This window comes from Flavobacterium glucosi (genome assembly GCF_048286535.1).
Lineage (GTDB): Bacteria > Bacteroidota > Bacteroidia > Flavobacteriales > Flavobacteriaceae > Flavobacterium.
This window is the reverse complement of sequence record NZ_JBLVPK010000007.1, coordinates 115,343-164,850: the sequence shown is the minus strand read 5'-3', so window position 1 is coordinate 164,850 and position 49,508 is coordinate 115,343. Positions and strand designations below refer to the sequence as shown.

At 33.0% G+C, this 49,508-nt stretch carries 46 protein-coding genes, 1 tRNA gene and 1 pseudogene (1 of these 48 cut by a window edge); 22 read left to right on the top strand and 26 right to left on the bottom strand.

The genetic code is table 11. The annotated features are described in order from the left end of the window. Window positions 1-724: 724 nt before the first annotated feature. Window positions 725-1,402 (bottom strand): DUF4294 domain-containing protein, encoded by a 678-nt coding sequence (locus tag ACNQGD_RS13265; protein ID WP_417999614.1) that lies wholly within the window; start codon window positions 1,400-1,402, stop codon window positions 725-727. Window positions 1,403-1,484: 82 nt separating this feature from the next. Between ACNQGD_RS13265 and ACNQGD_RS13260 the strand changes: the two genes are divergently transcribed. Both ACNQGD_RS13260 and ACNQGD_RS13255 read left to right on the top strand, forming a co-directional pair. Next, window positions 1,485-2,573 (top strand): M42 family metallopeptidase, encoded by a 1,089-nt coding sequence (locus ACNQGD_RS13260; protein WP_417997257.1) that lies wholly within the window; start codon window positions 1,485-1,487, stop codon window positions 2,571-2,573. 149 nt (window positions 2,574-2,722) lie between these two features. Then, on the top strand, window positions 2,723-3,178 hold the full coding sequence (locus ACNQGD_RS13255) for a DUF1801 domain-containing protein (RefSeq protein ID WP_417999613.1): 456 nt from the start codon (window positions 2,723-2,725) through the stop codon (window positions 3,176-3,178). 58 nt (window positions 3,179-3,236) lie between these two features. Here ACNQGD_RS13255 and ACNQGD_RS13250 read toward each other — a convergent pair whose 3' ends face one another. The 4 genes from ACNQGD_RS13250 to ACNQGD_RS13235 form a co-directional block, all read right to left on the bottom strand. Beyond that, window positions 3,237-4,190, bottom strand: a complete 954-nt coding sequence (locus tag ACNQGD_RS13250; RefSeq protein WP_417999612.1) for a phosphoribosylaminoimidazolesuccinocarboxamide synthase — start codon at window positions 4,188-4,190, stop codon at window positions 3,237-3,239. Between the two features lie 102 nt (window positions 4,191-4,292). Beyond that, entirely contained in the window at window positions 4,293-6,641 is a 2,349-nt protein-coding gene (locus ACNQGD_RS13245) for a S9 family peptidase (protein ID WP_417999611.1), read from the bottom strand. 62 nt (window positions 6,642-6,703) lie between these two features. After that, window positions 6,704-7,519, bottom strand: coding sequence for a Cof-type HAD-IIB family hydrolase (locus ACNQGD_RS13240; protein ID WP_417999610.1), 816 nt, complete (start codon window positions 7,517-7,519; stop codon window positions 6,704-6,706). A 192-nt stretch (window positions 7,520-7,711) separates the two neighbouring features. Then, entirely contained in the window at window positions 7,712-8,662 is a 951-nt protein-coding gene (locus ACNQGD_RS13235) for a PhoH family protein (RefSeq protein WP_417995309.1), read from the bottom strand. A 183-nt stretch (window positions 8,663-8,845) separates the two neighbouring features. Here ACNQGD_RS13235 and ACNQGD_RS13230 point away from each other — a divergent pair, with 183 nt between their 5' ends. The 5 genes from ACNQGD_RS13230 to dnaN all read left to right on the top strand — a co-directional run bounded on the left by ACNQGD_RS13230 (window position 8,846) and on the right by dnaN (window position 13,752). Beyond that, complete coding sequence (locus ACNQGD_RS13230; protein ID WP_417999609.1) at window positions 8,846-9,673, top strand: SAM hydrolase/SAM-dependent halogenase family protein; 828 nt, start codon at window positions 8,846-8,848, stop codon at window positions 9,671-9,673. Between the two features lie 65 nt (window positions 9,674-9,738). Further along, a complete protein-coding gene (locus ACNQGD_RS13225; RefSeq protein ID WP_417999608.1) occupies window positions 9,739-10,035 on the top strand; it encodes a putative quinol monooxygenase in 297 nt (98 codons plus the stop codon). Between the two features lie 84 nt (window positions 10,036-10,119). After that, the gene (gene gldF, locus ACNQGD_RS13220; protein ID WP_417999607.1) at window positions 10,120-10,845 is read left to right on the top strand and encodes a gliding motility-associated ABC transporter permease subunit GldF; all 726 of its coding nucleotides are present in this window, start codon (window positions 10,120-10,122) and stop codon (window positions 10,843-10,845) included. Beyond that, window positions 10,845-12,530, top strand: a complete 1,686-nt coding sequence (gene gldG / locus ACNQGD_RS13215) for a gliding motility-associated ABC transporter substrate-binding protein GldG (protein WP_417999606.1) — start codon at window positions 10,845-10,847, stop codon at window positions 12,528-12,530. The genes gldF and gldG overlap by 1 nt, the downstream gene beginning before the upstream one ends. Before the next feature lie 103 nt (window positions 12,531-12,633). After that, complete coding sequence (gene dnaN, locus ACNQGD_RS13210; protein ID WP_417997266.1) at window positions 12,634-13,752, top strand: DNA polymerase III subunit beta; 1,119 nt, start codon at window positions 12,634-12,636, stop codon at window positions 13,750-13,752. Window positions 13,753-13,913: 161 nt separating this feature from the next. Here the strand turns inward: dnaN and ACNQGD_RS13205 are convergent, their stop codons facing one another. The 3 genes from ACNQGD_RS13205 to ACNQGD_RS13195 all read right to left on the bottom strand — a co-directional run bounded on the left by ACNQGD_RS13205 (window position 13,914) and on the right by ACNQGD_RS13195 (window position 17,520). Continuing rightward, complete coding sequence (locus tag ACNQGD_RS13205; protein ID WP_417999605.1) at window positions 13,914-15,686, bottom strand: MutS-related protein; 1,773 nt, start codon at window positions 15,684-15,686, stop codon at window positions 13,914-13,916. Between the two features lie 64 nt (window positions 15,687-15,750). Further along, window positions 15,751-16,584, bottom strand: a complete 834-nt coding sequence (locus tag ACNQGD_RS13200; protein ID WP_417999604.1) for a universal stress protein — start codon at window positions 16,582-16,584, stop codon at window positions 15,751-15,753. Between the two features lie 105 nt (window positions 16,585-16,689). Then, a complete protein-coding gene (locus ACNQGD_RS13195) occupies window positions 16,690-17,520 on the bottom strand; it encodes a universal stress protein (protein WP_417999603.1) in 831 nt (276 codons plus the stop codon). Window positions 17,521-17,698: 178 nt separating this feature from the next. Between ACNQGD_RS13195 and mnmE the strand changes: the two genes are divergently transcribed. After that, window positions 17,699-19,087, top strand: coding sequence for a tRNA uridine-5-carboxymethylaminomethyl(34) synthesis GTPase MnmE (gene mnmE, locus ACNQGD_RS13190; protein WP_417999602.1), 1,389 nt, complete (start codon window positions 17,699-17,701; stop codon window positions 19,085-19,087). A 376-nt stretch (window positions 19,088-19,463) separates the two neighbouring features. Here the strand turns inward: mnmE and ACNQGD_RS13185 are convergent, their stop codons facing one another. After that, a complete protein-coding gene (locus ACNQGD_RS13185; protein WP_417999601.1) occupies window positions 19,464-21,344 on the bottom strand; it encodes a sensor histidine kinase in 1,881 nt (626 codons plus the stop codon). Window positions 21,345-21,506: 162 nt separating this feature from the next. Between ACNQGD_RS13185 and ACNQGD_RS13180 the strand changes: the two genes are divergently transcribed. Beyond that, window positions 21,507-22,649, top strand: coding sequence for a saccharopine dehydrogenase family protein (locus ACNQGD_RS13180; protein ID WP_417999600.1), 1,143 nt, complete (start codon window positions 21,507-21,509; stop codon window positions 22,647-22,649). Window positions 22,650-23,128: 479 nt separating this feature from the next. Beyond that, window positions 23,129-24,679, top strand: a complete 1,551-nt coding sequence (locus ACNQGD_RS13175; RefSeq protein ID WP_417999599.1) for a DUF4394 domain-containing protein — start codon at window positions 23,129-23,131, stop codon at window positions 24,677-24,679. Window positions 24,680-24,968: 289 nt separating this feature from the next. Here ACNQGD_RS13175 and ACNQGD_RS13170 read toward each other — a convergent pair whose 3' ends face one another. Then, window positions 24,969-25,928, bottom strand: a complete 960-nt coding sequence (locus tag ACNQGD_RS13170; protein ID WP_417999598.1) for an MBL fold metallo-hydrolase — start codon at window positions 25,926-25,928, stop codon at window positions 24,969-24,971. Window positions 25,929-26,197: 269 nt separating this feature from the next. Between ACNQGD_RS13170 and ACNQGD_RS13165 the strand changes: the two genes are divergently transcribed. Further along, the gene (locus tag ACNQGD_RS13165; RefSeq protein WP_417999597.1) at window positions 26,198-27,217 is read left to right on the top strand and encodes a metal-dependent hydrolase; all 1,020 of its coding nucleotides are present in this window, start codon (window positions 26,198-26,200) and stop codon (window positions 27,215-27,217) included. 34 nt (window positions 27,218-27,251) lie between these two features. Here the strand turns inward: ACNQGD_RS13165 and ACNQGD_RS13160 are convergent, their stop codons facing one another. The 6 genes from ACNQGD_RS13160 to ACNQGD_RS13135 all read right to left on the bottom strand — a co-directional run bounded on the left by ACNQGD_RS13160 (window position 27,252) and on the right by ACNQGD_RS13135 (window position 31,585). Continuing rightward, complete coding sequence (locus ACNQGD_RS13160) at window positions 27,252-27,845, bottom strand: 2OG-Fe(II) oxygenase (RefSeq protein ID WP_417994992.1); 594 nt, start codon at window positions 27,843-27,845, stop codon at window positions 27,252-27,254. Window positions 27,846-28,014: 169 nt separating this feature from the next. Further along, the gene (locus ACNQGD_RS13155; protein WP_417997275.1) at window positions 28,015-29,478 is read right to left on the bottom strand and encodes a magnesium chelatase; all 1,464 of its coding nucleotides are present in this window, start codon (window positions 29,476-29,478) and stop codon (window positions 28,015-28,017) included. An 83-nt stretch (window positions 29,479-29,561) separates the two neighbouring features. After that, entirely contained in the window at window positions 29,562-30,680 is a 1,119-nt protein-coding gene (locus tag ACNQGD_RS13150; RefSeq protein ID WP_417994994.1) for a vWA domain-containing protein, read from the bottom strand. A 105-nt stretch (window positions 30,681-30,785) separates the two neighbouring features. After that, on the bottom strand, window positions 30,786-31,169 hold the full coding sequence (locus ACNQGD_RS13145; RefSeq protein WP_417997276.1) for a YchJ family protein: 384 nt from the start codon (window positions 31,167-31,169) through the stop codon (window positions 30,786-30,788). 30 nt (window positions 31,170-31,199) lie between these two features. After that, on the bottom strand, window positions 31,200-31,430 hold the full coding sequence (locus tag ACNQGD_RS13140; RefSeq protein ID WP_417999596.1) for a hypothetical protein: 231 nt from the start codon (window positions 31,428-31,430) through the stop codon (window positions 31,200-31,202). 2 nt (window positions 31,431-31,432) lie between these two features. Further along, window positions 31,433-31,585: a hypothetical protein gene (locus ACNQGD_RS13135; protein WP_417994997.1), complete on the bottom strand. Its 153-nt coding sequence runs from the start codon at window positions 31,583-31,585 to the stop codon at window positions 31,433-31,435. Window positions 31,586-31,983: 398 nt separating this feature from the next. Between ACNQGD_RS13135 and ACNQGD_RS13130 the strand changes: the two genes are divergently transcribed. Beyond that, the gene (locus tag ACNQGD_RS13130) at window positions 31,984-34,797 is read left to right on the top strand and encodes a PAS domain S-box protein (RefSeq protein WP_417999595.1); all 2,814 of its coding nucleotides are present in this window, start codon (window positions 31,984-31,986) and stop codon (window positions 34,795-34,797) included. Then, entirely contained in the window at window positions 34,794-35,201 is a 408-nt protein-coding gene (locus ACNQGD_RS13125) for a response regulator (protein ID WP_417999594.1), read from the top strand. Before ACNQGD_RS13130 ends, ACNQGD_RS13125 begins: the two co-directional genes overlap by 4 nt. Window positions 35,202-35,399: 198 nt before the next feature. On the opposite strand, the gene ACNQGD_RS13120 is transcribed toward ACNQGD_RS13125, so the two are convergent. Further along, complete coding sequence (locus ACNQGD_RS13120) at window positions 35,400-35,945, bottom strand: hypothetical protein (RefSeq protein ID WP_417999593.1); 546 nt, start codon at window positions 35,943-35,945, stop codon at window positions 35,400-35,402. A gap of 91 nt (window positions 35,946-36,036) precedes the next feature. Here ACNQGD_RS13120 and ACNQGD_RS13115 point away from each other — a divergent pair, with 91 nt between their 5' ends. From ACNQGD_RS13115 to ACNQGD_RS13095, 5 genes and pseudogenes are all read left to right on the top strand, one after another. After that, window positions 36,037-36,282 carry a hypothetical protein gene (locus ACNQGD_RS13115; RefSeq protein ID WP_417999592.1) on the top strand — a complete coding sequence of 82 codons (246 nt, stop codon included), beginning with the start codon at window positions 36,037-36,039 and terminating at the stop codon, window positions 36,280-36,282. Between the two features lie 176 nt (window positions 36,283-36,458). Then, entirely contained in the window at window positions 36,459-36,899 is a 441-nt protein-coding gene (locus tag ACNQGD_RS13110; RefSeq protein ID WP_417995002.1) for a KTSC domain-containing protein, read from the top strand. Window positions 36,900-37,204: 305 nt separating this feature from the next. After that, on the top strand, window positions 37,205-37,975 hold the full coding sequence (locus ACNQGD_RS13105) for a DUF4369 domain-containing protein (protein ID WP_417995003.1): 771 nt from the start codon (window positions 37,205-37,207) through the stop codon (window positions 37,973-37,975). An 18-nt stretch (window positions 37,976-37,993) separates the two neighbouring features. Next, window positions 37,994-38,380: pseudogene (locus tag ACNQGD_RS13100) on the top strand (TlpA family protein disulfide reductase); the annotation flags it as partial. Between the two features lie 175 nt (window positions 38,381-38,555). Continuing rightward, window positions 38,556-38,636, top strand: a tRNA-Tyr gene (locus tag ACNQGD_RS13095). Between the two features lie 144 nt (window positions 38,637-38,780). Here the strand turns inward: ACNQGD_RS13095 and ACNQGD_RS13090 are convergent. Continuing rightward, complete coding sequence (locus tag ACNQGD_RS13090; RefSeq protein WP_417999591.1) at window positions 38,781-39,470, bottom strand: SIMPL domain-containing protein; 690 nt, start codon at window positions 39,468-39,470, stop codon at window positions 38,781-38,783. Window positions 39,471-39,520: 50 nt separating this feature from the next. Next, window positions 39,521-40,159, bottom strand: coding sequence for a rhomboid family intramembrane serine protease (locus ACNQGD_RS13085; protein WP_417999590.1), 639 nt, complete (start codon window positions 40,157-40,159; stop codon window positions 39,521-39,523). A 115-nt stretch (window positions 40,160-40,274) separates the two neighbouring features. Between ACNQGD_RS13085 and ACNQGD_RS13080 the strand changes: the two genes are divergently transcribed. Further along, window positions 40,275-41,144, top strand: a complete 870-nt coding sequence (locus ACNQGD_RS13080) for a lysophospholipid acyltransferase family protein (RefSeq protein ID WP_417999589.1) — start codon at window positions 40,275-40,277, stop codon at window positions 41,142-41,144. A gap of 499 nt (window positions 41,145-41,643) precedes the next feature. Here ACNQGD_RS13080 and ACNQGD_RS13075 read toward each other — a convergent pair whose 3' ends face one another. The 4 genes from ACNQGD_RS13075 to ACNQGD_RS13060 form a co-directional block, all read right to left on the bottom strand. Next, window positions 41,644-41,778: a hypothetical protein gene (locus tag ACNQGD_RS13075; protein WP_417999588.1), complete on the bottom strand. Its 135-nt coding sequence runs from the start codon at window positions 41,776-41,778 to the stop codon at window positions 41,644-41,646. Between the two features lie 99 nt (window positions 41,779-41,877). Continuing rightward, window positions 41,878-42,429 (bottom strand): carboxymuconolactone decarboxylase family protein, encoded by a 552-nt coding sequence (locus ACNQGD_RS13070; RefSeq protein ID WP_417999587.1) that lies wholly within the window; start codon window positions 42,427-42,429, stop codon window positions 41,878-41,880. An 82-nt stretch (window positions 42,430-42,511) separates the two neighbouring features. Continuing rightward, window positions 42,512-43,375 carry a helix-turn-helix domain-containing protein gene (locus tag ACNQGD_RS13065; protein WP_417995009.1) on the bottom strand — a complete coding sequence of 288 codons (864 nt, stop codon included), beginning with the start codon at window positions 43,373-43,375 and terminating at the stop codon, window positions 42,512-42,514. A gap of 240 nt (window positions 43,376-43,615) precedes the next feature. Next, complete coding sequence (locus ACNQGD_RS13060) at window positions 43,616-45,103, bottom strand: aminotransferase class V-fold PLP-dependent enzyme (RefSeq protein WP_417999586.1); 1,488 nt, start codon at window positions 45,101-45,103, stop codon at window positions 43,616-43,618. A gap of 172 nt (window positions 45,104-45,275) precedes the next feature. On the opposite strand from ACNQGD_RS13060, the gene ACNQGD_RS13055 reads away from it, so the two are divergent. Next, a complete protein-coding gene (locus ACNQGD_RS13055; protein WP_417999585.1) occupies window positions 45,276-45,695 on the top strand; it encodes a DM13 domain-containing protein in 420 nt (139 codons plus the stop codon). A gap of 8 nt (window positions 45,696-45,703) precedes the next feature. After that, entirely contained in the window at window positions 45,704-46,600 is an 897-nt protein-coding gene (locus ACNQGD_RS13050; RefSeq protein ID WP_417999584.1) for a hypothetical protein, read from the top strand. Between the two features lie 92 nt (window positions 46,601-46,692). Here the strand turns inward: ACNQGD_RS13050 and ACNQGD_RS13045 are convergent, their stop codons facing one another. From ACNQGD_RS13045 to ACNQGD_RS13035, 3 genes are all read right to left on the bottom strand, one after another. Continuing rightward, entirely contained in the window at window positions 46,693-47,274 is a 582-nt protein-coding gene (locus tag ACNQGD_RS13045; RefSeq protein ID WP_417999583.1) for a porin family protein, read from the bottom strand. A gap of 32 nt (window positions 47,275-47,306) precedes the next feature. Then, a complete protein-coding gene (locus ACNQGD_RS13040; protein ID WP_417995015.1) occupies window positions 47,307-48,083 on the bottom strand; it encodes a membrane metalloprotease in 777 nt (258 codons plus the stop codon). Window positions 48,084-48,171: 88 nt separating this feature from the next. Next, window positions 48,172-49,215, bottom strand: coding sequence for a hypothetical protein (locus ACNQGD_RS13035; protein ID WP_417999582.1), 1,044 nt, complete (start codon window positions 49,213-49,215; stop codon window positions 48,172-48,174). Between the two features lie 259 nt (window positions 49,216-49,474). Between ACNQGD_RS13035 and ACNQGD_RS13030 the strand changes: the two genes are divergently transcribed. After that, window positions 49,475-49,508 carry the 5' portion of an RNA polymerase sigma factor gene (locus ACNQGD_RS13030; protein ID WP_417975215.1) on the top strand. Its footprint extends 482 nt past the window's final position, so the window shows 34 of its 516 coding nt (coding positions 1-34); its start codon is at window positions 49,475-49,477; its stop codon lies off the right edge, out of view.

The following is a 49,508-nucleotide window of genomic DNA, read 5'->3' as shown; positions in this document are numbered from 1 at the left end:
CGTTTTCTAATCTCACAAGCTTTTTTAAATCTTTTTTAGAAAATAAATTTTCCCTCTCGATCTAATTAACTTGCCAGTATTTTAAAGAACTTCTGCGCCATTGCGGGTGCAAAACTACACCATTTATTCAGTTATTCAAGCTTTTTTAAACGCTTTTTTTAATATTTTCTTAACCTAATCTTTAACTAACTGATATAACGTTTTTTGAAACCAAATCTTTTTTTAATAAAACATCAATCAAACAACCCACAAACAACCTTTCTTCGCAAAATACCCTGTTTCTGTTACGATGGACCGCTTTCAACTACCATTACTAATCTAGTAAATCTTGCGGATCTTAATCAATATTACCGCTTTTACTGATCTTAAATACGATCCGAACATTCAAAACACCTTCCCTTACATGTATTTCAACAAAACATTGATCTAAATAAGAGTTTTATCCTATACCTTATATAATAACAAACATCCCTTTTAAATTCTCTCCTATATATAAGGTAGCAAAATATGTCGTCTAGATGTCATTCTGAATTATTCGAATAATCAAAAAGCTCCGCCTTACACAAGCTCGCGTTAGGGATAGGAGCAAAAAGCCCACAGTACCGCCTTTTTTTTGGCGGGACGAGGACTTGTAGCGAATAGCCCGACGCCACATATAAAGAGAGTCAACTAATCCCTAGATTAATTGACTCTCTTTATATATGGCGAAACGCTCTAATGATAATTATTTTTTTAGGGTTTCAGCTTTGGACTCCCAGGAATCGTTTAAATTGCTATAATCAACTGGTTTTGCTGGATTCTGATTTTGTAATCTTCCGGAATCAAATGCCCGAACTAATATGGTTTCTATCAGATAGTCTTCATTAACATCGAAAGGCGCATATTTTGTTTTTAAATTGATGTCAAACATACTTGCGGCCGTATTAGACCAGAATGCTTTCCAGCCACTTTTAAGGTTTTTTACCAATTCATAAGTTGTAGTACCTGTTTGACGATGAATTAACTTTACCAATATTTGACCTTGTTTACGGGAGAGTTTTTTGAGTTTAGCTTCGAACTCCTCACTCAAATAACTTTCAACTATCTTAAAGTACCTTTTTTTCTCTTTATTTGTTTTGAGGTTTGCCATTCCTTTATTCAGAATCGTCAATCGCTCCGAAGCTAGTTTTGCATAAGGATACGTTTTAAAAACACGACTTTGAAGTAATAAAAATTGTTTTCTTGCATCGGGATCCATTTTCTCCTTATATATTAATACTTCCGGTAATTGAATTGTATCGTTGAGAATGGATTCGTCATTTTCTAACTCATAGCCCATCTTTGTGGTATCCTGAGGTATTACCTGTGCATTAACAGACATCGTGGTAAAAAGAACAAGCAACAAAAATTTAATTAGCTTCATGTAGGGAAATTTAATTGCCAAAATTATACATTATATATACAACTGTAATGCCAAATTTATAATTTAGCAAAAAAATAATTTTATGAGCACTAAATCAATATTAAACAAGTCGTCACTTGACTTTTTAGAAAACTATCTTAATAATGCTTCCCCTACCGGTTATGAAAGTGGTGGCCAAAAATTATGGATGGATTATTTAAAACCTTATGTTGATACTTTTATAACGGATACCTACGGTACAGCGGTAGGAATCATAAATCCGGATGCACCTTATAAGGTAGTAATTGAGGGTCATGCTGACGAAATTTCCTGGTACGTTAATTACATTACGGATGACGGATTAATCTATGTGATTAGAAACGGTGGTTCAGATCATCAAATTGCCCCTTCAAAACGTGTCAATATACATACTAAAAACGGTATTGTAAAAGGAGTTTTTGGATGGCCTGCGATTCATACGAGAAATAGAAGTAAAGAAGAAGTGGCAAAAGTTGACAATCTCTTCATTGACATTGGTTGTGAAACCAAAGAGCAAGTTGATAAAATGGGTGTTCATGTAGGTTGTGTGATTACGTATCCTGATGAATTCATGATTTTGAACGAAAATAAATTTGTTTGTCGCGCTATTGACAACCGTATGGGTGGGTTCATGATTGCCGAAGTGGCTCGTTTATTACACGAAAACAAAATAAAACTTCCTTTCGGATTGTACATTACCAATTCGGTTCAGGAAGAAGTAGGTCTTCGAGGTGCTGAAATGATTACCAAAACCATCAAACCAAACGTAGCGATTGTTACCGATGTTTGTCATGACTCTACTACTCCAATGATTGATAAGAAAATTGAAGGTGACACAAAAATTGGTAAAGGTCCTGTAGTAACGTATGCGCCGGCTGTTCAGAATAATTTGAGAGAATTGATTTTAGAAACTGCCATGGCAAACGAAATTCCATTCCAAAGATTAGCTTCTTCTCGTGTTACGGGTACCGATACCGATGCATTTGCATACAGTAATGGTGGCGTAGCCTCAGCATTGATATCATTGCCGTTGCGTTACATGCATACTACGGTTGAAATGGTGCATCGTGATGACGTTGAAAACGTGATCAAATTAATTTATGAAACCTTGTTGAAGTTAGAAAACGAAGAAACATTCTCTTATTTCAAATAGCTTTTGGAGCTAATCCCGCTATCCGTTATAATCTTTTCCTTTTTGGCAGCAAAAAGGAAAAGGATTTCCACTGCTATCGGGGCTAAAAAACCGCAGTTCAAATTATGAATTGCGGTTTTTTTAGTAACTTTACTCAAACAATTCTTAAAATGCAATCAACTGCCACATCAATTGAAGCGTATTTAGAAGCAATTCCTGAGGAGAGAAAAGAAGCTTTCACAAAACTTAGAGAGACTATTCTAGAGAATATTCCAAAAGGATTTGTTGAACAAATGTCATACGGTATGATTGGCTATGTAGTTCCACATTCTATTTATCCTGATGGATATCATTGCGAACCGAAACTTCCGTTACCTTTTATAGGCATTGCATCCCAGAAAAATTTTATCGCGCTGTACCACATGGGAATTTATGCTAAGCCGAAATTACTGAATTGGTTTGTTACCGAATATGCAAAACACAGCACACAAAAATTAGACATGGGAAAAAGTTGCATCCGATTTAAGAAGATGGACCAAATTCCGTTTGACTTAATTGCTGAACTCGTTCAAAAAATGTCCGTTCAAGAATGGATTACTTGCTACGAATCCGTATTTAAAAAATAAAAAAACCGCAATTCAGAATTATGAATTGCGGTTTTGCATTTATCTTTTAAGAAAATAATTATCTATTGGCTAAATATTCCAAGACATTTTTCTCAATTCTTTCGTCTATATTACTGATGTCTGCTTTTACAAATTTCTCTCCTAAGATATTTTCGTATAATTCGATATATCTTTCAGAAACTGTTTGAATGTATTCATCCGTCATATTTGGAATTTGTTGTCCTTCTAGTCCTTGAAAACCATTTTCGATTAACCAACGACGAACAAACTCTTTCGATAATTGTTTTTGCTCTTCGCCTTTGTTTTGACGTTCCTGATATCCTTCGGCGTAAAAATAACGAGAAGAATCCGGTGTGTGAATTTCGTCAATCAAAACAATTACACCTTCTTTAGTTTTACCGAATTCATATTTAGTGTCCACTAAAATCAAACCACGACTGGCTGCAATTTCAGATCCCCTTTGAAACAAATCTCTTGTGAATTTTTCTAAAACAACATAATCATCTTCGGAAACAATTCCTTTTGATAAAATATCCTCACGAGAAATATCAGCATCATGTTCTCCGTTATCCGCTTTTGTGGTCGGCGTAATGATAGGTTCCGGAAATTTATCATTTTCTTTCAAATAATCTGGCATGTTCACTCCACAAATTTCTCTTTTGCCAAGCGCATATTCACGAGCAGCATGACCTGAAAGATAACCGCGAATGACCATTTCTACTTTAAAAGGGATACATAAATGACCTACGGCAACATTAGGATCAGGAGTTGCAATCAACCAGTTCGGAACAATATCCTGTGTTAATTCCATGAATTTTGTAGCAATCTGATTTAGAATTTGACCTTTATATGGAATTCCTTTTGGTAAAACTACATCAAAAGCCGAAAGCCTGTCTGTAGCTACCATAACCAAAAGGTCATCATTGATGTTATACACTTCTCTTACTTTGCCGCGGTAAACAGATTTTTGGTTTGGAAAATTAAAATCCGTAGTTGTGATGGTATTGCTCATTATACTAGTTGTGTGTGTTTATTTTTGTTCCTGCAAATTTAAAACTATTTCATAGAGTTTCGCAAAGAACAGAACTCTTAAATTTCATTTTTATCTCTAAAGTTATTTTTTAAGCAACGTATTGTTGAATAAATTTAATATTCGGCTGTATTCATCAACCCATGAATAGGTTTCTTTAAAACCATGTGCTTCCACTGGGAAACTTGATAAACTCCATTTTTTCTTACCTAATTCAATAAAACGCTGAGACAGACGAACAATATCTTTGTACTCTACATTGTCATCTACCATTCCGTGAAGCATCAATAAATCGCCTTGTAAATTATCGGCAAAATAGATTGGCGAACTTTTTTTATAGGCATCTGGATCTGTTTCCGGGAAATTAAGAATGTTTCCGGTATAGCCATGATTGTAATGTGCCCAATCAGTAACGGAACGCAATGCAGCTCCCGAAGCAAACTCTTTAGGAGTCGTCAACATTCCCATCAACGTGATGAAACCTCCATAAGAACCTCCATAAATTCCAACTCTTGACGCGTCAATTCCATGATTCTCGACCAGATATTTCTTTCCGTCAATTTGATCTGTTAAATCTTTTCCACCCATAAAACGGTAAATTCCAGTTCTAAAATCACGTCCATATCCATCGCTGCCTCTATAATCAATATCCAAAACGGTATACCCCAAGTCTACCAATAAATTATGAAACATGTATTCTCTGTGATACGTACTCCAATAGTTATGTGCGTTTTGCAAATAACCGGCACCATGAACAAACAAGATGGCAGCTTTATTCGCATTGGCAGTTTGTGGCTTGTACAATCTGGCATTTACGGGAGTTCCATCCTGCGCTTTGAAGGTAATTACTTCCGGTTCACGCCAAGAATATCCTTTAAAACTTTCCGATGTGGAAGACGTTATCTGATTTAAGTTTGCATTCTTTTTATTAGGAGCTACATACAATTCCCAAGGTTTATTTTTATACGAATAACGCACCAATAAAGTACTTTCATCTGGAGACAAACTCACCTCATGAGCGCCATCTTTAATTAAAATAGGTTGTAAAACCGGATTTGAAACTTCCAATTTATAGCAATTTCTGTTTCCCGGTTGCGTAGTCGTTGTGATCAAATAAAAAGACTTTTTATCTTTTGCCAAAGTCACGTTGCGCACTTCCCAATTTCCTTTGGTCAGTTGGGTTTTCTTTTTTGACTTTAAATTATAGCTATACAAATGAGAATAACCCGTTTCTTCTGATTGGAAATATGCGGTTTCATTGTCTCCTAAAAATCCAAGTGTCCCTCTTCCATAAGAATTAGAAGGAATTCCGGGTCCGCCAATCCAAGCTTCATCATGTTGATGGTCTAATTCCTGAAAAGTTCCATTTTCTAAATTTAAACTGACAATCCATCGGTCTTTGTTATCCTGACTTCTGATTTCAGCAATAGCGTAAGAGCCATTTTCATTGTAAACAGGTTCCTGAACCACGATTAGTTTGTTCTTTTTTTCTGACGTTTTTGATTTTTCGTACAATTCAAAATATTTTGGAACATCCTGAATGTGACTCAACGATGAAAAATTCACGAAATAAACAGAATCTTTGGCGATGTTATACACTCCGAATTTGGTTGCCAACAAATTTTCTACAGAAACTTTTTCCTTCGTATCTTCTATTTGGTTGTACCCATCGGCAGTAATGAAAAGTTCCATTTTTTCATTCTTACGTTCTGAATCTTCTATTAATCTGAAAGTCGCAAAATTTCCTTTTGGATCCACTTTTAAGCTTCCAAAAGTATTTTTTCCATAATAATAAGGCTTTGGAAAATCCGATTTTGTAGTTTTTGATTTTGCTAAATTCCATTTTTTAAGCGCTTCCTGATCTCTAACAAATTGAAACAATTCCTCCTGTTGGCTTTTCAAAAAAGATTCTTTTTCCGTTGTGGCATCTTCTCCTTTTCCTCGTCTGAAATTAGTAATTTGAATAATAGAACCTTCATTGGTATTGAACTGAAAGAGGTTTTCATTTTGTCTAAAATAAAGTATTCCAGGCACAGAACTCATTTGCAAATTAGCAATCGGACTGCTTTGTTGGTATAGTTTTTTAGCTGTTTTACTTTTTAAAGAATATGAAAATAATCTTCCTTTATCGATGTAATAATACAAATCCGGATTGGCTGTTTTTTTGAAATCTAATTTTGAAAAAGCAGCTTCATTTGGCGATGCTAGTTCTGGTTTTGACAATCCGTTTTTCCAAAAATAAGTACTTGTACCCAATTCATTATTAGGATTCCAGTCAAAATAAACTTTTTGTCCATCTAAAGACCATCTTTCATTTTCTGGTTGCGCACCAATGAAAGTGTTGCCTTTCATGATTTCTTCGAGTTTAAGGGCTTGACTTTGTATTGTTATGGAAAACAAAATACAGATAACAAGGGTTAGTTTTTTATTCATTTTACTGTTTTTATTAAAAATGGATTCTAAAATTATTTTTTAAAAGTATTCATTTAAAATTTTCAACTATTTAATAGTTGTTTTGCTATATATTTAGCTACTCCTTCATTATCATTACTTAGTATTACTTCTAAATGAGAAAGTTTATTCTTTAAACTATCGGGAGCATTTCCCATTACTAAGCCTTTACCCGAAGAATTAAGCATATTTTCATCATTATATCCGTCACCAAAAGATATAGCTTCATTAAAAACAAAATTCTCTTTTTCTAAAATTTTTGCAATTGCAATACTTTTGTCTACTGATTTATCCATGAATTCCAAACACAGCGGAAGACTAAAGGCATGACTAAAAAGGCCTGTATGGTCCTCTAAAATCCGATCCCTTAATTCAATTAATTTCGAATGTTTATGGTGTGTGAAGAATACTTTGATTGCACTTAAATCTTCCAAACTATCAAAATCTACCAGTTCAGGATGATAATTTACTTCTGGTTGAAATGCATTTAGTTTTTCATTGTGCTTGTTTGTTTGCCAAACATTTTCTCTAAACAATACTGTTGTGATTTCAGGATCAATATCTAATGACAAGACGGATTTAACAGCATCGCTTTCCATATTAAAAGAAAAAAGAAGTTCTTTCTCTGGAGAGTGTATGCGTGCACCATTTGAGGTAACTAAATAAAGAGGAACATCCAATCCTGCTACAATAGGCATTGCATCCAAGTGATGCCGACCAGTTGCTACAATTATTAAATAATTTTGATTGTGGAGTTCTTGAAAAACAGTTTTGGTATATTGGGATATTTTGTGATCTGAATTGAGTAAAGTTCCATCTAAATCACTAATAACTACTTTAATTTTTTCTTTTAAAATCATTTCTTTTTAACTGACATTTTATTAATTCCAAATTTATTGCATTTTGAAGAGATACAAAAGGAATCGATTGATTTTTATTTTAATCCGTAAAGAAAATCCATTTTTACTTTAAAATAATAAAGCGTAAAAGGAATCTATTTTCTACTGAAAATAAATTCCTTTTACGCTTTTAAAAAAAATTTTCTGTATTTCCTAATCGTTATTCTCAATCATCTTGTAAGCATCAATTACTTTTTTAACTAATCGGTGTCTTACAATGTCTTTGTCATCCAGATAAATAATCCCAATTCCCTCGACGTCTTTTAAAACTAACAAAGCTTCTTTAAGACCTGAAATGGTTCTACGTGGTAAATCGACTTGACCAGGATCTCCTGTAATCATAAATTTAGCACTTTTGCCCATACGTGTCAAAAACATTTTCATTTGAGAATGTGTTGTATTTTGTGCTTCATCCAAAATTACAAAAGCATTGTCTAACGTTCTACCACGCATGAATGCTAATGGTGCGATCTGGATAATTCCCTTTAAAATATAATCTTCCAGTTTTTCGTTAGGCAACATATCGCGCAACGCATCATACAAAGGCTGCATGTAAGGATCTAATTTTTCTTTCATATCGCCGGGTAAAAAACCAAGGTTCTCCCCTGCTTCTACTGCTGGACGCGTCAGTATGATACGTTTGACTTGCTTTTCTTTCAGTGCTTTTACGGCCATCGCGACACCAGTATACGTTTTTCCGGTTCCCGCTGGTCCCACTGCAAAAACCATATCATTTTTTTCCATGGTATCCACCAACAATTGTTGATTGGGTGTCATAGGTTTGATGATTTTTCCTCCTACTCCATGTACTAAAATCTTATCATGTCCCAATACTTTTTTCTCGTCTTGACCGTCGCTTAGAATAACACGCTCAATAACATTGTCGTCGATAGTGTTGTAACGTGTAAAATGTAGCATTAACCGCTGAAAACGTTTTTCGAACTCGTCTAAAACCTCTTTTTCTCCAAAAGCTTTTAAAGTGGTTCCCCGAGCGACAATTTTTAATTTTGGATAGTATCTTTTAATTGTTTCAAGATGAGTGTCTTGAGCGCCCCAAAAATCTTTTGGAGCGATGTCTATTAGCTCGATTATTCTTTCGTTCAAATGAGGTAGTTTTAAATTAGAATTAATTTTTTTATAAATCAATTGGCTGTCGGGTATATTTCTTGTTTTTAAATAGAAATTGTTTTTTGTTTTTCGTTTTTTGAGTTTACTATTATTAGCTTTGCACTTCTCAAATTTAATAAAATAAGGTTTACATAACACCAAATAGTTATAAACAAATTTATGTCAATAATTACCCTAACTACCGATTACGGCTTGAAAGACCACTTTGTAGGTGCGTTAAAAGGGAAGATTTTATCTGAGTATTCCGAAGCTAAAATCATTGATATTTCACATGATATTGACCCATTCAACACATTAGAAGCAAGTTACATTATTGGAGCTTCCTATGCTAGCTTTCCAAAAGGTACGGTTCATCTTGTAGGAGTGGATATGGAATCCAATAAGGAGAACCAACATATTGTAATGCAATGGAACGATCATTATTTTATTGCAGCTGATAATGGGATTTTAAGTATGCTTTCGCAAAAAATTGTTCCTCAAAAAATGGTCGCAATTAATATTCACGATCGTTTACCAAACGAAGCTACCGATCTGGATGTATTTGTAAAAGTAGCCTGCCATTTAGCCAAAGGCGGCTTAATGAATGTTATTGGCAAAGAAATAAATACGATTAAGCAAGTTACAAATCTGCAAGCCACTATTTCAGATGACGGGAATTCATTAAAAGGTCATGTGATTTACATTGATCATTTTGGAAATGTAATTACCAATATTTCTAAAAAATATTTTATTGAAGTTGCCAAAGGAAGACCGTATGAAATTGTTTTGAAAACTAAAAATATCAAAACAATTTTGCCCAATTATTCCGCAATAGCGAGTTCTGAAAAATATCCGATTAAATCGTATGAAGGCGAAAAATTAGCCATTTTCAACGAAGCCGGTTTTCTTGAAATTGCCATTTTCAGAAGCAATCCTTCTAAAGTAGGTTCTGCGAATAGCTTACTGGGATTGAATTATAGAGATCTAATAAATATAGTATTCAGATAGCAGTGTTCAGTAATCAGTTTCAAAATCTAAAATCGTTAATCATCATTCTTAAATCATAAATCTAAATGTTTGTACGAATAGTAAAATTGAGTTTTCACAAGGAACATATTCCTGCATTTTTAGAAAACTTCGAGTTGATGAAAGATAAAATACGAAATGCGCCCGGAAATCGTTTCTTAGAATTGTATCAAGATAAAAACAATAAAAGTATTTTCTTTACCTACAGCTATTGGGAAACCGAAGCTGATTTAGAAAATTACAGAAATTCCGAACTTTTTTACGATGTTTGGACATTCACCAAGAAATTATTCAACGACAAACCGGAAGCTTGGAGCGTAGATAAATTAGTTACTTTAGAATAAAAAATAGTTTAAAGTTTAAGGTTTAAAGTTGTTGGATTGGGAACTTTAAACCTTAAACATTTGAAACTTTAAACAAAAAAATAAATGAAATCAATAGTATTACGAGAGATAAAATCCTTTTTCGGTTCGCCCATTGGCTATTTGGTTATTGCCATTTTTCTAATTATTAACGGATTGTTTCTTTGGGTTTTCGAAGGGGATTATAATATTCTGAATACCGGTTTTTCTGATTTGACTCCATTTTTCACCTTGGCGCCCTGGATTTTGATATTCCTAATTCCCGCGGTAACCATGCGTAGTTTTTCGGATGAAAAAAAACAAGGAACATTAGAGTTATTGCTGACGAAACCATTGAGTATTTGGCAAATTGTAAACGGAAAATTTCTTGGAGCTTTGCTTTTAATTGTAATGGCAATTATTCCAACATTCATTTATGTAGCCGTTATTTCCAGTTTAGGAATGCCGGAAGGGAATATCGACATGGGAAGCACAATTGGTTCTTATTTTGGATTATTATTCCTGATTGCTGCCTATTCTGCTATTGGAATATTCACATCAACATTATCTGATAATCAAATTGTAGCTTTTATTGTTGCCGTATTTTTATGTTTCTTCTTCTATTTTGGATTTGAAGGCTTAGCTTCTGTAGTTCCAAATGTATCTTCCATAATTGCGTCATTAGGAATGCAAGATCATTTCAAAAGCATGAGCCGTGGCGTATTAGACACAAGAGATATCCTTTATTTTACAAGCATAACCGTTGTCTTTCTTTCATTTACTGTTTATAATCTAAAATCTTTCAAATCGTAATGACTACTTCTAAGAAAAATAACCTTAAATCAGTATTGATTATCCTTGCAATTGTAGTGCTTGCAAATGCAATAGGAAGTTCTTTTTTTCATCGTTTTGATTTAACAAAAGATAAAAGATACACGCTTTCCACTACTTCTTTGAATATCATCAAGCAAGTTCAAAATCCGTTGTCTATAAAAGTATATATGCAAGGCGATTTACCGGCTGAATTCAAACGTTTACAACAAGAAACGAAACAATTACTGGAAGAATTTCAAGCATACAACAACAATATTGTTTTTGAATTTGTAGATCCATTGGAGAACGAAGATGCCAGCATGGACAATATTAAAGACTTGTATCGAAAAGGGCTTACGCCAATAAATATAACCGTTGACGACAAAGGAAAGCAATCCCAAGCAATGGTTTTTCCTTGGGCAATTGCCGTTTATGACAATAAGGAAGTTAATATCCCCTTGTTGAAAAACATTATGGGCGCGACAACTACTCAAAAAGTGATTGGATCTGTTCAGCACTTGGAATACTCCATTGCCGAAGGGTTGAATAAGATTACCAAAGCCAAACAAAAGAAAATCGCTGTTATCAAAGGAAATGGAGAATTGCAAGATATTTTGATGGCTAAATTTCTTTTACAAGTGCGCGAAAGTTACCATATCGGTCCTTTTACTTTAGATTCGGTTGCTAAAAATCCTATTGGAAGTCTACAAGCTTTGGAAAAATATGATTTGGCCGTTATCGCAAAACCTACTGAAACTTTTTCGGATGCGGAGAAACAGGTTCTGGACCAATTTATTATCAAAGGCGGAAAAACACTGTGGTTGATTGACCAAGTTGCGGCAGAAATGGATAGTTTATACGATTCTTCCGGAGCAACTTTGGCCTATCCGAAAGATTTGAATTTGAATGACATGTTCTTTAAATACGGAATCCGAATCAATCCTGATTTAGTAAAAGACGAACAAGGAAGTCCCATAAAACTAGCCACCGGAGAACAAGGAAGTGCCACTCAATTTCAGGAATTCAACTGGAAGTTTGCACCACAGGTGTATCCAAACAGTTTGCATCCAATTGTGAAAAATTTAGGAGGAATCAAATTTGATTTTGCAAATCCTATCGATACCTTGAAAAACGGAATTAAGAAAACCATTCTGTTGCAATCGTCACAATATTCGAAAAAAATAGGAACTCCAACAGAGATAAACCTGAATAGTGTTGCAGAAGAAACTTCGCCAAATGATTACTTGAACAAAGGAAAGATTCCATTATCGGTTTTATTGGAAGGCTCCTTTCATTCGATGTTTGAAAACCGAGTGTTGCCTTTTGAACAAAAAACATTTCAAGTGACAGGAAAACAGAACAAAATGATTGTGATATCAGACGGGGATTTGATAAAAAACCAATTGGATAAAAACTTTCAACCGGTAGAATTGGGCTACGACCAAAGATCTGGAAATTTGTATGACAACAAAGATTTCCTTATAAATTGCGTCAATTATTTACTGGATGATACCGGACTTATTAACATTCGAAGCAAAGATCTTGATTTACCTTTATTGGATAAAGAAAAAGTTTATGAAAACTACACCCGAACACAAATCCTAACTATCGGGCTTCCAATTCTTATTTTAGGACTTTTTGGCATCGTATTTACTTTCCTTCGAAAAAGAAAATACAGCAAATAGATGTTAATAAAAAAGTTTCCAAACTAGAATAGTTTACGATATATTTGTAAAATGTATCGTATTTCGAATTTAAAGAAATACCTTAAAAAATAAAACAAAACAGATGAAATTTATAGTATCGAGTTCGTACTTATTGAAACAATTACAAGTTTTAGGTAACGTTATCAACAGCAGTAATACTTTGCCTATATTAGATAACTTTTTATTTGATTTAGACCATAATGTGCTAACAGTTTCTGCTTCTGATTTAGAGACCACAATGTCTGCTACTTTAGGAATTGATTCAGAAAGTAAAGGAAGCGTTGCGGTCCCTGCAAAATTGCTTTTGGAAATCCTTAAAACGTTCCCGGAACAACCTTTAACTTTCACTGTTGAAGAAAACAGTACGATAGAAATCAGTTCTAATTCTGGAAAATATGCGTTGGCTTATGCTCCTGGAGCTGAATTTCCAAAATCGGTTAACTTAGACGATCCATCTGTAACACTTGTTCCTGCTGATGTTTTGGCAACAGCCATAAGCAAAACAATTTTCGCAGCCGGAAATGATGATTTACGTCCGGTAATGTCTGGTGTATTCTTCCAGTTTTCGCCTCAAGGATTGACATTTGTAGCAACTGATGCGCACAAATTAGTAAAATATGCACGTACTGACGTAGTGGCTTCTCAAGTGGCTGATTTTATTATGCCAAAGAAACCTTTAAACATCTTAAAAAACATTCTTGGTGCTTCGGATGCTGAAGTTAAGATTGAATACAACGATTCTAATGCTACTTTTTCTTTTGACAATTATGTTTTAATGTGTCGTTTGATTGATGGAAAATATCCAAATTACGAAGCAGTAATTCCAAAGGAAAATCCAAATAAATTAATGATTGACCGTTCTCAATTTTTGAGCTCTGTGCGTCGTGTTGCTATTTTTTCGAATAAAACTACACACCAGATTCGTTTGAAAATTGCTGGTGCGGAGTTGAATGTTTCTGCTGAAGATATTGATTATTCCAATAAAGCTGAAGAAAGATTGACTTGCGATTATCAAGGTGATGATATGCAAATAGGGTACAATTCTCGTTTCTTGACTGAAATGTTGACAAACTTACAATCCGACATGATTATGCTTGAAATGTCATTACCAAACAGAGCCGGAATCCTTACTCCTGTTGATGGATTAGAAGAAGGTGAAACGGTAACCATGCTTGTAATGCCAGTAATGCTGAACAGCTAGTTCGGTTTAAAAATACGCTATTAATCAAACCATTTTTATATTTAAGAAACCGTGCCGATAAATCGGGACGGTTTTTTGCTTTTATTCAGTTCTCTTTTTGTCATTCCGAAGAAGGAGAAATCTAATTAATCTAAAAATCTAAGGAGTCTAACAATCCCAAACTAAATCACTCCCATTTTTTTCATCAGGAATGAAGCACTTCTGTTTTTACAAATTCCGTCCCTTAGTTTGTAGTCAAAATGGAGTTCATCGTTGATAATTTCTACTTCAAAACATTTATTAGTCAATATATTTGGATATTCATTCGTTGTCAGGCAAACTTCAATATCGTGTGTAGCAATGACTCCAATTGCTTTTTTACCAATCACTTTTTTGACCACTTCTATTGTTCCGTTGCGTTTATCATCTGAATTGGTTCCGCGTAATATTTCGTCCAATAAAACAAAAGCGGGTCTGTCTTCCAGTTCGTCCATAATTTGCTTTAAGCGTTTAATCTCAGCAAAGAAATACGATTCACTATCCGACAACGAATCCGACAATCGCATGGAAACCAAAACCGGTAAGGGATGCACATTTGCCTTACTGGCACAAACCGGCGAACCCATTCCTGATAAAACCATGTTAATTCCCAAACTTCTCAGAAAAGTACTTTTGCCAGACATATTAGAACCCGTTAAAATCATAAAGGATTGCGGCTGAAAATGCACGTCATTCCCTACTCTGGTCTTTTCATTTAATAACGGATGACTTAAATCGGTAAAATCAATTTCGAAATTCGTGTTTAATGTTGGATATACAAACTCCGGATTATTATAGGAAAGATTCGCCAAACTATTCAACATTTCGAATTCACCAATAACTTCCAGCCAATCTTCGAGTGCTTCGGTATGGTCCTTTTTCCATTGAATCAACGCCTTTAAAACATGAAGATTAAATAGAAAAGTTCCATTGAATAATAGTGCTGTTACAAAATTTCCAATAGTATCCATATTTGAAAACAAACCGGCTAATTGTTTCAAATGAACGCTGGCATTTTCTTTTTTAAAGGTTAGTTTTTGTTGCAAATCGATTAGTTTTTCCGACCGAAAAGACTCTTCCTCAATCTTCTGAAGCAACAAACTATACTGATGAATGGTTTTATCAATATTAGTAGAATTAGCAATTTCGACTTGAATTCGCTTCATAAATCGTCCCAAAACGATTAAGTTAAACACAAATAAATACGATAAAACAGAAGCGAAAATAATATTGGAAGTCACTAAATAGGCAATCAAAACCCCAAGAAAAAGAAGTGGTGAAAAATAAGATATAAAAACACTGATTTTGGATAAAGGCGAACTATTGAATGTACTCCACTTAAGCAAAGTTTCATAATTTGATTGACTGTCATTACTTATTTTGGCGAAAGCCAAAAATTCCTGACGCCAATCTAATTTTTCAGATAATTCTTTTACTGCTTTATGATTTCTAACAATTTCTTCATTAGGCAAAAGCGTTAAAAGTTGGTTTGCAAATATTTTTTTACCAATGTAAGTGGCTGTTCTATTCAGGTTTTGGAACAAAGAATGTTCGCCAAAAATATCTAAATCATACGCATACGGATGGTGAAAATCATTGAATTCCTGTCCGTTTTCGAAAGGGATTTTGTTTCTTTCCAGATAGGAAATTTCATTTTCATTAATATCCAAAAGCGCTTTGTTGACTTGCTTCCGGAAAAGTAATTTAGTGTGAATGCGCATTAAGAATACAAACAATCCAAAAAGAAGCACTGACAAAATAATGAAAATAATTTCGCTCGTTTTAATGTAATAATACATGGATAGCAAAAAAAACACAATAGCCAGCAACCTTAATATGCTTATAGTATTGTACTTTTTATTAATTCCATTTAATACTGCTAAAAACCCTTCTTTTTTTGCTGTGTATATTTCCATAATTCATTTGAATGAAAGACAAATATAGCAAATTAGATTTGGGGTGAAGGCCAAATTCAGCACGTTAATCAATATGAATGGCTAAAATTGGAATATCAAAGTTAGTTGCTATTTCTTTAGTCAAACTCGGTTTAAATATTCCTTCAAAAAATCCTCTTTTATAGGTTAGCATTGTCAAAATATCGATTTCTTTGTACATTATAAAGTCCAAAATCGTTTCTTTCACTTCATTACTATTGATAATAAAGAATTCAATCGGATCTTGTATAAATTCTTCTTCCCAACTAGCGATTGTATCTTTAGAAACATCTGATTCATTCGTTTTCACATAAACACATTTCACTTTGGCATTAGTTTTTGTTGCAATATCCAAAACCATTTTCAAAGCTTTTTTATCTTTAGTTCTAAATCGGGTTGTAAAACCAATATTCTTAATTTTTTTAAATTTTGCTTCAGCTGGTACACATAACATTGGTACTTCAATTCCAGAGATTACAGCTCCCGCATTTGTGCCTACGAAAAAAGCATCCCATCCCGTAGCGCCGGAAGTACCCATTATTACAAAATCAATTTTGTCTTCCTTTATAGATTTTTTAATATTATACAGTAGATCGCCATCCATAAGTCTATGAGAAATCTTGATATTACCAAGATTATGCTCTTCCGCTATTGCTCGGAGTTTTGGTATTTCATCCTTGAACTTATTAAATTTTGCCAATTGTAAAGAATCATAAATAACGACATAATTTTCAGGAAAAAACTGATTATCATATATTGGCAATTCAAAGGTGTGTAATAAAATGAGTTCACCTTCAACAATATTTGCAAATTCTAAAGCATGGACAAAAGCATTTGAGGCCACCTCAGAAAAATCTGTTGGAAATAGAATTTTTTTCATTTTAGGAGTATTAAAATAGTTCAATAACCAAAGTTAATGATAAATACTTATCAAAATGTGATTAATATTGACAGTTATAAACTATTAATTCCATCCGTAACTGAATTATTCATGAATAGCAAGAATAGGCACATTCACGTGAAAGGCCAATTTTTTTGAAAGACTGATTTGAAATAATTTTTCAAAGAAGTTTTTATGGTACACATGCATTGCAATCATATTTATTTTGTAGGAATCCATGAAATTTAATATTATACCTTCAACATCATCGCCAGAAATGGAATGTAACGCTATGTTATGGCTTTTAATTAATTCATTCCATTCTTGCATATCGGTATTCTTATTTTCATGATGTGGCGGTTGAACACGCAAACAATCGATATGAGCCTGAAATATTTTGGTTAAAGTCATCACTCTTGTAAAACATTCAATATCCGCGGATTTGTATTCAGTAATAAAAAGTAAATTTTTTACAGGTTGATATTTACATCGTTCGGGAATAGCCAAAATCACTGCTTTTACGTTGTTCATCACTTTTGTCGCAACAGTTCCTAAAAAAGTTTCTTTTAAACTGGTTGCGCCTTTAGTTCCCATTACGATAAAATCAACATTTTCATGTTTTGTTATCTTTTGTATTTCATCAATCAAATTCCCTAAAACTAATACATGGCTTATTTTTACTTTATCCAAATTGTTTTCTTCGGCAATCCGCCTTAAAATGGGAACTTCATCTTTGTAGTTTTCAAAATTACTCAACTCCGTTACATCATAAATTTCATGAAGGTATTTGGAAACATTAATATAACCGACCTGTTGTGAGTGATACACATGCATGGTAATGATCTCAGCATCTATGGAATCTGCCAATTTTAATGCGTAGATAAATGCATTTTTGGACACATCAGAAAAGTCGGTCGGGAATAGAATTTTCTTCATGATACTAATTAATTAATTGTTAGTCAATTATTTACATAAAATTACAATAAAAAAATAAATTAACATGGATAAATATTTCATAGTCCTATTTTTAAATAAAAATAAAGTTAATGGTTTAATAAGCAGGTCTTGTTGCGTAGTCAATTTTACTTACTTTTGCATAAAATTGAATAAAAGTATGATACCTCAAGATTCCATCGTGGCACTAGCAACTCCTTCTGGAGCCGGAGCAATAGCCGTAATTCGGATTTCCGGCAAAGATGCCATTACTATTGGTGATTCTGTTTTTCGATCTATTAAAAACAAAGACCTAACAACGCAAAAAACGCATACTTTGCATTTGGGACATATTATGGACGACTCAAAAACTTTAGACGAAGTCTTGGTCTCTATTTTCAAAGGACCAAACTCCTATACTGGCGAAAACACGATTGAAATTTCTTGTCACGGTTCTACTTATATTCAACAGCAAATCATTCAGTTATTGCTTCGAAAAGGATGTCGTATGGCTGATCCCGGAGAATTTACGTTACGAGCATTCTTAAACGGAAAACTTGATTTGTCACAAGCAGAAGCTGTTGCTGATTTAATTTCATCTGATAATGAAGCCTCACACCAAATTGCCATGCAACAAATGCGTGGTGGTTTTTCTAATGAAATAGCTAAACTTAGAGAAGAACTACTGAACTTTGCCTCTTTGATTGAACTCGAATTAGACTTTGCCGAAGAAGATGTGGAATTTGCTGACAGAACACAATTTCATGAATTAGTAAACAGAATTGAATTTGTGCTAAAACGATTAATCGATTCATTTGCCGTAGGAAATGTTATAAAAAATGGAATTCCCGTGGCAATTGTGGGTGAACCAAATGTAGGGAAATCAACTTTATTGAATGCCTTATTAAATGAAGAACGCGCTATTGTTTCGGAAATAGCTGGAACTACGCGTGATACTATTGAAGATGAATTAGTAATTGGCGGAATCGGATTTCGATTCATCGATACCGCCGGAATTCGGGAAACCGAAGATGTAGTGGAAAGCATTGGAATTCGTAAGACTTTCGAAAAAATTGAACAAGCGCAAGTTGTCGTTTTTCTTTTTGATAGTTCCGAGTTTAAAGTTTCCGGTTTAAAGTTGAAAGTGGAACTGGAGAAAATCAAAAATCAATTTCCATTGAAACCTCTTGTGATTATTGGCAATAAAGCTGACAAATTAGAAGAAAATGAAATCGAAAATCTGAAATCGGAGATTCCCGAAATCTTACTTATTTCTGCAAAAGAAAAATTAGGTGTTGAAGATTTAAAAAATCAATTGCTTTCGTTTGTGAATACAGGAGCCTTGCGAAATAATGAAACAATCGTAACTAATACTAGACATTACGATTCACTACTAAAAGCGTTAGATGAAATTCAAAAAGTAAAATACGGGCTGGAAACAAACTTATCCAGCGACTTGATGGCACTCGATATTAAAGAAGCATTGTATCAGTTTGGGATGATTACCGGGCAGGTTACGAACGATGAATTGTTAGGGAATATTTTTGCTAATTTCTGCATCGGAAAGTAGCAGAACAAAACATCACAAAACAACAATAAAAAAAGAGTTAAAATATTTATAATCAATATTTTAAATCATTTTTATTTAAAATCACTTTTAGATATTAGGCGTTATTATGAATGAATTTGTACCTCATTTGTACCTCAAAATTTGAGGCACAAAAAATATATTTTTGTCAAACTTATGGCATATTGAGACAAATATAGTCCCATTTTTATGAGTACAAACAGGAAGATTTCGCGTATCTGTGAATTCTATAAAAAATGAATGTACCGCACTACTGGGTAAACTGAACACTATTTTGAATCGCTTGAATGCTATTTATAAACCACTTACCAATGGGAATTATTTTTTACCTAAACAATTTATAAAAAATCAGTAAATCCTAACGAAGTGGCAAAGTAACTATAAATGTACTTCCTACTCCTACTTGACTACACACGCTAGTTTTTCCGTTATGCTTATCAAGATATTCTTTCACCAATAGTAATCCTAAACCGGAACTTTCTTCATTATCCGTTCCTTTTCTATTTATCTTCTCTGAAAGCGAGAACAAGTTTTCAATTATTTTTTCACTCATACCAATACCACTGTCTTTTATGGATATTTCTAAGTTATTCTCCGTGTCAACTCGGGATAGAATTTCAATGCTGCCTCCTGATGGTGTAAATTTGAAAGCATTAGAAATCAGATTTCGAAAAACGGCATTAAGCATATGTTTGTCACCTAAAATAGTCGTTTCTAACAAAATATTTTTACTTAGCTTAATCGCTTTTCCTTTGAAGGACTCTTCCATTGTGTCCAGAATAAATGAAATTTCATCATTAAGATTGATAATCGTCGGATTATATTTTATTAAACCATTTTGCATTTGAGACCACTCCAGTAGGTTCTCCAACAGTGAAAAGAGGGAATAAGCCGATTTATTCATTTTAAAAGCAAAACTTTCTATTTCTTCGGATTCCAACGATGACAAATCATTCACCAGCAAATCAGTCAATCCTAGAAAACCATTGAAAGGACTGCGTAAATCATGTGCAATAATTGAAAAGAATTTATCTTTTTCAGCATTCCTTAATTTTAGATTTTTTTCACTTTCTTTCAATTCCAGTTGTATTTTGATAACTTCGGTAATATCCCTTGAAAAACTCAAAACCGTGATTACATTCCCATTTTTATCAAATTCAGGAACTAAACTCCAATCAACATGTGTTTTACCATCATTGATTGTAATGACATCTTTGATCGCTTTCCCTGTAACAAAAACTTCTTCGATCTTTGCGTCCCAATATTTATAATCTGCTTCAGGAAATCCTAATTCCTCATGGGTTTTTCCTAAAAAAATATCTGCTTGTATTCCAAAATAAAGCATTGTTGCTGAATTAGCATACAAATGCCTAAATTCCCTGTCAAAACGCATAATAAGATCATTAGAATTTTCAGTCAATGTGCGGTATTTTGTTTCGCTTTCAAAAAGTGCTTTTTCAGCTTCAACTCTTTTAGTAATGTTATTTATTATTACACTTCGGGCTTTTTTCCCCTCATAAATCATAGATTTAGCAGATAATTCCGCAAAAAGAATCTCCCCATTTTTTGTAATATGTCTCCAAAGTTCTTGGTCAGCATTATATTCTGAAATGGCTTTAACAGCACTAATCAGAAGTAAAGGAATGTCTTCTTCAGGAGTTATATCCTTTAATGTCATTGAAAGAAACTCTTCCTTGGTATATCCATATTGATCAATAGTAGTTTGATTTACTTCTATAAAAGCTAAAGTTTCCAAATCAAAAATCCACATAGGATTCGGATTAGAATAAAATATTTGATGGTATATTTCTTTACTTGAAAGTAATTCTATTTCTAATTGCTTTTGGATTGTTACATCCCTTGCAACGTTATATATTCTATTGTTTTTTTCGTTGATTTTTCCTTTCCACTCTAACCATTTATAGCTTCCATCCTTACAAAGATACCGATTAATGAAATTAATGACTTCCTGGCCTTGAACTATATTGGTAAATTTAATAGCCGTTTGTTCAATATCATCCGGATGGAGAAATTTCTCAAAAGGCTTTCCAATTAAATCATCTACAGAATAACCTAAAGTCGATTTCCAGGCTTCGTTCACTTCTATAAAACAGCCTTCACTTGATATAATAGAAAAAAGATCGGTACTTATATTAAAAAAAACACTGTGTATAATATCCTCCTCTGTTGTTGATTTATTATTTTTATTTTCTTTAGACATTTGAGGAAGAGACTCCATAGAGAAAAAATTATTAATTATTAATGTGTAAATATTTAGCGCAAAAATAACCAAATTAATTTAAAGATAAAACCTGTCAATAGTCCTTATTTTATAATAATTCATCAACAATTGCTATTGCAAATCAAAAGCTTAACCAATAAAAAATGGTATCTTTAAGATATGAAAAAACATCACACTATTATTATTGCAGGAGCGGGTGGAATTGCTGAAGCTGTTGGTTTGCTATTGATGGAATGGAGTGAAGTAACGCCTACTATTTTTATTGGTGACAGAACCCATTCTAAAGCAAAAAAAGTCGCTCTTTGGATTCAAGAAGGAACAACAAAAAATGGACTCATACAGGACTTTCATCTTACCGAAAACGGCCTAACGGATGAAATGAAGACAATCTTACGTCAAGGAGATATCATTCTAGACTGTCTACCGGGTAGCCAAGCACCAAGAATAGCGCAGTTTGCCAAAGATTATGAGTTGCATTATGCCAATTTAACAGAATATGTAACAGAAACCGAAGAAATAATAGCTTTAGCAAAAGATGCAAAAAAAGGCTTTGTCCTTCAAACTGGCTTAGCGCCTGGGTATATTAATTTGCTTGCCAATGGACTTTTTCAACAGTTTTGTAAGGATTTTGAAGTAGATAAAGTAGATAAGCTGGAATTTAAAGTTGGTGCGTTGACCAATCATGCCGTTGCCCCACATTATTATGGTTTTACTTGGAGTCCCGTGGGTGTTGCTACCGAATATCTGGAGGATACCAGTGTACTTAGAAACTTTATTAAAACGACTCTACCTTCTTTATCAGAAAGAAAAAACATAATTATTGATGGAATCTCTTACGAAGAAGATCTTACCTCAGGAGGTGCTGCTGATTTACCGGATGCATTATCAGGAAAAGTACGCTCACTTGACTATAAAACCTTGCGCCATCCGGGTCATTACGCTTGGATACAGGAGCAACTTGATAATCTTGAAAATGCCACTGACTCCATTAATAGTCTACAAAAAAAAATGGAAGCTATAATTCCCCATGTTGAAGACGACAAAATTATTTTGTATGCAGCCGTGGAAGGCAAAGATGCAACAGGAATTTTGCGCAGACGAGAGATTGCAAAATGTATACTTCCTCAAAAAGTGGGAAAACACCAATTGCGAGCTATACAAACAACTACCGCAGCGCCTTTGGCGCAAGTAGCACAACTATTACTCGAAACCCCGCATCTCGGAGTAGTATTGCAAAGTCAAATAGATTCAAAATCTTTTTTAAAAGGGAACTATATTTTAAACGTTTATGGGAAAATATAAATATGGTACTATTTATGCATACGTATTGAAAATGATACTGATGTTTTTTTGAGTTAAAGATTGTTATTATACTTCGCAATTCAACCAAAATTTAGAGTTACTAAATTTCTAAGCCAACTATAGTAAATTAAGTCTATTGAAAAATACTAGCCAGTTGCGAAATACCTTTTGATTGCAGTTACTGGTTTAAATATATTTTATAACGATTTACGAACTCTAATCTTTTGATTCAAGTCACTTTTACATTTTTATTTTTTTGCTTTTCGTGATGTGTTTCTTAGTACTGACAATTCATTTGGTTTTTAAGTAATCATTAGCCGTTGAATTGCAGATACACCTTTTCAGTTTTGCATTGCTATAAATACACAATTATCTGTTGTTCAGCGTAATAAATATTTTAATACAGGAGTAATTATCAAAAATTGTGTAATTTTAAGGTTAATAATATTATCATTTATTAAACTTAAAATCTTATCATTATGAAAAAGAATTCCGCCTTAAAAATTACTGGCTTAAGTGCCGCATTTTTGTTATTCTTTGCTTCGTGCGAAGACAACCAATCTCTAATAGACACGGATAATAATTCCGGTATCTCTTTAAAAAAGAAAATAGAAATACCAGTTATAGATTTCTATGCTTTAGCAAATGGGTCAATAATTGACAAATTTTCAACTGCTAATCCTGAAGTGGCTTTAAATTCTGTATTTATTTCAGGATTGCAGGTAGACGAAAAAATTCTTTCCATAGATTTTCGTCCGGCTACAGGTCAGCTCTATGGTTTGGGAAGTACTAGCCGATTGTATGTAATTAATCCTGAAACAGGTATAGCTCGGGCAATAGGCACCGGGCCGTTTTCTCCTGCACTTTCAGGGAGTATAGCTGGATTTGATTTTAATCCCACCGTTGATCGAATCCGGGTGGTAACAAGCACAGGACAAAATTTGCGCCTCAATCCAGAGACAGGTACTGTAGCAGCCACCGATGGTACTATAAACGGAGTAGTAGGAGCAATGATTTCTGCAGTTGCTTATACTAACAATGTCGCCGGAGCCGCCACTACTACTTTATATGATATTGATATGACCACACAAAAACTTTATAAACAATTGCCCCCTAATAATGGAACTCTTGTTTTAGTTGGTGACTTAGGGTTACAAATAGTTGGTGAAGGTGGTTTTGATATATCTTATCAGCAAGAGGTAGCATTGGGGATTTTTGAAGTGAATGGCAAATCTACTTTATTTAGTGTTAACCTTAATACTGGTAATGCCGTCGTACTTGCTAAATACATGAAAAAATTGAACTATACCGGAATTGCTATTCCAACCCAAACGGTTGCATACGCTGTTACTGCCATGAATAACCTTTTAATTTTTAATCCTTACAACACGTCACTAGTTGTTACTAAAGCAATTACCGGAATGTCTTCAGGCGAGACCGTTTTAGGGATAGATTTCAGACCTCTTAACGGGCAGCTATATGCACTTGGAAGCACAAGCCGACTGTATACCATCAACGCCAGTTCAGGAGCAGCAACTGCTGTAGGAAGCTCAATTTTTAGCACTACTTTATCAGGAAGCGATTTTGGTTTTGATTTTAATCCTTTAGCGGATCGCATTCGTATCATCAGTAATACAGGGCAAAACCTTCGTGTAAATCCTGCCACTGGTGCCGTAACGATCGATGGGATACTAAACCCAAGCTCGACAGGAATCTCTGCAGCCGCGTACACCAATAATTTCGCTGGTACCGTTGCAACGATGCTTTTTGATATTGATATCAGCAATGATAAACTATACCAACAGAATCCACCCAACTCAGGAACATTAGTAGAAATAGGCAACCTTGGAATAAACGCTGATACCGCTACCGGATTTGATATTGGTGGTACTACTGGAACTGCTTTTGCGGTTCTCAGCTCCGGCGGAGTTACTAAATTGTATGAAGTAAATACCGCTTCGGGAGCTGCTACTGCAAAAGGGAGTTTCACAACACCGGTTACCGGCTTTACAATCGGTTTAGGATTCTGACATGAAAATGAGTTAATCGTTTGACAGTAATAGCGATATGCCATATATCCTATTTTTATATCTTATGCCTATTCTTCATTTCCGGTCGATAAGCGACGATTAGATTAGGACTACGCAAAATAAAAAAAAGGTGTTTGAAATGTAATTTTCAGACACCCTTTTTTTTGCATTAGCGAATGATTACAATTTAAACGATCGCTTTTAAAGCCAAAAAAAAACCTGTAAAACTCATTTTAGTTCATTTTAGTAGTAGAAAAAGAGAATAAAAGATATTAAAATAGTACAAATTTTAAATTCTTCCTTGTTCTTTCAGTTTCCAATACCGCAATAAACCATTAACAGACATCCAGCTTGGATTGGCAAACTCATAAGTTTGAATTTCCTCTGCTTCAAGTCTTTTGTCCAAAAACTTTTGTCGGGTGTATTCCATAAATTGTGGCACAATAATTTCAGGCGGTGTTTGATTATCATAATAAGGTTTGATAAAATTAGCCCAGTCATCGAGTACTATTTCTAGCGCTGACAATAATTCTTCCGGATTTGTCTGCACATCAAAATGTGTTAAATATAAGGCTCTTGGCTTTAAATCTTTTAGTTTTTTAAGGGATTCTTTCCATAATACAATATTAATATCAGGCGGTGGACAAGGTGGTACAACAGGACCATTTCCTATTTTTACTCCAGCCACATCACCGGTAAATACCACATCATCAATCTGATAGGCATTATGGTGCACCGCATGACCTGGTGTGTACCATACTTTTATTTGAATATCTCCAATATCTACGCTATCTCCTTCCGTTACTCCAATTAATTGTTCTTCGGGTATAGATTCCATTTTTCCCCAAAGAAGCTCCATTCTTTCCGTGTAAATCATTTTGGCTGAATTCCATAATTTCTCCGGATTTACTAAATGTGGAATCCCAATTGGGTGTACGTATATTTTAGCTCCATTTTGTGCAAACTTCCATGCTGCACCGGCATGATCAAAATGAATGTGCGTCAAGAATACATGTTGAATATCTTTGACTTCATACCCTATTTTCTGGATTCCTTTTTCAAGATATTCCCAAGTAGATTCAGGTCCGGTTTCGATAAGTATTGGACCTTTTTTAGTTTCAATCAAAAAAGCGCCTATAGAATGTTTTTCGGATTGAAAGTGTAAATCAATAGTATGAATTTTATACATGGCTGGGTTTATTTGTGATAGGACAAGATAGCATATATTTATTTTAGAATCTATTTTCATTTCTTATGATTTGTTTTTTAACGTTTTAAATGAAACTTATTTATTGTACCAAAATTTATAATTTTAGAAACACCTGATTCCGTTCTAATAGACACGTAAACAACTATTAAATACAATTATATTTAAATAGTTGTCCACTATTAAGACTTTACATATCTGTTTTTATAATAAATTACTTCTTATAAAATTGCATTAAGAATAGTGCCGTTCATGACAAATATTTACAATGTATCAAAGAGATATTCCATGATTTCCAGTACTTTTGTGGGATGGATTCTTTTACTCAAATCGCTTTAGGAATTGCCATCGCTGAAGTATGCGTGGGCAAAAAACTTAAAAACAAAACGATTCTATACGGTGCGATTTTAGGCACAATTCCCGATTTAGATGTTGTAGTGGGGCTCTTTTTAAATCCTGTAGATGCAGTCCTCATTCACCGTGGCATCAGTCATTCTTTATTTCTTTTTTTGTTGTTATCGCCTATTTTTGGCTGGATTATTTCAACAATAGAAAGAAAAAAAATTCACTTTATTCAAGCTACAAATATGGCTTTTTGGTGTTTGTTCACCCATGTGTTATTAGACATGTTTACTTCTTGGGGCACACAAATTTTATGGCCTTTAGAGAATCGATTTGCGTTAAAAACCATTTTTGTGATTGACCCGCTATACACTATTCCGCTTGTTATTGCATTGATTATGGTATGGAATACAAAAGACATCATACTTCGCAAAAGATACATAATCAGAGGATTATTGATCAGTAGTTCCTATTTGCTTTTGTCCTGTATTATAAAAATATATGCCTTGCACCAATTTGAAAAAGCATTACTAAAACAAAGAATCCAGTATTCTCAGATTATCGTAAAACCTACCGCTTTCAACCTCATTTTGTGGAATACTAATGTAACTACTGCTGAAAATTACCAGTTAGGAGACTACTCGCTTTTTGACACACAGCCTATTTCGTTTAATGCTTACAGCAAAAATAAAATATTAGAATCGCAGTTAAAAGAAAATTCGGATTTTAAAAAACTGAAAAAAGCCAGTGAAGGCTGGTATATTATTTCTCAAAAAAATCAATCCTTATACTTTAATGATTTACGCTTTGGACTGTTAAATGACAATCCAAAAAATCCACAGTTTGCTTTTAGTTATCAATTTATGGCAAATGATGATGATGAAGATGATGATGATGATGATGAACTAAAAGCAATTGAAGTCCCAAAAAGCAAAAGAGACGGAAAGAGACTACTTCAAAAAATAGTAAAACGAATAAAGGGAAACTGAGCGACTTTTATTCCTAAGTATCTTTTTACAACTATTAATCACTCTTCAGCCAGCCTGTAATACTCATTCTAGTACTTTGGGTCACCAAAACTTCATGAACTAATTCATCACTCTTAAAGAAAACAGTTTTACCTTGGGTTGGAGCAATTTTCTGATTGTTGTTTGCTTGATGAATCAGCAATTCGCCACCATCACTTTCTTGCCAGTTGCTATTCAGATAACTAATCATAGAGTATTTTCGGCTGGGATTATTTTTAAATTGATCCAAATGCTTTAAATAAAAATCCCCCGATTCATACAACGAATAATGAAATTCGTAACCCGTTATTCCAGCATAACAACTTTGGTTCAAATAAATAATAAAAGCTTCTATTTGAGCAAAAAATTCATTTTCGAATGCATTGTTGTGCTTTTTATCCAACCAATAAATGGAATCGCTTCGTATTGCGCCATCGTATGAAACTTTCTCTGCGTTGCCAATTCCAGCTTCCATCAACAGACTTTTTTGGTTTAAAGCAATCAAGTTTTGTTTTAGATTATTGGCTAAATCAGTACTCAAAAAATGTTCGGATATACCCACTTTATTTTCAATATAAGAGGAAATTAAATCCTCAAAGCTATTTTCCATGACTTTTTTATTGACTGAAAATACTGCCAACGGTACAAGGTAGACTAATAAAAACCGCTAGAGACGGATTGTGAAATAAATAAAATTATTAATTTGCAAATTCTTATTTTACATCAATAACGGATAAGTAAAAAAGGGTTTAGAAATGAAACTAAACCCTTTTTGTTATTTATAATTTACTGATAAAACTACCGTAAATATCCTTGAACTGATACCCCTCAGAGAAGCGGTCTTTGCTCAGTTTTTTGTATTCTACCAATGCCCAAAGGATAAATTCTTTCATGAAAAATTTATCTTCTTTTTCCAATTGTGGTTGGTACTTTTTAATTAGAACTTCAAGCGGGACAATACTTCCCAAGATTCTTTCGTATTCTTCATCAGAACAATCATCTAATAATTCGAAACCGCTTTCGGCAAAAAACCATTCGATGATATCTGTATAGGCATTTTTAACGCCTTCTTTCTCTAATTTTTCAATTTTTGGAAAGTAAGCTGGGAAGAATGTATGGATAGAATCTCCTAATAAATGTTGTGCTACAGCGGCGGCTCCCTCCTGTTCTCCTTCGTAAACTAATTCTACTTTTCCAGTAATGGCGGGAATAATCCCCATAAAATCAGACAAACGTAACGTTGTTTTATCTGCTCCAGATTTCAAAGCTCTTCTTTCTGCGGTACTTAATAAATTCTCTAAAGCAGTAATGCTCAATCGCGCACTCACTCCACTTTTGTTATCAATATATTCGCTTTCTCTTGCTTCAAAACTAATTTGTTCCAATAAATCCCTTGCTAGCGAAGGAACATAAACCATATCATTTTGTGTTGCATCCAGTTTTGCTTCCTGTTCTGTAATGGTTCTGGCAATTTTAATAGTTTCCGGATAATGCGTCAGGATTTGAGAACCAATTCTATCCTTTAATGGTGTTACAATACTACCCCGATTGGTGTAATCCTCAGGATTTGCCGTGAATACAAATTGTAGATCGAGTGGCATACGCAACTTAAAACCTCGAATTTGTATGTCGCCTTCTTGCAAAATATTAAACAAGGCTACTTGTATTCTCGCCTGTAAATCCGGCAATTCGTTGATAACAAAAATACAACGGTTCGCTCTTGGAATCATCCCAAAATGAATCACACGATCATCCGCATAGGAAAGTTTTAAATTTGCCGCTTTTATTGGATCGACATCACCAATCAAATCTGCAACGGTCACATCCGGCGTAGCTAATTTTTCAAAAAAACGGTCCCTTCGGTGCAACCATGAAATTGGAGTTTCATCCCCTTTGATTTCAATGATGTCTTTAGCAAAACGCGAAATGGGTTGCAACGGATCATCATTAATTTCGGAACCTGTTACAAACGGAATGTATTCGTCCAACAATTCGATCATTTTACGCGCCAATCTGGTTTTGGCTTGACCGCGAAGCCCTAATAAATTAATGTTGTGACGCGATAAAATAGCGCGTTCCAATTCTGGAATTACCGTATTCTCAAAGCCATGAACGCCTTCAAAAGTAGCTTTTCCCGATTTGATTTTTTCTCTTAAGTTCGATCGCAATTCATCTTTAATATTTTTGCTTTCGTAACCTGATTTTTTTAATTCTCCGAGTGTTTTTATATTTTCTATTTTCATATTGCTTTTAAATCGTTATTATTGATAGCTGTCAATTTGTTCTCGACTGCGCTCGAACTGACAACTGAGACTGTGACTAATTACTATTTTATTCTCTTTTTTCGATTGGTTTCATAATCTTCAAAAATCATTTCGCCCAATCCTTTTAATCCGGTATAAAATGCTTTTCCTTGGTTTGACTCAGTGAACTTATTTACAAATTTTTGTAAATACGGATCATTGGCAATCATAAATGTAGTGATTGGAATGTGTAATTTTCGAGCTTGTTGTGCCTGATTGTAGCATTTATCAACTATGTATTCGTCGAGTCCATTACTGTTCATATAATAGGAACCGTCTTTTTCGCGAACACAACTTGGTTTCCCATCGGTGATCATAAAAATTTGCTTGTTGGTGTTTCGTTTTCGACGGAGAATATCCATGGCAAGCTGTAATCCGGCGACTGTATTCGTATGGAAAGGTCCCACTTTTAAGTACGGTAAATCCCGAATTGCAATCGTCCAGGCATCATTTCCAAAAACTAAAATATCTAAAGTATCTTTTGGGTACCGTGTCGTAATCAATTCAGCAAGAGCCATTGCCACTTTTTTGGCAGGCGTAATTCGATCCTCTCCATACAAAATCATACTGTGGCTGATGTCAATCATCAAAACCGTACTCATTTGAGATTTGAATTGGGTTTCTTCGACAACTAAATCATTTTCGGTTAACATAAAATCAGCTACTCCGTTGTTAATTTGAGCATTACGCAAACTTTCCGTCAGAGAGATTCGTTCGAGTCCGTCACCAAAATGAAATTCCCGAAATTCACCGGTATGTTCGTCTCCGTTTCCGGAATGTTTAGATTTGTGATTCCCGCTTCCAGATTTTTTTAAGTTCCCAAAAATGTTATCTAAGGCTTGTTGCCGGATGGCGCGTTCCGTCTTGGCTGTAATGCCAATTCCAGAAGTTCCATCCTCTTTAACTTCATCACGGATGTACCCTTTTTTCTTTAAATCTTCGATAAAATCATCAATGCTGTAGTGTTCATCGGTGAGTTTATATTCTGTGTCTAATTCCCGCAACCAGTCGATTGCTTCATCAAAATCTCCGGAAGTATGTGTGATTAATTCTTTGAAAATACCAAAGAGTTTATCAAACGGAGTCTGAAAAGGCGCTTCGTATTGCTTGAAATAAAATCCTTTTTTATTATCATTTTTCATAGACTTTAAAATTACATCATTTTAAAATGTAGTCTAGGCAAACGTTTACTAATTTTTAGTTAAAACATAAAGACACCAGTAGGCAAAATTTTATTTACAAAAAAACTAATTAAAAAATTTACCGTCGACATAAAACCAACTTCCGTTTTCGAGTTTAAAAGTAGAAAACTCGTGGTGAATTTGTTTTTGAAGTTTATTATCCAAAAAATAGGCCTTGAACTCCACAGTATTTTCTGTGGCCTTAATAATATCTAATCGAAGCCATTGATTTGAAGTCGCCCAATGTAGAATTTCAGATTTCAAATAGTATTTTCTCTCTGAAAAATGGGTTGTTGCCAGTATGTATTCAGCGGAATGAATCACATAAGCCGAAAATCTGGAACGCATTAATTCTAAAGCGGTTGCTGGTTTTTTAGTTCCATTAATAAAGGGTTCGCAACAGTCATTAAAGTTTTTTTGAAAACCACAATGGCATTTTATTTTTGTCATTTTATGAAAAAACTATTGAAGTCTATAGTATTATAATTGTCCGTCAAGGGTAATTATTTTTTGTTGCAATTGGTTCAATAATACTTGATACTTACTAATTTCGACTAGATCCTTATCTTCTTCTGCAAAGTCAAGCAACTCATCTAAATCTTCACTCACTTCAACTAATTTATTATTAGCCTCTTTGCCGTTTTTACTGGCAATAAAATCAATTATTTCTTGAACACCTTTTTTTAGATCTGCAAATTTATTGTTTTCCATCTTTAATTATTTTCTAGATCCTTACTTTCGTTAAACTTTTTGGTGATTTGTTTAAGTTTTTCTTTGCGCAGCGTTTCTGCCAGTTTTACTTTATCTTGAGCTTTGTGCAACTTGTCGTTGTGCTTTTTTATATTTCTTTCGTTATTTCTACCCATGGCATTTTTTTTAAATCTTCAAATCTAGTATCTCCTGTTAGAACTCCTGCAAAGTTCGGGTTATTTATTCAAATTCAAATTGTTTTTAATTGGAGAGTTTAACATTTTAAAAATAGTTGATTTAAATTCCTATTGTATTTTTCCTGATTATTTTTATTTCTTTTAACACGTTTTTATACTTTTTTTTATAAATTTTAGTTTTTTATATAAATAATGCAGTCAAAAAAACAATGATTAATACTGTGAAAAAAAAATAACAGACTAAGAACTAATAATTTAACTGCAACAATAAAAAATTATGCGGATATATTATTTTTATTTATATTTATTTAATAAAAATTGAGTTTTCTCGATCCTTGCAAACATCACAAATGGTCAAAAAAAAATACCCTAAATTTATGAATTGGTTTTTAAGCAGACCTAAAATAACGGGTTTCATCACTTTCTTATTCCTCAGTTATATTGCAGGATTTATTGTCTCTCAGCAATATCGGCTAATAAAAGAAGATGAGCAACGAGAAATGAATAATATACTGCGAATTGTCAATCAAAATTTAGAGCAATCGCTTAGAAATTGTTATACAACCACATTAACATTAGCATTAACCATCAATGATCAAGGTGTTCCTGAAAACTTTGATTATGTAGGTAAAAAACTGATAGAATCAAACAATAGTATCAGTGCCGTTCAATTGGTTCCAAATGGAGTTATTAAGTATATCTATCCCTTAAAAGGTAATGAAGCTGCTTTAAATTTAAATATTTTGAAGGCTCCTCATCTAAAAAGGGAAGCTTTAAAGTCCGTTACATCCCAAAAAATGTATTTTGCAGGTCCTTTAAAACTAAAACAAGGCGGAATGGGAATTGTGGGAAGATTTCCCGTTTTTCGCAATAATAAATTTTGGGGATTTTCAGCTGTTATTATTAAATTTGATACTTTATTGAAATCTTCCGGAATAAATACTGTTGATGATTCGAAATATTATTTTCAGTTTTCAAAGGAAAATACAACTACTAAAAAGGAAACTTTTTACTTACCCAATAAGAGTGATTTTTCTAAAAAATACAACATCTATAGAACAATCCCTGATGGTGATTGGAAATTATATCTAATCTCTAAACATCAAAATTATTTTTACGCCCAGATTCTGATTCCAGGAATTATAGGACTGATTTTAGCGGCCCTTTTTGGTGTTCTTATTTACACTTTGTTAAAAATTCCCGGAGAGCTTCAGTCTTTAGTAAATATTCAAGCAACAAAACTTTTAAATTCTGAGATAAAATTTGAAGCAATTTTCGATCAGGCAGCTGTAGGAATAGCACACATAAATTCATTTACAGGTGATTTTATTGAGATCAATAATCAATACTGTAAACTATTAGGGTATTCACAACAAGAAATGAAAGAGAGAAATTTTCAATCGGTAACACACCCTGAAGATTTAGAAGACGATTTAATGAATTTAGAAAAACTCAGAGATGGAAAAGTAACAGCATATTCCATGGAAAAACGATATTTTACAAAATCGGGTGCTATTATTTGGGTAAATCTCACTGTGTCTCCACTCTTTAAAAAAGATAAGAAAGTGACTACCCATATCTCTATTGTTGAAGATATTTCATTAAAAAAAGAAGCTGAAAAATTAATCAAAAAAAGTGAAACCCGATTCAAAAGTTTATTTGAAGATTCCCCAATTCCATTGTGGGAAGAAGATTATTCTGAGGTTAAAAATTATCTTAAAAAATTAAATCTTATCAATGAAACTCCAGAAACCGTTTCTCTTTATTTACAAATGCATCCTGATGTGGTTCATGAATGCATTGCTTTAGTGAAAATTATTGATGTGAATGCGATGTGCCTTCACCTTCATAAAGTTAAAACTAAAGAAGAATTAATTACGGATCTTTCACAAATCATCAATAAAGATTCTATTCCAGATTTTACAAAACAACTAATTGCAATAACACAAGATGAGATGCAATTAATTCTTGATACTAAAATAAAAAACAAAGAAGGTGAATACCGAGATGTAAATTTAAGATGGAATGTAATTCAGGGTTATGAAAAATCATTGGAAAGAATTATTGTTTCCACTGAAGACATCACGGACCGAAAATCATCCGAAAACATAATTCTTAAATCACAACAGAGAATTGAATCTTTAATTAATACTATTGATGGAATTGTTTGGGAATGTGATGCTAAAACTTTTAATTTTAATTTTATAAGTCAAAAAGTAGAAAAAATATTGGGGTATACATCTGAAGAATGGTTGGCAAGTACTACTTTTTGGTCGGACCATATTCATCCTGAAGACAGCCATTGGACCATCGAATATTGTGCTTTGAAAACAAAAGAAAATTTAAATCATGATATTGAGTATCGAATGATTGCTAAGAATGGAGCTGTTGTTTGGTTAAGAGATATTGTAAATGTAATTTCCGAAAATGATGTAGCTACTACTTTACGAGGTATTATGATTGATATTACAACAACAAAAGAAGCCGAAAAAGATTTAAATGACTCTTTCAATTTAGTCACAGAACAAAACAAAAGACTACTTAACTTTTCCTATATAGTTTCACACAATTTAAGATCACATACCAGTAACATCGCATCTATTATGTCGCTAATAGAATCTTCTGAATCTGAGGAGGAGAAAGGTGAAATGATACAATTATTAAAATCTGTTTCGAATTCCTTAAATGAAACCATGATTCACTTAAACGAAGTTATAAACATAAGAACCAATTTTGGTATGGTATCAGAATCATTAAATTTAAAGCAGTATTTAGAAACTGTTCAAAGAGTCCTTTCGGAACAAATAAACTCAAAAGAGGTTTCTATTTCTACTATCATGCCTGATGATGTGATGATAAACTATAATCCGGCTTACCTAGAAAGCATCCTTTACAATATAATTTCTAACTCCATAAGATACAGTCATCCGGAACGCAAACCCATTATAATCATTACATGGATAAATGATGACACTAACAAAATTCTTCAAATTTCAGACAATGGTGTTGGAATTGACCTTGTTAAGAATGCTGATAAAATTTTTGGAATGTATAAAACATTCACTAATAATGCCGATTCAAAAGGGATTGGATTATTCATTACAAAAAATCAAATTGATGCCATGGGTGGAAATATCACTGTTGAAAGCGAACCCAATATAGGAACTACATTTAAAATCTATATCCAATGACAAAAAAAGCAATCTGGGTAATCGACGATGATGCAATTTATCAAATCATCATCAATAAAATCATTCAAAGATCTGAAATATTTTCAACAATTACTTCTTTCAAAAATGGAAAAGAAGCAATAGATGCTTTGCATGATACCATACATAGCATCTCGGATAATACTGATATACTTCCAGATATAATCCTCTTGGATATTAATATGCCAATTATGGATGGATGGGAATTTATGGAAAAAATGGGACTCCTAAAATCCAAATTCAGCAAAAACATCATCGTGTATATCGTAAGTTCTTCTATTGCCTCTGAAGACAAAAACAAATCAAAAACCTATTCCGATATTTTAGGTTATTTATCTAAACCAATCACCATAAATGATTTAGAATTGATTGCTTCGAATGATTAAGTAATTGCTAAAATTCAATGTGGTATCTTATTAAAACTCTAAATTTCTTTGCCCAAATTTCAAAGATTTTTAAAGTTATGTGAGGAATTAATTTGTGCTAATCCTTGAAATCTAGTGCAAAAACTCTTTTTAACAATTGCAACAATATATCTTTTTTGCTACTTAAAATATAACGTTTTGAGTAAATAGTTCAAGTATTTATTTCAATTCTCTTTTTATATCTTCCAATGAATTATTGGTAAAGATTAATTTATCAATGATTTTTTTTCTCAAAATATCCAAATCATCATAATCAAAATGGTTTGACCATGAAGACAGATTAAATAAATTTCGAACTTGCTTGATTCGTTTTGTAGTTTCCAAACTGGTTCGAAGAATGGCTTTATTATCATAATTTGGATTCTTTTTATGTTGATAATTAACCGTTTTATTTAGATAATTTGCTTCTAAGTAATATAATTCCTCGTGAGCATTATCCGGATAAAAATTAGTCCAAGGTGCAAAACCTAATTTTATTTTAGAAGCTGTTTCAGGGTCTAATGGCTCTAAACGCCATTTGCTGTTAGCCAATCGTCCCCAATGATTTGATAAGCGATACATTCCTACTTTAGTGTAGTAATATTTACTCCCTGATTTGCTATCATATTGAAGTTCTAATCCATTTATACTATTCAAAGACTCTTCATGAAACACACAAAAAGTATTTTTGAAAGAATTGGGGTTGGGACGAAACATTTTTTTCATTAAACAAAGGTAATCAGAAAGTGTAATATTGAACAAGACAAGTAATATTTGATTAACTTTGCCCACTAGAATTATTTTAAATAAATTGATTATGACCAAAGCTTCTGAAGAAAGAATGTTACAAAAAGGTGTTTACACCGGAATTATGGAAAAAGATGAGAACAACAACTTTTTTTGTGGGGAATATCTTTTAGACTATAAAATGGCCCAAAAACATACTATTGGTGATTGGATTACAATAAAATCTATAATTGAAAATCCAAGCGATATCAGTTATAATAAATATCAAAAAAAATCGAAAAACTTCGATAAAGCCAATAATAAACCACAACAATAATAATTTTTCGTCTTACCTTTTTTAAGAAAAAAAATAGAATCTAAATTCTTTTTTTTGAATATTTTTTTGTCACAAACTAAAAATTTAAAAAAAAGTGTACCTTTGCAAAAAATTTGTCGATTTTTCAAATCAAATTATATTGATTTAATAGTAAAAGACAAGTAGTTACCTTATTTATGAAAAAAATAGTTGAATACCGCAAATTGCTAAATGTAGATAAAACTGCAGAGCTAAAAGATTTGAAAACGATTTATCGCAACGCTATGAAAGAAGCGCATCCTGACAAATTTCAGGGCGATGAAACTGGATTGAAAGCTGCAGAAGAAAACAGTAAAAAAATCATTGAAGCATATCATTTCTTGGTAAGCATCAATCCTGAAACTGTTAAACAAAACTTACCTGAATATACTGAAACTATAGCTACTGCTACAATTACAGATTATAAATTTGTTGAAGGCAGATTGATTATCAATTTTTCAAATGGTAGTGTTTATGAGTACATCAGTGTGCCTAAAGCAACGTATGTAAAAATGGTAAATGCTGATTCTCCTGGAAGATTTGCAAAAAGACATATCTTAAATTCTTTTACTTGGAGAAAAACAATCAACCAAGACTAGTTTTTACAAAATCAAAAAAAACACCTAAGCATCCTTTATCAGGATGCTTTTTTTATTTTATAAATTTAAATATTTTTTTATCAAATTATTTAAAATCAACTAAATACAAAATTAAAAATTGAATTTAAAAATTGAATTTAAAATAAAAAAAACGATAGTTTACATTATAAAACACCTCAAAATAAGATACAGAATACACCCTAATTAAGAATGAAAAATTATAACAAAAATTTAGGTTGTAAAATAATTTGTATTTTATATTTTTTAAATACTTTTGCAACCTTAACTTAATTAACTAATTAATAATGAAAAAAATAATTTTATTACTTTCGGCTGCTGTTGTTTTAATTTCTTGTAGCAAAGTTGGCAAAGATGAATACATCATTTCAGGGACTGCAACAGGAATTGAAAATGGTAAAACAATTATCTTGGAAACGCAAGATGCAAATGGAATGGGATTGATTGCTAAAGATACTGTAAAAGTTGAAAACGGTAAATTTGAAATGAAAGGCACAATCACTGAACCTACTTTCTACACGATTCAATTAGAAGGTGCACAAACTAAAATACCTTTCATATTAGAAAATGCAGAAGTGACTATCGCCATTAACAAAGACAGTATCCAGAAATCTAAAGTTTCAGGGACTTATAATAATGACGAATACGTAGCATTCAATGAAGAAATCACTAAAGTACAAAAGAAACTTATGGATTTCCAAAACAAAAACATGAAAACTATGGAAACTGCTCAACAAACTAAAGATACAGTTGTTATCAATAAGTTGATGCAAGAATTTTCTAAAATCCAAGAAGAAGTTGGTGTAGCTTCAAAAGCTAAATACGTAACTTATGCTGAAACACATCCAAAAGCATTTATTTCTGCTTTGATTATTCAAGGTATGTTAAATGATCCAACTGCTGATGTTACAAAATCTGAAAAATTATACAACAGCTTAGAAGAATCTTTGAAAAAAACAAAACCAGGTATTGCTATCAAAGCTAAACTTGCTGAATTAAAAACGCCAGCTGTAGGAGCTGCTCCAGTTGCACCAGCACCAGTTGCTGAAGGTAAATGAAGGACAGATTTTTCAGGTCCTAATCCTCAAGGGAAAACAATTTCTCTAAAAGAAAATTTAGGAAAGGTTACAATCGTTGACTTTTGGGCTTCATGGTGTGGACCTTGTCGCCAAGAAAACCCAAATGTTGTCGCAATTTACAAAGAGTTACACAGTAAAGGTCTTAACATAATAGGCGTATCGTTAGATAAAGATGCCAAAGCTTGGAAAGATGCTATTGCAAAAGATAACCTAACTTGGAATCATGTTTCAAATTTAAAATTTTGGGATGAACCAATAGCTGCTCAATATAAAGTAGAATCAATACCGGCTACTTTCATTCTCGATGCATCTGGAAATATAGTCGCAAAAGATTTAAGAGGTGATGCACTTAGAGCAAAAATTATTGAACTTCTAGCAAAATAATTGCATTTATCGATATAAAATAAAAAATCTCCCTAGTGGAGATTTTTTTATTTTATTCAATACCAATGCATTAAAAATAATAGTGAAATTAAGTGTAAAATTAGTTTGCAGAAACCAAAACTGTTTCTATATTTGCAACCGCTTACAACAAATAAGTGTTGTACTCAAAGGCTTTGGGGAGATACTCAAGCGGCCAACGAGGGCAGACTGTAAATCTGCTGTGTAAACTTCGCAGGTTCGAATCCTGCTCTCCCCACTAAAACTCTTCAAGCAATTGAAGAGTTTTTTTATTTACCCTAATTGATACTTTTATTGCATTTAGTACTGGAGTTGATTCAAAAAAAATCCCATCTCATTTTTGATTTTGAGATGGGATATTTCAACTATATATTTTGTTTTTTTATTCTAAAATAAAACTCACAGTTACATTAGCCGTAATATTAATTTCCCCTACCGCTAGCGTTTGTCTTGGAGCACTAGCATCACTCATTTCCATAGTTTTCATCGCTGCATACATCGGTTGTGGATAATAGGTTTGTGAATTATCAGAAATGGTCATCGCACGCCCTACTTTCTGTCCTAATAAGGAAACATAATCTTCGGCTTTCAATTTTGCATCTTTCATAGCTAATTTTCTAGCTTCAGATTGATATTGGGCTAATTTTGAAGATTGAAATGTTACCGCATCAATTCTATTAATTCCTTGGTCTACTAATCCTTCCATCAGTTCATCATAGTTTGATAAATCTCTCAATAGGATTTCGATGGTTTGAGTCGCATTGTAACTGTGTTTCTTTTTTTCATAATCGTATTGTGGATTCAATGAAACACGTTGTGTTTTATAATCTACTGGTGCCAGGTTCATTTTTTTGATAAACTTTAAAACAGCCTCTATCTTTTCATCATTTTGTTTTTTTACATCCTTGGCATTATTCCCTTTTGTTTCCACTGTAACTGCTATAGTAGCTTGATCCGGAATAACCTTTACTTTTCCTTCTCCGCTAACATTTATTTGAGGAACTTGCTTCACTTCTTGTCCATAAGACATTGAAATAAATAGAACAGACAGAATCAATAGTGCTTTTTTCATTTTTATATAATTTAATTGTTTGTACTAATTTCTTTTCAAAAGTTATGCCATTATAATTTCCCCATTTTTTCCATCACGAAAAGAATGACTATTGGAATAGCCAATAATATCACCATCAAAGTGTGATCAACGAACAATTGAGGCTCTTTGACAAGTGTAATTAAATAACCTCCAACAGCACCTCCAAAATGAGCTGTATGACCAATATTATCATTCTTAGCCTTCATTCCGTAAATAGAATACAATAAATAAAGGATTCCAAAAATGTAAGCGGGCATTGGAATAACAAAAAAGATTCCCAACATCATGTCCGGCTGTAATAATATTGCCGAATATAAAACTCCCGTTACTGCTCCAGATGCGCCTACAGCTCTATACCCATAATCATTTTTATGAAAAACCATCGTCAATAAACTCCCAAAAATTAAACTCCCAAAATAAACCAGTATAAAGGAAAAATCACCCAAAAGATTAATGACTACGGGAGCAAAAAACCAAAGTGTCAACATATTAAAAATCAAATGGGTCATATCAGCATGCAGAAAACCAGAGGACAACATCCTAATTTGTTCTCCTGAGCGAATACTTCCAATATGGAATTCATATTTTCTAAAAAAAGAAAGGTCATTAAATCCTTTGTAACTAATTAAAACATTTACTACAATTATTGCTATTAAAACGGTATTCATAAAGTATATTTATTGTGAATTGTAAAGATAGTCATTCTCAAATACCGATACAGTAAGCAGTCAAAATTTATATCAGTCTACATTTTTGACTTATATTTGCAAGAAAAATAACGGCATGCAATTTCTTGTTTTTATCTTAACTTTTCCGTTTTTATGGATTATTTCTATTCTTCCGTTCCGGATTTTCTATTGGTTTTCTGACTTCATCTATTTAATAGTTTATTACATTATTGGCTATCGCAAAAAAACGGTTAAATATAATTTGGCATTGGCACTACCTCATCTTAGTGCCGATGAGCGTCTTGTTATCGAAAAAAAATCATACCACCATTTGTGTGATATGTTTTTAGAAATGATAAAAACAATGACTATTTCAGCTGCTGAAATGAATAAAAGATTTGTTGTCACCAATACCGAATTGGTAAAAGAATATGAAACCAAAGGCAAAAGCACTGTTTTATTGGCCTCTCATTATGCGAGTTGGGAGTGGTTATTGTCTTTTAATGCTAACACAAATTTTAAAGGAATAGGCGTTTACAAAAAAATTGCCAATAAATACTTTGATAAACTAATCCGAGACATTCGATCCAAATACAATGCTGAATTAGTGGAAACTAAAAAAGCGATTCCGTTGATGGCAGAAAACCAAAAAAAAGGGATTCTTAGTATGTACGGACTGGCCAGTGATCAATCTCCAAAATTAAACAGAGCTTTTCATTGGGATAAATTCATGGGCATAGAAGTACCTGTACATACAGGTGCCGAAATGCTTGCTAAAAAATACGATTTGACTGTCCTATTTGTAAAAGTAAAAAAAGTAAAAAGAGGTTTTTATGAAGCTACTTTTGTACCCATTACAGATAATCCCAGATCAATTCCTAATTTTGGAATTACACATGCTTATATTCAGGAAGTTGAAAAACAAATTCTGGAAGCTCCTGAATATTATTTCTGGACACATAAACGATGGAAACACAGAAGATAATGATCAGTTTACGGTATCAAGCAAAAATTTGAGTAAAAAAATCACATAGCCTAAACAATAACTTTTAAATTGTGTGATTTTTTTAGTTGCATTTAAGACTACGCTTTCTATGTCTTTTTATAATATTTTCATTTCCCATCTGTTCTTTTAACTCAATAGACAACGTGGTTTTTATCCTCTGAAGAAACCACGGAATACCGCCATCTTAACTTGTTACTTCATAATAAGGAGTTGGGATTCCTGTAACATTCGAACAAGAGCTAATAGAAGCTATTTTAAAAGGGCGTTCTTTTTATTTTTCTAATAACAATTCTAAATTTTCAATACTAAGCAAATCGTCTTCCGAAGAAACAATAACTTCCGCATCGACAATAGTTTTTAACCAAAAAAGTTTGATTGGAATGGTTTTCTATCTGCAAAATAAAACAATTGGTTTTTTTTCAGCTGGAATAGTTATGAAATTCTTTAAATCTTCGGGCACTTTTGAACCTAAAGTACGTTAAAATTTATTGGCAAGGCCTATGATTGCTGTTTCATCAGAAATCAAAACATCGTCAGTTACTAAGGTAAATGAAATATAACTGGTAACTAAAAAAGTTGCAAGTAATGATGCTTTTATAGTTATAACTTTCATTGATCTGTTTTTAGGCTATGACTACTGACAATAAAAAAACCAATAAAGAAATTAATCTTTATTGGTTTTAATAGTGGCAAAAATATAAAATTACTTTATTTATTTTTTCCAAACTCTATCTGCAAAAGCTGCATCAACCTCAGCATTAGTAATGTGATTGGAATAATTACTCATTAATTTTACTGCAATTCCTGCAATAATACCCAACACATGCACTTCTTCATATCCAGCTGCTAAAAAAGAATCTACATCGGATTGTGCAGCGTTACCACGCGTTGAAGTAAGAATTCGTGTTAATGTAGACAATGCTGCTAATTTTGCATCCGGAACTTGTTTTCCGTCACGAATAGCATCCGTTATTTCCGTTGGAACTTTTGACATTTTATCTGCAATAAAACTATGAGCTGCAACACAATACTCACAATTATTCTCGAAGGCTACTGATAAAAAAATAACTTCTTGTTCCACAGCATTAAAACCGGAATTAGCTCTAAAACTATTATAAGCATAAATATAAGAATCCAACAAAGCAGGATTTTGTCCCATTTTTGTGTACATATTAGGGATAAAACCTAAACCTTTTTGTGTTTTAGCAAAAATTTCCTGTGAGATTGGAGAAATTGAATTATTTTCTAATTTTAAATGTGCCATTTTTTATTTGTTTAAGTTAAACAACTGTTGTGTTATCTAACATTACAAAGTTGGCTTTAATAAGTCGAAAAAACTTTTGTAATTAGTTCAACAATTTGCCTATTTGGTTCAATCTATAAGCCGAAGGAGCACAATTAAATTTATCATGAAAGAGAGTGGAAAAATTAGCTAGATCATTAAAACCGCAATCAAAAGCAATATCCGTAATTCTCTCTTCAGAAATCAATAATAATTCTGCTGCTTTTTCTAACTTTTTATTTCGAATATAATTAGCGGGACTATCATTATAATTTTTTTTGAATTCTCTTTTAAAAGAGGAAAGACTAAGATTTGTCATTTGAGCAAATTCATCAGTGGTAAAATGAGAATATAAATTGTTCTCAATAACTTGTTTGAAAGAATAACTTGTAGGAGAAAAAAGCTGGGATAAAATTTGCTGAATCACAGGAGCATTTTTTGTCTGACACAACAACAAAACGATCTCTTTTAACTTTATGACCAGAATATCGTCATTTACAAGCGTTGGATTATCAAAATAAAATAACATGCCTTCAATGTATTTTTGAATAAGAAAATCATTATTGATTTTTCCTAAATTCAAACTTAAATCTCTTTTTACAGGTTCTTGAAAAATCTTTGGTAAATCAGTATCATAAATTTTTTTTAGGATTTCAGGGTGAAAATGAACAATAACAATCTGATGATTTTTTGATGCCTGGCTATTTCTAATTTGGCTAAAATAATTACCACACTTTAACATTACAGCATCATTAACAGGTATAGTAATGCTTTTATTTTCAAATTCATATTTAATTTGGCCCTCCACCATATAGATAAAACAGGCTTCCTCCGGCATTGGATTTGGTATTTTAAAAGGGGCTTCAATAATCACTTTCTCAAAAATGATTTTTCCAAATAATTCATATCGTTTTCGAAAGAGTATCATTAATTAGTATCGATTTCAGTTTATTGACTACAGAAAATTTCAATTACAAAATTAGACCTTTTTATATCAGTTAATACCCCTACTCGTTTTATAAACTTATAATAGAATTTTATGATTGAAAGCTAAACAGATAACACATTGAATAGAAATACCTTATATTACTTAATAATAGGTATTTAGTTTTATAATATTATAAAGCAATATAATCTGAAATAGTAATAATAATATAAATACCCAGTCTTATAAAGAAAACCAGTTTTTTACTAATGCGTCTTCCACAGGTTGTGCATTTTTATTTAAAAACTCATTGGTTGCAGCATTATAATCATAATCCAAAGCCCATACTTTATGATTCGTTGCCAATGCTTTGATGCCGTTACATACAAATTCAATTTCTGCATTTGTAGTGGTAGGATGAATTGACATTCTGATCCAACCCGGCTTTCTGATTAAATCGCCAAGAGTAATTTCGTCAATTAATTTATGGGATGTTTCTTGATCAACATGCAATAAAAAATGCCCGTAGGTTCCAGCACAACTGCAACCACCACGGGTTTGAATCCCGAATTTATCATTCAATAATTTCACTCCTAAGTTAAAATGCAAATCTTCCACAAAGAAAGAAATCACTCCTAACCTATCGTGATGCTGTCCTGCAAGAATTTTAATATTGGAAACAGTTCCTAATTCCGAGAAAATATAATCCACTATTTCGTGCTCTCTATTTAAGATGTTTTCAATTCCCATTTGCTCTTTCAACTGAACAGCCAATGCGGTTTTTATTACCTGAAGAAAGCCAGGAGTACCACCATCTTCCCTATCTTCAATATTATCTATGTACTTGTGCTCACCCCAAGGATTCGTCCAGCTTACTGTTCCGCCACCTGGGTTATCAGGAACTAAATTTTGATATAATTTTTTATTAAAAACCAAAACGCCACAAGTCCCAGGTCCGCCAAGAAATTTATGTGGCGAAAAGAAAATAGCGTCCAAATAACTTTCGGCATCTTCTGGATGCATATCAATTTTTACATAAGGACCAGAGCAAGCAAAATCTACAAAACACAGTCCGTTATGTTGATGCATCATTTTTGCAACTTCATGATACGGAGTTCTGATTCCCGTAACATTCGAACAAGAGGTAATCGAAGCTATTTTAAAAGGTCGCTCTTTATACTTTTCCAATAAAAATTCCAAATTTTCTATGCTGAACAATCCGTCTTCTGAAGAAGGAATAACTTCAACATCGGCAATAGTTTCTAGCCAAGACGTTTGATTCGAATGGTGTTCCATGTGCGAAATAAAAACAATTGGTTTCTTTTCGGCTGGAATAGTGATGAAATTTTTTAAGTTTTCAGGTACTTTTAAACCCAATATTCGTTGAAATTTATTGACAACACCTGTCATTCCTGTCCCATCGGTAATTAAAACATCATCTGCACTCGCATTCACGTGCTGTTTAATAATTTGACGTGCCTGATGATACGCTTTAGTCATTGCAGTTCCCGAAACGGTAGTTTCAGTATGGGTATTGGCCACAAAAGGACCAAATTGATTCATTAATTTTTCTTCAATAGGACGATACAAACGACCACTGGCTGTCCAGTCCGTATAAACAATTTGTTGCTGTCCATAAGGAGATTCAAACCCTTGATTTATCCCGATTATGTTATCGCGAAACTGCTGAAAGTATTGCTCTAATTCTGTTGGCGCTTCTTTGGTAATCATTGAATGTCTAATTTGAGTTCAAAGATATTAATTTTTACTAAATAGTGTTTTTCAAATTTAGTTAATACTGTTTTTGCATCAATGAATAACTTAATCCAAATGTAAACTAGCTGACAAACTGTAATTTTGATTCGTTTTATATTTGATTATTGATTTAAAAAAATGTTTTACCATGAAAAAAATTGTTTTTATACTACCTCTCGCCTTACTATTATTCTCCTGTGAAGTAGAAGACAATTTAACACGTGACCCTGACTTAAGCACACCAATACCTGAAAACACCCCTTCTGTGGCTACCGGTAATTTCATGCCAACCTCAGGAATTAAAGTTACCAGTTCAGCTAAAATTTATTTGAATGGAAATCAAAATGAAGTTCGATTGGAAGATTTCAGTGTTTCCAGTGGTCCCGATTTAAAAGTATACCTATCAAAAAATGCCACACCCACAGATTTCGTAAATCTGGGGAATGTAACATCTGCTACGGTATACACAATTCCATCTCAAGTGAATCTTTCAACATATAAATATGTATTAATTCATTGCCAACAATACAACCACCTTTTCGCACTGGCGCAATTATCTCAAAATTAAATCTTATTATGAAAAAACTACTGGTAATTATCGCTGTTGCTATGTTCTCTAACGCCTTTGCTCAAGGGTGTAGCGATGCCGGAATTTGTTCCATTCGAAACAGTTTTCAAACTATGGATAAAGAATTAAAAAACGGAATTGAGGTAGGAACCATTTTTGGTGCCGGAGAAGCTGATGTCACTTATATTTCACCTTATATTACCTACACCAGAACTATAAACGAACGATTGTCGCTAAGTTCTAAAATCACTTATTCCGTTGCGAGAGGAAGTTTTGGTGAACGAGGTGCTTTTGGTGATGCCTATTTGATAGGGAATTACAATTGGAAACCAAAAACAAATACGCAGTGGAGTTCGTTACTGGGTTTCAAAATACCGTTTACGAGTTCAAATCTTAAACTAAATGAGTTTTCTCTTCCTTTGGACTACCAATCCAGTTTGGGAACTTTTGATGTGATTGCAGGATTGAATCTTAACTATAAAAAATGGGATTTTAATACGGCAGTCCAAATTCCCGTCTTCAATAACAATAAAAATTCGTATTTCAAGGAGTTTTCTAATACGGATGATTTCCCTTCCACTAATTTATTCGAAAGAAAATCAGATGCTTTGTTGCGAACAACCTATACGTTTCAAACCACTAATAAAAAAATCACTTTTAAACCCAATGTCTTATTCATTTATCATTTAGGAGAAGATCGTTTTGAAAATGCTTTTGGAAATAGAGAAACAATAAAAAACTCTGATGGTTTGACCATTAACGGAAATATAATTGGTGCATACGCCATTAACACTAAAAACAGTATTGAATTATCTCTAGCGACACCGTTTGTAGTTCGAGAAGTTCGCCCAGACGGATTAACTCGGAAATTCACCGCCGGAATAATTTACAAAGTTTCTTTTTAACAGATAAATCAGAATTTTTACTTTCGAAAATACATAAAAAAAATGCCCAAGAAATTTTCTTGGGCATTCTAGGTTTTGATAACTATTTACGATTATAAATCAAACCCTAATGAGAATTGCAGTACTCTGTTTTGAGCTTTGCCTTCATCATATAAATCCCCTAAACCTAAATGATAGCGCACGCCTAAACTGATACCGGAATCCGTTTTAAATCCTCCTCCAAAGTTCATTCCCCAATCAAAATTATTAGGATCATATTGTTGTGAACCGCTAAAAAGTCCATCGTATTCTTCTTTGTGCGAAACCGCTAATCCAATTTGTGGACCCGCTTCCAAAAAGAAATTTTGAGAAGGATAGGCTTTAAGCATCAAGGGTAGATTTATATAATCTAATTTTTGGGTAAAAGTCCCACTGCTATTTGTTATTTTGTATCCTTGTTGAGAATACATTAATTCAGGTTGAATAGAAAAGCTTTCGCTAATAAAGGACTCGCCATACACTCCTATATGAAAACCGTGTCGTTGTTCCGTTTCTCCATCTCCGTCAAAACTCACTGCTGCTAAATTATAACCTCCTTTTATTCCTCCATTCGATTTAGGAATAGTATTATCCTGTGCATTCATTGATGTTATGACACCAAAGAATAAAGCTATTGTTATATACTTTACTTTCATCTTTTTTGTTTTTGATTATTCAAATTCTACTTTTATTTCCCTCCGTTAGCTCTTAGGTCTGCAATACATTGCGCATCCAGTTGGGGTGCTGTTCCTCCTGAGACCATATTCTCAATACCACTTCCTGTTTCAGAAGACCAATACATTAAACAGGTTTTTATATTGCAATGCTTAGGATGTGCTGCATCTTCGTGATTACTTTGTAAGGCTGTACCAAGGTTTGTCAATCCAAGTATATGCCCAAATTCATGCGTAATTACGGTTGTTTCTAATAGACTTCTGTTGGGTTCAAATGGACTGTCGCTTAAACCTTGAATAGTTTGTTCGTAAATAACAAAAGAAGTATTTCTGTAAGCTGTTCCAAGGATAACTGATGTATCAGTGTCTTTTGAAGATTTCCCATCTGCAAAAAATGCCCAAACCGCTATTTCATCTGTAGTGTTATATTTTGTTCTGTTTGAATCTTCAATACTTACAATCTCCTCATTAGTATAAGGCGAATTCCCTGGAGATGGTATAGAACGTTTTATAACACTAATGCCGTTTGGTTTGTATGTTCTTGCTGTAAGAAAGTTTACAAAATTATTGATAGTAGCACTGCTTGGTTCAAAACCGGCTACATACACCACTTCAATAACCATCCTTTTGAACTTTTTATCAGATAACAAATCGTTCGAAGAACTTCCTGTTTGCTGTTTATTCGTGTTGGGATTTACTGCAACTGGATTATCTAAGGGATCATCTTCTTTTGAACAGGATGCTACTGAGAGGAACAAACCAATCGTTAGTAGAGAAATTACTTTTTTCATTATTATATTTATTATTACGTTTATTCATATAAGAACAGCTACACTATTTTAAGCAGCTGTTCTTACTAAACTACCCACTTAAATCCAGCTATATTTGTTTCAATACTAATGTTACTGCTGCATTAGTAGAGCTTTGCAATGTGATTGTCGAAGCAGTAAAACTTGTTACTTTCCATGTATTATTCAATAAATTAAATGAAGCATTACCTGAAAAATTTAGTTTTAGAAAAACATCTAATTCTGAGCTTACTGCATAAGTCCCATTTACAGTTGTACTCAATAGATTAGTTGCGGTAATCGATAAATTATTTGCGAAATCTATCGTGAAATCTTTATAATTCGTTGCTGAGTTTACTCCTGCACTTACGTATGAATCAACTTTAAACTTTCCGTTAACCAATATTGTTTCTAATTTTTTTGAATTTTCAACCGCTGCTGCCATCGTTGCTTCTGTTTTTAAAGAAGCAGTAATAGCTGCTTGTAATTCAGCATCACTAGAAACAGTCATTTTTGTTCCATCGGCAATTGTCAATGAAATTGGATACTTTACCGAAAATAATTCCGTACTGCTTACATTAGACATATACGTATATAATTGTTGTTCGGATGTGATGGCAACACTTCCTGTTTGTTGTAAACTTAAATTATACGTTAAAATTGTAATTGGAAAGCTGATATTTACCGAAGAAATAGCATCCTGACCAGAAGCTTCAGCTGATGTACACGCATTAAGAATCGCATTATACTCGGTTTGATTAGTAACGGTGGCCTCTGTATAATTACTTAATTTAACTTTTAAAGGAAATTGAAATACAACGGTATCTTGATCATTATTAGACTGTCCTAAAATGGTAATAACTTGTTGGTAATTCAATTGACTTAGAATAGAAACCTGAATACCATTTACTCTGGCTGATGCCGGTAATACAATAGAGGAACATGATGCTCCATCCAAGAAATCATCAAATGTACCATCGTACATCGAAGTACGTTTCAGATTATTAGTTGTCGTTGAATTAGCCGAATTCGTATTTGGATTTTCTCCTTGTACATCATCAACTTCACTTTGGCATGATGTAAATCCCAAGATAGCCATCATTGCAATTCCTGTAACAATTTTTAATTTTTTCATAAGTTTCAAATTTAATATATTTTTTATATTTACAAGCGGTGTTTTTTAGCGCCTTTCTGTTAGTAAGACAACTACGCTTATTTTTACCCTACGAAAATTTAAAAAAAATATAAAATTTTACAAATAAATTCATAAAATACTACAAATCAATAAATTAAAATTTAAAATATTTTTCATGAAGAAGCAATTATAATTAACACAACTGCTTTTTGAAAAAATAATTTACTTTTACAACCTACAAAAAATGAATTAATACTCAATGAGCGACGAAAAAAGTACCCTTTGCGAAGAAA

What these genes read in the sequence shown, in the direction of transcription:
- ACNQGD_RS13205 (WP_417999605.1), bottom strand. Translation starts at nt 15,686, where the DNA reads ATGGAAATATACACAGCAAAAAAAGAAGGGTTTTTAGCAGTATTAAAT.
- ACNQGD_RS13135 (WP_417994997.1), bottom strand. Translation starts at nt 31,585, where the DNA reads ATGGGTAGAAATAACGAAAGAAATATAAAAAAGCACAACGACAAGTTG.
- ACNQGD_RS13070 (WP_417999587.1), bottom strand. Translation starts at nt 42,429, where the DNA reads ATGGCACATTTAAAATTAGAAAATAATTCAATTTCTCCAATCTCACAG.
- ACNQGD_RS13245 (WP_417999611.1), bottom strand. Translation starts at nt 6,641, where the DNA reads ATGAATAAAAAACTAACCCTTGTTATCTGTATTTTGTTTTCCATAACA.
- ACNQGD_RS13050 (WP_417999584.1), top strand. Translation starts at nt 45,704, where the DNA reads ATGAAAAAACTACTGGTAATTATCGCTGTTGCTATGTTCTCTAACGCC.
- ACNQGD_RS13080 (WP_417999589.1), top strand. Translation starts at nt 40,275, where the DNA reads ATGCAATTTCTTGTTTTTATCTTAACTTTTCCGTTTTTATGGATTATT.
- ACNQGD_RS13260 (WP_417997257.1), top strand. Translation starts at nt 1,485, where the DNA reads ATGAGCACTAAATCAATATTAAACAAGTCGTCACTTGACTTTTTAGAA.
- ACNQGD_RS13065 (WP_417995009.1), bottom strand. Translation starts at nt 43,375, where the DNA reads ATGATACTCTTTCGAAAACGATATGAATTATTTGGAAAAATCATTTTT.
- ACNQGD_RS13250 (WP_417999612.1), bottom strand. Translation starts at nt 4,190, where the DNA reads ATGAGCAATACCATCACAACTACGGATTTTAATTTTCCAAACCAAAAA.
- ACNQGD_RS13255 (WP_417999613.1), top strand. Translation starts at nt 2,723, where the DNA reads ATGCAATCAACTGCCACATCAATTGAAGCGTATTTAGAAGCAATTCCT.
- ACNQGD_RS13120 (WP_417999593.1), bottom strand. Translation starts at nt 35,945, where the DNA reads ATGAAAAAAATGTTTCGTCCCAACCCCAATTCTTTCAAAAATACTTTT.
- ACNQGD_RS13165 (WP_417999597.1), top strand. Translation starts at nt 26,198, where the DNA reads ATGGATTCTTTTACTCAAATCGCTTTAGGAATTGCCATCGCTGAAGTA.
- gldF (WP_417999607.1), top strand. Translation starts at nt 10,120, where the DNA reads ATGAAATCAATAGTATTACGAGAGATAAAATCCTTTTTCGGTTCGCCC.
- gldG (WP_417999606.1), top strand. Translation starts at nt 10,845, where the DNA reads ATGACTACTTCTAAGAAAAATAACCTTAAATCAGTATTGATTATCCTT.
- ACNQGD_RS13125 (WP_417999594.1), top strand. Translation starts at nt 34,794, where the DNA reads ATGACAAAAAAAGCAATCTGGGTAATCGACGATGATGCAATTTATCAA.
- ACNQGD_RS13055 (WP_417999585.1), top strand. Translation starts at nt 45,276, where the DNA reads ATGAAAAAAATTGTTTTTATACTACCTCTCGCCTTACTATTATTCTCC.
- ACNQGD_RS13045 (WP_417999583.1), bottom strand. Translation starts at nt 47,274, where the DNA reads ATGAAAGTAAAGTATATAACAATAGCTTTATTCTTTGGTGTCATAACA.
- ACNQGD_RS13075 (WP_417999588.1), bottom strand. Translation starts at nt 41,778, where the DNA reads ATGAAAGTTATAACTATAAAAGCATCATTACTTGCAACTTTTTTAGTT.
- dnaN (WP_417997266.1), top strand. Translation starts at nt 12,634, where the DNA reads ATGAAATTTATAGTATCGAGTTCGTACTTATTGAAACAATTACAAGTT.
- ACNQGD_RS13035 (WP_417999582.1), bottom strand. Translation starts at nt 49,215, where the DNA reads ATGAAAAAATTAAAAATTGTTACAGGAATTGCAATGATGGCTATCTTG.
- ACNQGD_RS13195 (WP_417999603.1), bottom strand. Translation starts at nt 17,520, where the DNA reads ATGAAGAAAATTCTATTCCCGACCGACTTTTCTGATGTGTCCAAAAAT.
- ACNQGD_RS13200 (WP_417999604.1), bottom strand. Translation starts at nt 16,584, where the DNA reads ATGAAAAAAATTCTATTTCCAACAGATTTTTCTGAGGTGGCCTCAAAT.
- ACNQGD_RS13115 (WP_417999592.1), top strand. Translation starts at nt 36,037, where the DNA reads ATGACCAAAGCTTCTGAAGAAAGAATGTTACAAAAAGGTGTTTACACC.
- ACNQGD_RS13240 (WP_417999610.1), bottom strand. Translation starts at nt 7,519, where the DNA reads ATGATTTTAAAAGAAAAAATTAAAGTAGTTATTAGTGATTTAGATGGA.
- ACNQGD_RS13145 (WP_417997276.1), bottom strand. Translation starts at nt 31,169, where the DNA reads ATGACAAAAATAAAATGCCATTGTGGTTTTCAAAAAAACTTTAATGAC.
- ACNQGD_RS13185 (WP_417999601.1), bottom strand. Translation starts at nt 21,344, where the DNA reads ATGGAGTCTCTTCCTCAAATGTCTAAAGAAAATAAAAATAATAAATCA.
- ACNQGD_RS13175 (WP_417999599.1), top strand. Translation starts at nt 23,129, where the DNA reads ATGAAAAAGAATTCCGCCTTAAAAATTACTGGCTTAAGTGCCGCATTT.
- ACNQGD_RS13110 (WP_417995002.1), top strand. Translation starts at nt 36,459, where the DNA reads ATGAAAAAAATAGTTGAATACCGCAAATTGCTAAATGTAGATAAAACT.
- ACNQGD_RS13105 (WP_417995003.1), top strand. Translation starts at nt 37,205, where the DNA reads ATGAAAAAAATAATTTTATTACTTTCGGCTGCTGTTGTTTTAATTTCT.
- ACNQGD_RS13155 (WP_417997275.1), bottom strand. Translation starts at nt 29,478, where the DNA reads ATGAAAATAGAAAATATAAAAACACTCGGAGAATTAAAAAAATCAGGT.
- ACNQGD_RS13040 (WP_417995015.1), bottom strand. Translation starts at nt 48,083, where the DNA reads ATGAAAAAAGTAATTTCTCTACTAACGATTGGTTTGTTCCTCTCAGTA.
- ACNQGD_RS13160 (WP_417994992.1), bottom strand. Translation starts at nt 27,845, where the DNA reads ATGGAAAATAGCTTTGAGGATTTAATTTCCTCTTATATTGAAAATAAA.
- ACNQGD_RS13225 (WP_417999608.1), top strand. Translation starts at nt 9,739, where the DNA reads ATGTTTGTACGAATAGTAAAATTGAGTTTTCACAAGGAACATATTCCT.
- ACNQGD_RS13060 (WP_417999586.1), bottom strand. Translation starts at nt 45,103, where the DNA reads ATGATTACCAAAGAAGCGCCAACAGAATTAGAGCAATACTTTCAGCAG.
- ACNQGD_RS13230 (WP_417999609.1), top strand. Translation starts at nt 8,846, where the DNA reads ATGTCAATAATTACCCTAACTACCGATTACGGCTTGAAAGACCACTTT.
- ACNQGD_RS13170 (WP_417999598.1), bottom strand. Translation starts at nt 25,928, where the DNA reads ATGAAAATAGATTCTAAAATAAATATATGCTATCTTGTCCTATCACAA.
- ACNQGD_RS13140 (WP_417999596.1), bottom strand. Translation starts at nt 31,430, where the DNA reads ATGGAAAACAATAAATTTGCAGATCTAAAAAAAGGTGTTCAAGAAATA.
- ACNQGD_RS13130 (WP_417999595.1), top strand. Translation starts at nt 31,984, where the DNA reads ATGAATTGGTTTTTAAGCAGACCTAAAATAACGGGTTTCATCACTTTC.
- ACNQGD_RS13265 (WP_417999614.1), bottom strand. Translation starts at nt 1,402, where the DNA reads ATGAAGCTAATTAAATTTTTGTTGCTTGTTCTTTTTACCACGATGTCT.
- ACNQGD_RS13180 (WP_417999600.1), top strand. Translation starts at nt 21,507, where the DNA reads ATGAAAAAACATCACACTATTATTATTGCAGGAGCGGGTGGAATTGCT.
- ACNQGD_RS13085 (WP_417999590.1), bottom strand. Translation starts at nt 40,159, where the DNA reads ATGAATACCGTTTTAATAGCAATAATTGTAGTAAATGTTTTAATTAGT.
- ACNQGD_RS13090 (WP_417999591.1), bottom strand. Translation starts at nt 39,470, where the DNA reads ATGAAAAAAGCACTATTGATTCTGTCTGTTCTATTTATTTCAATGTCT.
- mnmE (WP_417999602.1), top strand. Translation starts at nt 17,699, where the DNA reads ATGATACCTCAAGATTCCATCGTGGCACTAGCAACTCCTTCTGGAGCC.
- ACNQGD_RS13150 (WP_417994994.1), bottom strand. Translation starts at nt 30,680, where the DNA reads ATGAAAAATGATAATAAAAAAGGATTTTATTTCAAGCAATACGAAGCG.